48 protein-coding genes (1 of these 48 cut by a window edge) are annotated in these 51,560 nt (G+C 70.7%); 22 read left to right on the top strand and 26 right to left on the bottom strand.

The window, feature by feature from the left end:
* Together AB0B76_RS25315 and AB0B76_RS25310 are read right to left on the bottom strand one after the other, a co-directional pair.
* The coding region (locus AB0B76_RS25315) for a DUF1906 domain-containing protein (RefSeq protein WP_360379652.1) at positions 1–1,355 on the bottom strand (1,355 nt) is incomplete at its 3' end.
* A 9-nt stretch (positions 1,356–1,364) separates the two neighbouring features.
* Entirely contained in the window at positions 1,365–3,479 is a 2,115-nt protein-coding gene (locus AB0B76_RS25310) for a BTAD domain-containing putative transcriptional regulator (protein WP_360379649.1), read from the bottom strand.
* A 144-nt stretch (positions 3,480–3,623) separates the two neighbouring features.
* On the opposite strand from AB0B76_RS25310, the gene AB0B76_RS25305 reads away from it, so the two are divergent.
* Positions 3,624–6,494, top strand: coding sequence for a BTAD domain-containing putative transcriptional regulator (locus AB0B76_RS25305; RefSeq protein ID WP_360379646.1), 2,871 nt, complete (start codon positions 3,624–3,626; stop codon positions 6,492–6,494).
* A gap of 22 nt (positions 6,495–6,516) precedes the next feature.
* Here the strand turns inward: AB0B76_RS25305 and AB0B76_RS25300 are convergent, their stop codons facing one another.
* A complete protein-coding gene (locus AB0B76_RS25300) occupies positions 6,517–7,764 on the bottom strand; it encodes a vanadium-dependent haloperoxidase (protein WP_360379644.1) in 1,248 nt (415 codons plus the stop codon).
* 95 nt (positions 7,765–7,859) lie between these two features.
* Here AB0B76_RS25300 and AB0B76_RS25295 point away from each other — a divergent pair, with 95 nt between their 5' ends.
* The 7 genes from AB0B76_RS25295 (at position 7,860) to AB0B76_RS25265 (ending at position 13,666) form a co-directional block, all read left to right on the top strand.
* Entirely contained in the window at positions 7,860–8,291 is a 432-nt protein-coding gene (locus AB0B76_RS25295) for an SRPBCC family protein (protein ID WP_360379642.1), read from the top strand.
* 11 nt (positions 8,292–8,302) lie between these two features.
* The gene (locus AB0B76_RS25290) at positions 8,303–8,731 is read left to right on the top strand and encodes a MarR family transcriptional regulator (RefSeq protein ID WP_360379639.1); all 429 of its coding nucleotides are present in this window, start codon (positions 8,303–8,305) and stop codon (positions 8,729–8,731) included.
* A 356-nt stretch (positions 8,732–9,087) separates the two neighbouring features.
* Positions 9,088–9,390 (top strand): MerR family transcriptional regulator, encoded by a 303-nt coding sequence (locus AB0B76_RS25285; protein WP_360379637.1) that lies wholly within the window; start codon positions 9,088–9,090, stop codon positions 9,388–9,390.
* Positions 9,391–9,481: 91 nt separating this feature from the next.
* Positions 9,482–9,838 (top strand): VOC family protein, encoded by a 357-nt coding sequence (locus AB0B76_RS25280; protein ID WP_360379635.1) that lies wholly within the window; start codon positions 9,482–9,484, stop codon positions 9,836–9,838.
* Positions 9,835–10,284, top strand: coding sequence for a pyridoxamine 5'-phosphate oxidase family protein (locus AB0B76_RS25275; protein ID WP_360379632.1), 450 nt, complete (start codon positions 9,835–9,837; stop codon positions 10,282–10,284). The genes AB0B76_RS25280 and AB0B76_RS25275 overlap by 4 nt, the downstream gene beginning before the upstream one ends.
* A 13-nt stretch (positions 10,285–10,297) precedes the next feature.
* Positions 10,298–12,652 carry an excinuclease ABC subunit UvrA gene (locus AB0B76_RS25270; protein ID WP_360379629.1) on the top strand — a complete coding sequence of 785 codons (2,355 nt, stop codon included), beginning with the start codon at positions 10,298–10,300 and terminating at the stop codon, positions 12,650–12,652.
* A 36-nt stretch (positions 12,653–12,688) separates the two neighbouring features.
* Positions 12,689–13,666: a DUF1963 domain-containing protein gene (locus AB0B76_RS25265; RefSeq protein WP_360379626.1), complete on the top strand. Its 978-nt coding sequence runs from the start codon at positions 12,689–12,691 to the stop codon at positions 13,664–13,666.
* 142 nt (positions 13,667–13,808) lie between these two features.
* On the opposite strand, the gene AB0B76_RS25260 is transcribed toward AB0B76_RS25265, so the two are convergent.
* Both AB0B76_RS25260 and AB0B76_RS25255 read right to left on the bottom strand, forming a co-directional pair.
* The gene (locus tag AB0B76_RS25260; protein ID WP_360379623.1) at positions 13,809–16,031 is read right to left on the bottom strand and encodes a glycoside hydrolase family 97 catalytic domain-containing protein; all 2,223 of its coding nucleotides are present in this window, start codon (positions 16,029–16,031) and stop codon (positions 13,809–13,811) included.
* A complete protein-coding gene (locus AB0B76_RS25255; protein WP_360379620.1) occupies positions 16,028–18,406 on the bottom strand; it encodes a ricin-type beta-trefoil lectin domain protein in 2,379 nt (792 codons plus the stop codon). The genes AB0B76_RS25260 and AB0B76_RS25255 overlap by 4 nt, the downstream gene beginning before the upstream one ends.
* Positions 18,407–18,759: 353 nt before the next feature.
* On the opposite strand from AB0B76_RS25255, the gene AB0B76_RS25250 reads away from it, so the two are divergent.
* Positions 18,760–19,107: an ABC transporter permease subunit gene (locus AB0B76_RS25250; RefSeq protein WP_360379617.1), complete on the top strand. Its 348-nt coding sequence runs from the start codon at positions 18,760–18,762 to the stop codon at positions 19,105–19,107.
* Here AB0B76_RS25250 and AB0B76_RS25245 read toward each other — a convergent pair.
* The 3 genes from AB0B76_RS25245 to AB0B76_RS25235 all read right to left on the bottom strand — a co-directional run bounded on the left by AB0B76_RS25245 (position 19,102) and on the right by AB0B76_RS25235 (position 21,951).
* Positions 19,102–20,352, bottom strand: a complete 1,251-nt coding sequence (locus AB0B76_RS25245) for a GAF domain-containing sensor histidine kinase (protein ID WP_360379615.1) — start codon at positions 20,350–20,352, stop codon at positions 19,102–19,104. The two genes, AB0B76_RS25250 and AB0B76_RS25245, sit on opposite strands and share 6 nt — an antisense overlap.
* A gap of 139 nt (positions 20,353–20,491) precedes the next feature.
* Positions 20,492–20,998, bottom strand: coding sequence for an NAD(P)-binding domain-containing protein (locus AB0B76_RS25240; protein ID WP_360379612.1), 507 nt, complete (start codon positions 20,996–20,998; stop codon positions 20,492–20,494).
* 227 nt (positions 20,999–21,225) lie between these two features.
* Positions 21,226–21,951, bottom strand: coding sequence for a GntR family transcriptional regulator (locus AB0B76_RS25235; RefSeq protein ID WP_360379610.1), 726 nt, complete (start codon positions 21,949–21,951; stop codon positions 21,226–21,228).
* Positions 21,952–22,362: 411 nt separating this feature from the next.
* Here AB0B76_RS25235 and AB0B76_RS25230 point away from each other — a divergent pair, with 411 nt between their 5' ends.
* Together AB0B76_RS25230 and AB0B76_RS25225 are read left to right on the top strand one after the other, a co-directional pair.
* The gene (locus AB0B76_RS25230) at positions 22,363–23,817 is read left to right on the top strand and encodes an AMP-binding protein (RefSeq protein WP_360379607.1); all 1,455 of its coding nucleotides are present in this window, start codon (positions 22,363–22,365) and stop codon (positions 23,815–23,817) included.
* Between the two features lie 10 nt (positions 23,818–23,827).
* Positions 23,828–24,694, top strand: coding sequence for a TIGR03619 family F420-dependent LLM class oxidoreductase (locus AB0B76_RS25225; RefSeq protein WP_360379605.1), 867 nt, complete (start codon positions 23,828–23,830; stop codon positions 24,692–24,694).
* A gap of 462 nt (positions 24,695–25,156) precedes the next feature.
* On the opposite strand, the gene AB0B76_RS25220 is transcribed toward AB0B76_RS25225, so the two are convergent.
* From AB0B76_RS25220 to AB0B76_RS25195, 6 genes are all read right to left on the bottom strand, one after another.
* The gene (locus AB0B76_RS25220) at positions 25,157–26,362 is read right to left on the bottom strand and encodes an ABC transporter permease (protein ID WP_360379602.1); all 1,206 of its coding nucleotides are present in this window, start codon (positions 26,360–26,362) and stop codon (positions 25,157–25,159) included.
* Positions 26,359–27,057, bottom strand: coding sequence for an ABC transporter ATP-binding protein (locus AB0B76_RS25215; RefSeq protein WP_360379599.1), 699 nt, complete (start codon positions 27,055–27,057; stop codon positions 26,359–26,361). The genes AB0B76_RS25220 and AB0B76_RS25215 overlap by 4 nt, the downstream gene beginning before the upstream one ends.
* Positions 27,054–28,058, bottom strand: a complete 1,005-nt coding sequence (locus AB0B76_RS25210) for a peptidoglycan-binding domain-containing protein (RefSeq protein WP_360379597.1) — start codon at positions 28,056–28,058, stop codon at positions 27,054–27,056. Before AB0B76_RS25210 ends, AB0B76_RS25215 begins: the two co-directional genes overlap by 4 nt.
* 67 nt (positions 28,059–28,125) lie before the next feature.
* The gene (locus AB0B76_RS25205) at positions 28,126–28,683 is read right to left on the bottom strand and encodes a hypothetical protein (protein WP_360379595.1); all 558 of its coding nucleotides are present in this window, start codon (positions 28,681–28,683) and stop codon (positions 28,126–28,128) included.
* A gap of 92 nt (positions 28,684–28,775) precedes the next feature.
* Positions 28,776–30,578, bottom strand: coding sequence for an ATP-binding protein (locus AB0B76_RS25200; RefSeq protein WP_360379593.1), 1,803 nt, complete (start codon positions 30,576–30,578; stop codon positions 28,776–28,778).
* The gene (locus tag AB0B76_RS25195; protein ID WP_360379590.1) at positions 30,571–31,260 is read right to left on the bottom strand and encodes a response regulator transcription factor; all 690 of its coding nucleotides are present in this window, start codon (positions 31,258–31,260) and stop codon (positions 30,571–30,573) included. Before AB0B76_RS25195 ends, AB0B76_RS25200 begins: the two co-directional genes overlap by 8 nt.
* Before the next feature lie 660 nt (positions 31,261–31,920).
* Here AB0B76_RS25195 and AB0B76_RS25190 point away from each other — a divergent pair.
* The 3 genes from AB0B76_RS25190 to AB0B76_RS25180 all read left to right on the top strand — a co-directional run bounded on the left by AB0B76_RS25190 (position 31,921) and on the right by AB0B76_RS25180 (position 33,177).
* Complete coding sequence (locus tag AB0B76_RS25190) at positions 31,921–32,151, top strand: GTPase (RefSeq protein ID WP_360379588.1); 231 nt, start codon at positions 31,921–31,923, stop codon at positions 32,149–32,151.
* 208 nt (positions 32,152–32,359) lie between these two features.
* Entirely contained in the window at positions 32,360–32,665 is a 306-nt protein-coding gene (locus tag AB0B76_RS25185) for a hypothetical protein (RefSeq protein ID WP_360379585.1), read from the top strand.
* A 311-nt stretch (positions 32,666–32,976) separates the two neighbouring features.
* Positions 32,977–33,177 (top strand): hypothetical protein, encoded by a 201-nt coding sequence (locus AB0B76_RS25180; RefSeq protein ID WP_360379582.1) that lies wholly within the window; start codon positions 32,977–32,979, stop codon positions 33,175–33,177.
* 10 nt (positions 33,178–33,187) lie between these two features.
* Here the strand turns inward: AB0B76_RS25180 and AB0B76_RS25175 are convergent, their stop codons facing one another.
* Positions 33,188–34,483, bottom strand: a complete 1,296-nt coding sequence (locus AB0B76_RS25175) for a PQQ-binding-like beta-propeller repeat protein (RefSeq protein ID WP_360379579.1) — start codon at positions 34,481–34,483, stop codon at positions 33,188–33,190.
* Positions 34,484–34,648: 165 nt separating this feature from the next.
* On the opposite strand from AB0B76_RS25175, the gene AB0B76_RS25170 reads away from it, so the two are divergent.
* Positions 34,649–36,556, top strand: coding sequence for a hypothetical protein (locus AB0B76_RS25170; protein ID WP_360379576.1), 1,908 nt, complete (start codon positions 34,649–34,651; stop codon positions 36,554–36,556).
* Between the two features lie 210 nt (positions 36,557–36,766).
* Complete coding sequence (gene hmpA / locus AB0B76_RS25165) at positions 36,767–38,017, top strand: NO-inducible flavohemoprotein (RefSeq protein WP_360379574.1); 1,251 nt, start codon at positions 36,767–36,769, stop codon at positions 38,015–38,017.
* 69 nt (positions 38,018–38,086) lie between these two features.
* Here hmpA and AB0B76_RS25160 read toward each other — a convergent pair whose 3' ends face one another.
* The 4 genes from AB0B76_RS25160 to AB0B76_RS25145 all read right to left on the bottom strand — a co-directional run bounded on the left by AB0B76_RS25160 (position 38,087) and on the right by AB0B76_RS25145 (position 42,672).
* The gene (locus AB0B76_RS25160; protein ID WP_360379572.1) at positions 38,087–40,009 is read right to left on the bottom strand and encodes a DUF4118 domain-containing protein; all 1,923 of its coding nucleotides are present in this window, start codon (positions 40,007–40,009) and stop codon (positions 38,087–38,089) included.
* A 545-nt stretch (positions 40,010–40,554) separates the two neighbouring features.
* On the bottom strand, positions 40,555–41,313 hold the full coding sequence (locus AB0B76_RS25155; RefSeq protein ID WP_360379569.1) for an SDR family oxidoreductase: 759 nt from the start codon (positions 41,311–41,313) through the stop codon (positions 40,555–40,557).
* Positions 41,314–41,348: 35 nt separating this feature from the next.
* Positions 41,349–42,317 carry an alpha/beta hydrolase gene (locus AB0B76_RS25150; protein WP_360379567.1) on the bottom strand — a complete coding sequence of 323 codons (969 nt, stop codon included), beginning with the start codon at positions 42,315–42,317 and terminating at the stop codon, positions 41,349–41,351.
* Positions 42,318–42,366: 49 nt separating this feature from the next.
* Positions 42,367–42,672: an antibiotic biosynthesis monooxygenase gene (locus tag AB0B76_RS25145; protein ID WP_360379564.1), complete on the bottom strand. Its 306-nt coding sequence runs from the start codon at positions 42,670–42,672 to the stop codon at positions 42,367–42,369.
* 156 nt (positions 42,673–42,828) lie between these two features.
* On the opposite strand from AB0B76_RS25145, the gene AB0B76_RS25140 reads away from it, so the two are divergent.
* A complete protein-coding gene (locus AB0B76_RS25140) occupies positions 42,829–43,722 on the top strand; it encodes an AraC family transcriptional regulator (protein WP_360379561.1) in 894 nt (297 codons plus the stop codon).
* Positions 43,723–43,796: 74 nt separating this feature from the next.
* On the opposite strand, the gene AB0B76_RS25135 is transcribed toward AB0B76_RS25140, so the two are convergent.
* The 4 genes from AB0B76_RS25135 to AB0B76_RS25120 all read right to left on the bottom strand — a co-directional run bounded on the left by AB0B76_RS25135 (position 43,797) and on the right by AB0B76_RS25120 (position 46,511).
* Complete coding sequence (locus tag AB0B76_RS25135) at positions 43,797–44,504, bottom strand: polysaccharide deacetylase family protein (protein WP_360379665.1); 708 nt, start codon at positions 44,502–44,504, stop codon at positions 43,797–43,799.
* Between the two features lie 198 nt (positions 44,505–44,702).
* A complete protein-coding gene (locus AB0B76_RS25130) occupies positions 44,703–45,251 on the bottom strand; it encodes a tetratricopeptide repeat protein (protein ID WP_360379559.1) in 549 nt (182 codons plus the stop codon).
* Positions 45,248–45,952, bottom strand: coding sequence for a hypothetical protein (locus AB0B76_RS25125; protein ID WP_360379556.1), 705 nt, complete (start codon positions 45,950–45,952; stop codon positions 45,248–45,250). Before AB0B76_RS25125 ends, AB0B76_RS25130 begins: the two co-directional genes overlap by 4 nt.
* Positions 45,953–46,031: 79 nt before the next feature.
* Entirely contained in the window at positions 46,032–46,511 is a 480-nt protein-coding gene (locus AB0B76_RS25120; RefSeq protein ID WP_360379554.1) for a DUF1772 domain-containing protein, read from the bottom strand.
* A 54-nt stretch (positions 46,512–46,565) separates the two neighbouring features.
* Between AB0B76_RS25120 and AB0B76_RS25115 the strand changes: the two genes are divergently transcribed.
* Positions 46,566–47,108: a TetR/AcrR family transcriptional regulator gene (locus AB0B76_RS25115; RefSeq protein WP_360379552.1), complete on the top strand. Its 543-nt coding sequence runs from the start codon at positions 46,566–46,568 to the stop codon at positions 47,106–47,108.
* Between the two features lie 25 nt (positions 47,109–47,133).
* On the top strand, positions 47,134–47,688 hold the full coding sequence (locus tag AB0B76_RS25110) for a gamma carbonic anhydrase family protein (RefSeq protein ID WP_360379549.1): 555 nt from the start codon (positions 47,134–47,136) through the stop codon (positions 47,686–47,688).
* A gap of 55 nt (positions 47,689–47,743) precedes the next feature.
* On the opposite strand, the gene AB0B76_RS25105 is transcribed toward AB0B76_RS25110, so the two are convergent.
* Positions 47,744–48,301, bottom strand: coding sequence for a DinB family protein (locus tag AB0B76_RS25105; protein ID WP_360379546.1), 558 nt, complete (start codon positions 48,299–48,301; stop codon positions 47,744–47,746).
* A 169-nt stretch (positions 48,302–48,470) separates the two neighbouring features.
* Here AB0B76_RS25105 and AB0B76_RS25100 point away from each other — a divergent pair, with 169 nt between their 5' ends.
* Both AB0B76_RS25100 and AB0B76_RS25095 read left to right on the top strand, forming a co-directional pair.
* Positions 48,471–48,971, top strand: coding sequence for a sigma-70 family RNA polymerase sigma factor (locus AB0B76_RS25100; protein WP_360379543.1), 501 nt, complete (start codon positions 48,471–48,473; stop codon positions 48,969–48,971).
* Positions 48,959–49,438, top strand: a complete 480-nt coding sequence (locus AB0B76_RS25095; protein ID WP_360379540.1) for a hypothetical protein — start codon at positions 48,959–48,961, stop codon at positions 49,436–49,438. The genes AB0B76_RS25100 and AB0B76_RS25095 overlap by 13 nt, the downstream gene beginning before the upstream one ends.
* Here AB0B76_RS25095 and AB0B76_RS25090 read toward each other — a convergent pair.
* Entirely contained in the window at positions 49,416–50,279 is an 864-nt protein-coding gene (locus AB0B76_RS25090) for an alpha/beta hydrolase (RefSeq protein WP_360379538.1), read from the bottom strand. The genes AB0B76_RS25095 and AB0B76_RS25090 overlap by 23 nt on opposite strands.
* A gap of 181 nt (positions 50,280–50,460) precedes the next feature.
* Positions 50,461–50,619, bottom strand: a complete 159-nt coding sequence (locus AB0B76_RS25085) for a hypothetical protein (protein WP_360379536.1) — start codon at positions 50,617–50,619, stop codon at positions 50,461–50,463.
* Positions 50,620–50,992: 373 nt separating this feature from the next.
* Between AB0B76_RS25085 and AB0B76_RS25080 the strand changes: the two genes are divergently transcribed.
* Positions 50,993–51,560, top strand: partial view of an MFS transporter gene (locus AB0B76_RS25080; protein WP_360379533.1) — the 5' portion only. The gene runs 140 nt beyond the window's last position; 568 of the gene's 708 nt are visible here — the first part of the coding sequence; the start codon lies at positions 50,993–50,995; its stop codon lies off the right edge, out of view.

The raw sequence follows: 51,560 nt of genomic DNA, 5'->3' as shown, positions 1-51,560 counted from the left end.
TCCCACGCCGTCCCCACCACCGACGCCACACCCACCTTGTGCGGATACGCGTACAAACCCCCATCAGCCTTCCGACCGATCAGCTCCGGCAGACCGTCACCGTTGAGATCCGCCAACTGCCGGCCCGGCTGCACCTGGACCGGCTCGGTCGGCGCGGCCAGGTTGACGTCCAGGTAGTCACTGTCGATGTTGATGGTCACGCCGCCGTAGGTTTCGTCGTGGCCGCCCGTGTACTGGTGGATGCGCTGGTGGTCGGACCACATGGTGCTCGGGATGGCCGGGTCGGACGTGTTGGCCGCGGTGCCCCAGTGCGCGAAGTCGATGATGTCGGGCATCTCGTAGTCGTTGTAGTGGTCGACGAGGTCCGAGATGCCGGACGAGACGCTGCTGTACATGCCCGAGCTGTAGCCCTTGGCGTGCAGCTCCTTGGTCCAGGCGTCCATGAAGACCATGACGGTCGTCGTGGAGCTCGAGCCGTACTGCTCCATGTCGAAGATGATCGGGCTGTTCTTCGCGAAGCCGAGCGCCGCCGCCTTGGCCGCGGCGTCGTCGGCCTCGGCTTTGCCGTCGGCGGCGGGTGAGGTGATGTGACTGCAGCCGCCGCACGTTGTGGCGGGGGCCTGCTTCCCGACGTACAACAGGAAGAAATGCCAGCCGGCCGCGACCTGGGCCGTCACGTAGGAGGCGGTCAGGTTCGGCTGCGAGCAGCTGCGGTTCTCGCCGCCGATGTAGACGCCCAGCGCCCGGTACGGCGAGGCCTTCCACGCGTTCATCGTCGACGAGCTCGGCGCCGTGCACGGGTCGAAGCCCTTGCCGGAGTAGTTCGTCGCGCTGATCGGCACCGCGGCCAGGGACGGCGCCGACGTGCGCGGGTCGAGGGCCTTGGCGGCGCCGCTGGTCGAGACGCTCGCCATGATGCCGGCGGCCGCGGCGCGGTCGGGGCCGAAGGTGGCCTGGACGTGGACCGAGCCGGCGACCCGGTCGAACTGGCCCGGGGTCTCCCCGTCGGCCGGCGTGGCCGCCACGACCGGCTCGAGCAGGACCGCCTCGGTGCGGCCGAAGACGTGCGACGGGCAGCTCTGGTCGGTCGGCGGCGTGCCGAGGTACACGGCGTGCACGTCGAACCGGACGCACGTGCCCGGTTTCGCGGCGAGGTCGACGACGGACCAGGTCGCCGGCACGGTGACCGACGTCCCGTTGAAGGTGATCCGGCGGTCGGCGGCCGGGGCCGCCTGCGCGGGATGGGCGACCGCGAGGATCGCCAGGGCGGACGCGGCGGCGGCGAGCGCCCGCAGCGTGGTGCGGCGGAGAGCCAAGGTCTGCTCCTTGTCGATGGAAAGATACTGCTTCGACATTGGCAAGCGTCACTGCATTCGGGCTGTAGCCCGGCTGTAGCGCGCGACGGGCCGGCTCTGGGCGGTCTCGGCCCGGTACCGTTCGGCCGCGAACAGCCGCGTCAGCTCGTGCATGCCGAAGCGTGGCCGCCCGGCCGGGTCGTGGCCGGCGAGGTCGAGCAGGTGGGCGTCGACGAGCCGGGCCACGATCTCCTCGGCGGCCCGCGCCGGCACGCCGAGCAGCGGCGCGAGCGCCCATGACGGCACGTCCGGCCGGCCCAGGGTGGCCAGGCGGCCCAGGGCGCGGCGGGCGTCGCGGTCCAGGGTCCGATAGGCCCGCTGCAAGGCCGCCCGGACGTCCGGGCCGCCACCGGCCGGCTCGTCCAGGCGCTGGTCTTCGTCGGCCGGCTCGCCCAGGCGTCGGTCACCGTCGGGCGGCTCGCGTCGGCCGTCGTCGGTCGGCTCGTCCAAGCGCCGGTTGCCGTCGGCCGGTCGCCCGGCCAGCTCGTCCAAGCGCCGGTTGCCGTCGGCCGGTCGCCCGGCCAGCTCGTGCAGGCGCCGGTTTGAGTCGGCCAGCCGCCCGGCCAGTGCGGCCAGGGGCCAGCCCGGGTGGGCGGCGAGGCGCTCGCCGGCCGGTCGCAGGGCCAGCGGCAGCCCGCCGCACGCCGCGACGATGGCGGCCGCCGCCTCCGGCTCGGCGCTCAGCCGCTCGGCGCCCACGATGCGCTCCAGGAACAGCCGGGACGTGTCGGGGTCGAACGCGCCGATCTCGGTGCGGCCGGCGCCGGGCGGGCCGACCCGGCGGTACCGCGAGGTGATGAGCACCGCGCACGTCGGCGCGCCGGGCAGCAGGGGCGCGAGCTGGTCGTTGTCGCGGGCGTCGTCGAGGACCAGCAGCAGGCGCCGGCCGGCGAGCCGCTCCCGCAGCCGCACGGCCGGGTCCGAGCCGGCGTCGGACGGGTCGTCGCCGAGCGCGCGCAGCAGGCGCGAGAGCACGTCGGCCGGGTCGGCGGGCGCGTCGGTGCCGCCGCGCAGTTCGACGTGCAGCTGGCCGTCGGGGTAGTGCGCGGCCACCGCGTGCGCGGCCCGGTTGGCCAGGGTCGTCTTGCCGCTGCCGACCGCGCCCGTGACGACGTGGATCGGCACCGCCGGGACCGGACGTGCCGCGGTCAGCCCGGCGACGATCGCCTCGAGCTCGCGGTCCCGGCCGGTGAAGTCGGCGGGAACCGCGGGCAGCTGGACGGGGCGGGCCCGGGCCGGCGCATCAGGGCGGCGACCGGACCCGGCCGGAACCGCGGGCAGTTGGGCCGGGCGGGACCGGCCGCGACCGGACCCGGCCGGAACCGCGGGCGGCTGGGCCGGGAGGGACCGGCCGCGAACAGGCCGGAGCGATCCGAGTACGCCGGCGTCGTCGCGCAGGATCGCCAGGTGCGTCGCGGCCAGCATGGCGCCGGGCTCGATGCCCAGCTCGTCGAGCAGGACCGCGCGCCCGGCCAGGAACGCGGCGAGCGCGTCGGCGCGCCGCCCCAGCCGGTACAGCACCGTCATGAGCTGGGCCAGGAACCGCTCCCGGGCCGGATAGCGGGCGACGAGCGGCACCAACTCGCCGGCCAGGTCGTCGAGCCGCCCGGTCGCCAGCGCCGCGCTGCCGCGCTCCTCCAGCACGTCCAGGCGCAGTTCGTCGAGGTAGGCGACGGTGCCGTGGAAGTACCGGTTGTCGGTACCGCCGAACGCCGCCCCCCGCCACAGCCCCAGCGCGCGGTCGAACGCGTCGACCGCCTCGGCCGGGCGCTCCTCGGCCATCGCCTGCCGGCCGGCCCGCGCGAGCCGGGTGAACGCCTCGTGGTCCAGGGCGCCGTCCGGCGGCTGGACCCGGTACCCGGCGGCGGTGGTCACGATCGCCGGCTCGGCGCCGTGCGGGCGCAGCGCCCGGCGCAGCTGGGAGACGTAGGTCTGGACGAGGGCCCGCGCGGTCGGCGGCGGCGCCTCGCTCCACACGGCGTCGACGAGCCGGTCCGGCGGTACCGTCCGGCCGCGCTCGGCCAGCAGCGCGCCCAGCAGCAGGCGCGGTTTCGAGCCGCCGAGTGGGATCGGGCCCGCGTCCGTGACGACTTCGACCGGGCCGAGAATGCGGTACTCCAGCATGCTGCCCCCGTGGCAGTTGTGACCGTATCCGAACGACGACGAACGTCGACGTCAACCTGTCGGCGGGAGCCTGGCACCGTCCCGCACGGGCTGGGTATAGGTTCGTCACAGGTCGATGTATCGGCGGGGGGCGCGAGGTCGGCGATGGCGGTTGCACCGGCAATCGGGCTGCTCGGACCGCTGGCGGTGACGGCCGGCGACGAGCCCGTCACGGTGGCCGGGCGGCATACGCGGGTACTGCTGGCGGCTCTGCTGTTGCAGCGCGACCGGGTGCTGCCGGTCGATCTGCTGATCGACACCGTGTGGGGCGACACGCCCCCGCGGACCGCCCGGGTCCAGATCCGCAACCGGATGGTCGGGCTGCGCAAGACCTTCGCCGGCCACGGCTTCGCCGACGTCATCAGCACCCGCGGCAGCGGCTACCTGCTGCCGGCCGCCCGGGTCGAGCTGGATCTGGACCGGTTCGACCGGCTGCTGGCCGAGGCCGAGCGGTACGCCGGTGCCGGGGCCGACGCGCCGGCCGTGCGGGCCCTCGATGAGGCCCTGGCGCTGTGGCGGGGACCGGCGCTGGACGGGCTGACCGACTCGGGACTGTTCAGCGCGGCCCAGCGGCTGGAGAAGCGGCGCACCGACACCCGGGTCCGCCGGGCCGAGCTGCAGCTGCGGCTGGGCCGGGCGGCGGCGGCGATCGCCGAGTTCGCCGAGCTGGCCGAGCGCCACCCGTGGGACGAGCGGGTCGCGGCCCGGCTCATGACCGCGCTGCGCCTGGCCGGCCGCCCCGGCGAGGCGCTGCTCGCCTTCGACCGGTTGCGCCGCGCGCTCGCCGACGAGCTCGGCGTCGACCCCGGCGCGGAGGTCACCACCGTGCGCGACGGCATTCTGCAGGGCGCCCCGGAGCGCGGCATTCTGCAGGGCCGCCCGGAGCCCGCGCGGACCGGCCGCCTGGTGCCCGGCGTCCCACAGAGCGCCCCGGAGCCGCGGACCGGCCGTCTCGTGCCGCGGGAGCTGCCACGGGACATCGCCGCGTTCGTCGGGCGCGCCGAGGCCCTGCGCCGGCTCGACGCGGCGCTGGCGGCCGGCGGCGCGACCCCGCGGATCGCGGTCCTGGAGGGCACGGCCGGGGTCGGCAAGACCACCCTCGCCGTGCACTGGGCCCACCGGGTCGCCGAGCGCTTCGACGACGGCCAGCTCTACCTCGACCTGGGCGGCTTCGCCCCGGCCGCGGCCGCCGTCGGGGCGGACAAGGCGGTGCGCCGCCTGCTCGAGGCGCTGCGGGTCCCGGCGGCCCGGCTGCCCTCGGCGCTGGAGGGCCAGATCGGGCTGTACCGCAGCATCATGGCCGAGCGCCGGATGCTCCTCGTGCTCGACAACGCCCGCGACGCCGAACAGGTCCGGCCGCTGCTGCCCGGCTCACCCCGCAGCATGGTCGTGGTGACCAGCCGCAACCAGTTGCTGAGCCTGGCCGTGAAGGACGGCGCCCAGCGGCTCCGCCTCGACGTCATGCCCAGCGGCGAGGCGGGCGTGCTCTTCACCGGCCGGGTCGGGGCGTCCCGCGTCGCCGCCGAGCCGCGCGCGGCCGACGTCATCGTGGCCCGCTGCGCCGGGCTGCCGCTCGCCCTCGCGGTGGTCGCGGCCCGCGTCGGCACCCGCCCCGGCCGCGCGCTGGGCAGCCTCGCCGACGAGCTGTGCGACGCCCAGGCGGGCCTCGACCCGTTCGACATCGGCGCCGCGGACACCGACGTCCGCGCGGTCTTCTCCTGGTCGTACCGCACGCTCGGCGAGCCGGCCGCACGGCTGTTCCGGCTCCTGGGCCTGCACCCCGGCCCCGACGTGTCGCTCGACGCCGCCGTCAGCCTGGCCGCCCGCCCGCCGCGCGAGGTCCGCCGGACGCTGGCCGACCTGGCCCGCGCGCACCTCGTCACCCCCGGCGGGCCGGGTCGCTGGGCAATGCACGACCTGCTGCGGGTGTACTCCACCGAGCTGGCCCGGGCCCACGAGCCGGACGAGGAGCGGCGCGCCGCCGTCGTCCGCCTCCTCGACCACTACCTGGCCACCGCCCACGCCGCGGCCGTGGGCTTCCGCCCGCACCGCCGCCCGATCGACCCGCCCCGGCCCGCCGCCGGCGTCGTCGCCCGGACGTTCGCCGACCGCGAAGCGGCCGCGGCCTGGTTCGCCGCCGAGCGCCAGATGCTGCTCGCCGCGGTACGCCTGGCCGTGGACGCCGGGTGCTGGGGTCACGCCTGGCGCCTGGCCTGGTGCCTGGCCGACTTCCTCGACCACCACGGCCACTGGCACGACCTGCTCGCCGTGCAGCGCGACGGCTGGCGTGCGGCCCGCCGCACCGGCGACGTGCTCGCCGAGGCGCACAGCCACGCCGGCCTGGGCCGCGCCCACGGCCGCCGGGGCCGCCACGAGCGCGCCCTGCCGCACCTGGACCGCGCCCGGGAGCTGTTCGCCGAGCTCGGCGACGGGGCCGGCCAGGCCTACCTGCACCGCGGCATGGCCTTCAGCCTGGAGATGCTGGGCCGCCAGCCGGAGGCGATGGACCACGACCTGAGGGCCCTGGACTTGTACCGCCGCGCCGGCGACGAGGCCGGCCAGGCCAGCGCCCTCAACGGCATCGGCTGGTCCCACGCCCAGCTCGGCCGCCTCGAGGCCGCCCTGACCGCCTGCGGCGAGGCGCTCGAGCTGCACCGCCGTACCGGCAACCGCCACGGCCAGGCCTCGGCCATGGACAGCATCGGCTACGTCCTGCACCGCCTGGGCCGCCCGGACGAGGCCGGCCACCACTACGGCCGCGCGCTGGCCCTGTTCCGCGAGATCGGCGACCGCTTCTCCGAGGCCGACACCCTCACCCACATCGGCGACCTGCACCACGCGGCGGGCGACCCGGCCCGGTCCGTGGACGCCTGGCGCGGGGCCCTGACCATCCTCGAGGCCTCGGGCCACCCCGGCGCCGACGACATCCGGGAGCGCCTGGCGCGGCCCGCCCTGAACGCCGTCGCCAACGGGTGATGCCGCCGCGCAACCGGTGGTGCTACAGCGGACGGCCGTGCCAGCGGGCGAGTGCGGCCAGGGCCGCCCGGCGACCCACGGCCGCGCCCGTCTCGTCGGTGTTGCGGAAGTGCACGCCCTCCCAGACGCGCGCGTCGATGTTGTCCTGCGTCAGCTCCGACCAGCGCCGGTACGTCAGCGTCACATCCGTCGCCACCGCGCTCGTCAGCGTGAACGGGGCCCGCGGCGGCCCGGCGAGCGACTCCAGTACCGCCTGGGCCGCGCCCGCGTAGGTGGTGTGCCCCGACGGGTACTCCGGATGTGCGGGCGTGGCGAGGAACGGCGTCCACGCCGGGTCGGGCGCGACGGAACCGGTCCGGATCGCGGTGACCGGGCGCCAGAACAGGTGGCGGTACTTCGCCTTGTACGTCGTGATCTGCGCGTCGATCGTCGCCGCGTGGAACAGGGCGACGAGCGCGACCCGCTGGGCGAGCGGGCGGCGGTCCGCGGCGTGCGAGCCGTGCGGCGCGACGGTCGTGCGCAGCGCGCCGGTGAAGCCGTTGAGCGAGGTCTGCGACCAGAACCGGGCCACCGCGGTCTGCTGCGGGGTGCGTACGGTGCTGTCCACCGCCCCGACCGCCCGCGACTCGGCGAGGTCGCGCAGGTAGACGGCGCTGCCGAGGGCCGGCGGGGGCCCGGGCTGCAGCGGGTCGACGCTGCGCACCAGGAACGGCCGCCCGTCGCCCTGCCCGGACTGTACGGCCCCGGCGAAGGCGGGCGGCGTCGGCTGCCACACGCCGGGCGCGGCCGCCGGCGGCGTGAACGGCCGGTTGACCGAGGCGAGGTCGAGCCCGTCGCCGGCCCGTTCGGCGAGCACCGCGCGGGCGGCGTCGACGCCGGCGGCGACGGCCCGGTCCGGGTGGCGCACGCCGAGCCGGGCCAGGGTGGCGGCGAGGGCCTCGTCGAGCGCCGGCGCGGCGGCCGGGTTGGTGGTGATGAGCGTTTCGTGTACCGCGGCCGCCAGCGCCAGTTCCGCGTCGGCGCCCGGGCGCACGGCGGCCACCGCGCGCCCGGCGGCGATCCAGGCGACGGCCCACGTGCGGCTGTTCGTCACCTGCTGGGGCCCGGTGATGACCCCGACGGTGGTGGCGGTGCGGTCGTACCACTCCAGCAGGGTGTCGATCCGCGGCACGGATGCGCGGGCCGCGGACGGGATCAGCACGGTGGCCGCGCCCGCGCCGGCGGCGGTCGCGAGCACGGCCCGGCGAGTCAGAGGCTTCGATGAGAACACGTGGTGACCGTAGTAGGTATTTCCGATCGGTTCAATAGGTTGCAACTTAGTCTGCGCACAGATAGTCTCTGCACAGACAAACGAGGGAGATTGCCATGTGGGAGTACGAGTACGCCGCCGACAGCACCGCCAAACCCGCCGCCGTCTGGGCCGTCTGGGCCGACGTGCCGTCCTGGCCGGCCTGGAACGCCGGGGTCGCCGAGATCGCCGTCGACGGGCGGTTCGCGCCCGGGACCCGCTTCACGATGACCCCGCCGGGCGAGGAGCCCATTTCGATGCAACTGACGGAGGTTGTACCGGGGGAGCGCTTCACCGACGTCATGGACGCCGGCGACTTCCAGGTCACGACCGTCCACCGCCTCGAGGCGCTCCCGACCGGCGGCACCCGCGTGGTGTACCGCACCGAGATCACCGGCCCCGCCGCCGGCCACGTCGGCCCCGAGCTCGGCCCGGCCATCACCGCCGACTTCCCCGACGTCGTCGCGGCGCTGTGCCGCCAGGCGGAGGCCGTCCCGGCCGCCGGGTAGAGGATCCGAGCATGCCGAAACAGCCCGACGAGAGCCCCGGCTTCCTGCTGTGGCACGTCACCCTGCGCTGGCAGCGCGCCATCGCGGCCGCGCTGCACCCGCTGGATCTCACCCACGTGCAGTTCGTGCTGCTGGCCAGCGCCTGGTGGCTCAACCGGGCCGGCGAGGCGCCCCGCCAGCACGCCCTGGCCGCCCACGCCGGCACGGACGTGAAGATGACCTCGCAGGTACTGCAGAAGCTCGAGGACAAGGGGCTCGTCGAGCGGGCCGTCGACCCCTCCGACACCCGGGCCAAGCTGCTGCGGGTCACACTGCGCGGCGCCGAAGTGGCCCAGCGGGCGATCGAGGTCGTCGAGGCCGCCGACGCCCGGTTCTTCGCCGCCACCCCGGACGCGCGCGGCCTCGTCGACCTGCTCCGTCCCCTGGCCGCCCGCGACTGAGCCGGGGCTCGGGCGGATCACCCAGAAAATCTGTGCCGGCGACCCTAGACATTCTCGGTGCGCCGGGTTAGCGTTCAACGCAGAGTGGTAAGAAGCAAGTCAACGAAAATCAGAGGAAAGGGAGGGGCGCGCACCGTTGGATCGCCCGCACCGGCGGGAGTTCAGCCGGTCGGACACCGTAGTTTCCATCGAACGAAAGGTGGTCTTCGGTCACTCTGATGCGATCCCCGCATCCGGCGCTGTCTGTGGCGCGCGGAGCGGAAACGACAGACCGACGGACGTGTCGGTAAATGGTGTTCAACCCATAACCTGGGGCCCCGGCGCTACTGCGCCGGGGCCCTCAACTCGGAGGCAATATGGCCCCACCGGATGACATGTTCGGCGACGAGGACTACCCCGCCTACACGATGGGCCGGGCCGCGGAAATCGTCGGCACCTCGCAAGACTTCCTGCGCCGCCTCGACGAGCTGAAACTGATTACCCCCCACCGCTCCGCCGGTGGACACCGGCGCTACTCCCGCTACCAGCTCCGCCTCGCCGCCCGCGCCCGGGAAATGGTCGACCAGGGCACCGCCGTCGAGGCCGCCTGCCGGATCATCATCCTCGAAGACCAGCTCGAAGAGGCGCTGCGCATCAACGAGGCCCGCAACCCGAACTGACCCACCCGCCCGGCGCCCCGAAGCGGCACGATCGTGACTTCGATCAGGAATCGAGAAGCACGGGGTTCCGGGCACCCATAGGCTCAACCGCATGACGAACACCGAGAATATGGGCATCCAGACAGTGCTCCACCCCGTCGCCGACCTCGAGAAGGCCAAGCCCGTCTACACGGCGCTGCTCGGCATCGAGCCCCAGGCCGACTCCCCGTACTACGTCGGCTACACGCACGCCGGGCAGCAGATCGGCCTCGTGCCGGACCGCGGCGGCCACACCGACTCGACCCCGGTCGCCTACTGGCACGTGGCGGACATCGCGGCGAAGATCGCCGAGGTCACCGCGGCCGGGGCCACCGTCAAGGACGCGGCGCACGACGTGGGCGGCGGGCGGCTCGTGGCCACCGTCGTCGATGTCGACGGCAACGTGCTCGGTCTGCTGCAGGACCAGTGACCGCAGCCCGGTCCCGCGCGGAGCGCCTCGCCGGCACGCAGGAGCGGCTCGCCCAGGACGTCGATGTGTGGGTTGCCAGCGCGTCGCCGGAGGGGGAGCCGTACCTGGTGCCGCTGTCCTTCGACTGGGACGGCGAGGCGCTGCTCGTGGCCACCCCGGCCGCGAGCCCGACCGGGCGGAACCTGATCGCGACGCGGAAAGCGCGGGTGGGGCTCGGCCTCACCCGCGACGTGTCGATGATCGACGGCGACGTCGAGGTGCTCGCCATCGACGCGTTGCCGCAGGAGACCGGCGACCGGTTCGCCGCGCGGAGCGGGTTCGACCCGCGCGAGTACGGCGCCTCGTACCGCTGGTTCCGCATCACGCCCCGCCGCGTGCAGGCCTGGCGCGAGGAGAATGAGCTGCGCGGCCGCGAGATCATGCGCGACGGCCGCTGGCTTTCCTAACGAGGAGACGTACATGAGCAAGCACGCTGCTGACAGCCATGACCTGATCCGCGTGCACGGTGCACGCGAGAACAACCTCAAGGACGTCAGCATCGAGCTGCCGAAGCGCCGGCTGACCGTGTTCACGGGCGTCTCCGGCTCGGGCAAGAGCTCGCTGGTGTTCGGCACGATCGCGGCGGAGTCGCAGCGGCTCATCAACGAGACGTACAGCGCGTTCGTGCAGGGCTTCATGCCGTCGCTCGCGCGGCCCGAGGTGGACCGGCTCGAGGGGCTGACCACCGCGCTCGTCGTCGACCAGCAGCGCCTGGGCACCGATCCGCGGTCCACCGTCGGTACCGCGACCGACGCCAACGCGATGCTGCGGATCCTCTTCAGCCGGCTCGGCACGCCGCACATCGGCGGGCCGAACGCGTTCTCCTTCAACGTGCCGTCGGTGCGGGCCACCGGCGCCATCACCGTCGAGCGCGGCAACCGCAAGACGGAGCGTGCCACGTTCGAGCGCCTCGGCGGGATGTGCCCGCGGTGCGAGGGCCGCGGGTCCGTCACCGACCTCGACCTGACCCAGCTGTTCGACGAGAGCCGGTCGCTCAGCGAGGGCGCGATCACGGTGCCCGGGTACAGCATGGACGGCTGGTACGGCCGGATCTTCCTCGGCTGCGGGTACTTCGACGTCGACAAGCCGATCAAGAAGTACAACAAACGGGAGCTGCACGACTTCCTGCACAAGGAGCCGACGAAGATCAAGGTCGACGGGATCAACCTGACCTACGAGGGCCTGATCCCGAAGATCCAGAAGTCGATGCTGGCCAAGGACGTCGAGGCGATGCAGCCGCACATCCGCGCCTTCGTCGAGCGGGCGGTCACGTTCCAGACCTGCCCCGACTGCGAGGGCACCCGGCTGACCGCGGCGGCCCGCTCCTCGAAGGTCGCGGGCATCAACATCGCCGAGGCGTGCGCGATGCAGATCAGCGACCTCGCCGAGTGGGTCCGCAAGCTCGACGAGCCGTCGGTGGCGCCGCTGCTGGAAGGGCTGCGGCACGCGTTGGACGGCTTTGTGGAGATCGGCCTGGGGTACCTGTCCCTGGACCGCCCCGCCGGCACGCTGTCGGGCGGCGAGGCCCAGCGGGTCAAGCTGGTGCGCCACCTCGGCTCGGCGCTCACCGACGTGACGTACGTCTTCGACGAGCCCACCGTCGGCCTGCACCCGCACGACATCGCGCGCATGAACGACCTGCTGCGGCAGCTGCGCGACAAGGGCAACACGGTGCTCGTCATCGAGCACAAGCCGGAGACGATCGCGATCGCCGACCACGTCGTGGACCTCGGCCCGGGCGCCGGCACCGCGGGCGGCCAGGTCTGCTTCGAGGGCACCCTGGCCCAGCTGAAGAGGAGCGACACGGCCACCGGGCGGCACCTCGCCGACCGGGTCGCGCTCAAGGACACGGTCCGCAAGCCGACCGGGAGGCTGGAGATCCGCGGCGCGAACGCGCACAACCTGCGCGACGTCGACGTCGACATCCCGCTCGGCGTGCTGACCGTCATCACCGGCGTCGCCGGCTCCGGCAAGAGCTCCCTCGTGCACGGCTCGATCCCGCCCGGCGCCGGGGTGGTGTCGGTGGACCAGGGCGCCATCAAGGGCTCCCGGCGCAGCAACCCGGCGACGTACACCGGGCTGCTCGAACCGATCCGCAAGGCGTTCGCGAAGGCCAACGGCGTCAAGCCGGCCCTGTTCAGCGCGAACTCCGAGGGCGCCTGCCCGACCTGCAACGGCGCCGGGGTCGTGTACACCGACCTGGGCATGATGGCCGGCGTGTCCTCGGTGTGCGAGGAGTGCGAGGGCAGGCGCTTCGAGGCCTCGGTGCTGCAGTACAAGCTCGGCGGGTACGACATCAGCGAGGTGCTCGCGATGCCCGTCACCGAGGCCGAGGCGTTCTTCGGTGCCGGCGAGGCCCGTCTGCCCGCCGCGCACGCCATCCTCGAGCGGCTCGCCGATGTGGGCCTGGGCTACCTCGGCATCGGCCAGCCGCTCACCACGCTCTCCGGCGGGGAGCGGCAGCGGCTGAAGCTGGCCACGCACATGGCCGACAAGGGCGGCGTGTACGTCCTCGACGAGCCGACCAGCGGCCTGCACCTCGCCGACGTGGCGCAGCTGCTGGGGCTGCTGGACCGGCTGGTCGACGCGGGCAAGTCGGTGATCGTGATCGAGCACCACCAGGCCGTCATGGCCCACGCGGACTGGATCATCGACCTCGGCCCGGGCGCGGGCCACGACGGCGGCCGCATCGTGTTCGAGGGCACCCCGGCCGACCTGGTCGCGGCGCGCTCGACGGTGACCGGCGAGCACCTCGCGGAGTACACCCGCCGCTGAACCGGGACATCGATGGATATGGCATCGTGACCGGGCATGGACCATCACGACCGGTTCCGTCGCGCAGCGAGCGAGGCGGGCATCCCGCAGGACGAGGTCAGCACGTTCGCCAGGTTCCTGCGATTCGCGATCTGGGCGGTCGAGCGCCGCGACAACGGCGTGCTCGTCGGGCATCCCAAGGGCATTCCGCCCGGGCAGACCGCCGACGTCCCCGTCGGCCGGGCCGGCGGGCGACCCCGGCTGCCGGTCGGCGTGGAGTGGCCGACCGGCCCGGGCGGCCCGCTGCCGTTCGTCGTGTCCTTCGACTGCGCGGCGCTGCCGAAGGCCGACGGGCTCGCCCTGCCGCCGGACGGCTCGTTGCTGGTCTTCCTGCACCACGAGTGGGCCTACGAGACCTTCGACCGCGTCGACGAGCAGGAGTACGCGCGGATCGTCTACGTGCCGGCCGGCACCGACACCGCGACTGCGGACGAGCCGGACCACGAGGAGCACATGTTCAGCACGATGCGCGGGTTCGTCGGCCCGGAGCGCGTCCTGTTCGCCGTCGTCCATGCGGAGCGGCCCGACTGGCTGGACAACGACGAGGACGGGGAGGGTGAGGACGGCCTGTCCGACTTCCAGCGGCACCTGGCGCGTGACCTGCCACACCGCCGGGAGCTCTGTGCCCTGACCGAGCGCCTCTGGCCGGACGGGACCTACGCCGAGTTCAAGTTCGGCGGCTACACCCGGGTCATCGGCGAGATGCAGACCGAGCACCTGTACACCGGTCCGGAGCTGACTCTGGCCGAGGAGAACCTCGAGGCCCGGCAGGAGGCCGGCGACCTGGTCATCGCGCCGGGGCAGGAGGACTTCCGGCTGGAGGAGGAGCTGCACCGGGTCATGGCCGAGTGGGTGCCGCTCGTGCAGTTCGATCCCGGTGACGACGTCTACATCGGCCGGTTCCTGATCCGCGTCGACGACCTGGCCGCCCGCCGATTCGAACGGGCCATGTCCTGCACCGCCTTCACCGAATAGGCCGCCCGGCTCGCCTGCGGTCTCGCCGACCGCACGGTGATCGCCGGCGGCGGGGCGGCGCGAGCGGCGGCGATGTCTACTCCGGCGGGCTCGACCCCGGCCCTGCGTACGGGGCCGGGGTCGAGGTGGTGTCAGCCGTGCCTTACGACCGCGCCCATTTCTGGTTGTCGCCGCCGTTGCAGCTCCAGATCTCCAGCAGGGTGTTGTTCGCCGTGGCGTTGCCGGTCGCGTCGAGGCACTTGCCGGATCCGGCGCCGACCACGGTGCCGTCGGCGTTCAGGGTCCACTGCTGGTTCGTCCCGCCGTTGCAGTCCCAGATCTGCACCTTCGCCCCGTCGGCGGTGCCGGCGCCGGCGACGTCGAGGCACTTCGTCCCGCCGTACAGCAGCAGCTGCCTCGACGAGCTGAGGGTGAGGACCTGGTTGGCGCCGCCGTTGCAGTCCCACAGCGCGAGCTGGGTGCCGTTGGCCTGCGACAGTCCGGGCACGTCGGCGCAGCGCCCGGACTGCCGGCCCTTGAGCGCGAACGGGATGTCGCGCGTACTGCAGGTCGTCATGCCCGCGGTGTACGGGCACACGACTGTCGCGAAGCCGCCGCGGGTGGCGACGGGGACGCTGAGCGTGTCGGCGCTGGTGACGGTCCGGGTCTCCCGCAGCAGCCCGCCGGAGCCGTCGCGGACGGTCTCGGCCAGCCACTGCCCGCCGCCCAGGAACGACAGCGAGGAGCTGAACGTCTTGGCGGACAGAGCCGAGATGCCGCCGATGTACCAGCGCCCGCCGGCCCGCCGCGCGAAGTACGCCTCCTGGCCGGGGCGGCCGCCGAGCAGCCGGGTCTCGTCCCACGCGGTCGGCAGCTGGTCGAGGATGCGCAGTGCCTCGGGGTGGGCGCCGTAGCTCTCCGGGTTGTCGGCCAGGTGCTGCCAGCCGGACTCGAAGACGATCGCGGTGCCGAGCTCGTGCCCGTCGGTGGTGTCCCGGTTGGCCAGGCTGAACACGACAGGGGTGAAGTCCATGCTCGCGATGGCGTTGCGGGTGAACGGCAGGATCGTGTTGAAGTCGGCCCGCAGGTACTGTTCGGCGCCGAACACCGCCTCGGCGGTCATCACGTGCGGCCAGGTGCGCTGCAGGCCGCGCGGGGTGGCCGCGCCGTGGAAGTTCACCATCAGCTGCAGCTGCGCGGTGCGGGCGAGGAGGGCGTCGTACCACTGCAGCGTCGGCTGGGTGTCCTCGTAGATGAAGTCGACCTTGACGCCGGCCACGCCCCAGCCCTTGATGAGCGGCAGCCAGTTCTCGCGCTGCTGGGAGGTCTTGAGGTCGCCGGAGTTGAACCACAGGATGACCTGGACGCCCTTGGACCGGGCGTAGGTGACAACGTCCGGCACCCAGCTCGAGGACCAGCCCTCGTCGATGAGCACCGCGCTCCATCCGTTGCGGGCGGCGAAGTCGATGTACTGCCGCTGCCGGTTCTGGTCCGACGGGCTGGCGTGCTCGGTCAGCCACGACCAGCTGACGGTGCCGGGGTGCACCCACGAGGTGTCGGCCACCTTGGACGGCGCGGCGAGGTCGTCGACGATCGTCGAGGTGGTGACGGTGCCGAGGTCGCCGACGGCGGCGGTGCGCCACGGGGTGCTCAGCGGCAGCGTCGTGCTGATGCCGCCGGCGAGGGCGGTGGTGTACGTCCCCGAGCCCGCCGCGTGCGTCAGGTAGGACGCCGCGTAGCGGCCGTCGAGGTCGGTCTCGGCGAGCAGCGCCCACCGCCCGCCGACCTCGAACAGCGCCGGCACCCGGTAGTCGTTGCCGGTCGGGGCGCCGCCGGCGGTGGTCTGGAACCAGCGGCCCTGGTCCTCGGCCTGGGGCGGGACCAGCCAGGCGTTCGACGCCGCCGGGACGCTCCACGACGACGCCTCGCGGCTCACCGTCACCGAGCCGGATCCCGGCAGCACGTACCGGTAGGCGGCGCCGGTGTTCGACGCCCGGACGACCACGTCGAGGCGGGCGCCGCCGCTGCCGGTGAACGACAGCGTCGTCTCGTTGTAGGTCGTGCTGCGGCCGCGCTGCTTGCCGGTCGTCATCGTGTAGGACTCGGTGACGGTCCGGTCGGCGCGCTGGGTGAAGGTCAGGTTCCGGGTCAGGTCGGCCGCGGTGGTGACGATGCCGATCGGCGCGGGCGACAGCACCGTCTGCCCCTGGTTGGACACCGCGAACGTCAGGCCGCCGCTGTCGAGGCTGACCTGCGCGGCGGTGGTGCCCGCCGACGGCCCGGCGACCGTCCAGGTGGTGGCGGCGGACGCCGGGGCCGGCGTGACGAGGACGGCGGCGCCCGGGAGCACGACGGCGGCCGCGAATATCGACAGGACTCTTCTCATGACCTCGCCCACTTCTGGTTGTCGCCGCCGTTGCAGGTCCAGATCTCCAGCAGGGTGCCGTTCGCGGTGCCGTTGGCGGTCGCGTCGAGGCACTTGCCGGAGCCGACGCCGGTCACGGTGCCGTCGGCGTTGACGTTCCACTGCTGGTTGGTGCCGCCGTTGCAGTCCCAGATCTGTACCTTGGCCCCGTCGGCGGTGCCCGCGCCGTCGACGTCGAGGCACTTGGTGCCGTACACCTGCAGCTGTTTCGAGGCGGTCGGCGTGAAGGTCTGGTTGGCGCCGCCGTTGCAGTCCCACAGCGCCAGCTGCGTGCCGTTGGTCTGCGACAGTGCGGGCACGTCGGCGCAGCGGCCGGAGCCGACGCCGCGCAGGACGCTGAGCACAGGGCCGGAGTTGGCCGTGACGCTGAGGTTGTCGAACTGGTCGGTCTGGTAGCCCACGACGCCGACGCCGGCCTGGCCGCTGCCGTAGGAGAAGTCGTTCGCGGTACCGGCGGTCACGCCGTCGACGGTGGCGGTGATCTGCCCGCCGGAGAAGCCGAGCTTCAGGGTGTGCCAGGAGTTGAGCCCGAGCGCGGCGCGGCTGCCCGACGCCAGGGTCGTGTCGGTGTTGGTGTTGCTGTGCTTGACGATCGACCAGGCGCCGGTGTTGGCGATGCGCAGCTGGTAGGCCGCCTGCCGGTTCTGCGGCCGGTTCTGGATGTTGGCCCGGCCCAGCAGCGTGACCGTGCCGGCCTGTTGCATGTTCACGTCCAGGCTGACCGTGTAGTTGGTCCAGCCGGAGTCGCCGAAGAGGGTGTAGGCGTCGCTGTCGTCCTGCCAGTTGATCGGCCGTTGCGGCGCGACCTGCTGCAGGCAGGTGCCGGACCGGCCGGCGGCGCAGGCGCGGGTCTCGAAGGAGCCCTGCATGTCCTCGGTGTAGCGCGGCTGCTTGCGCACCGCGTAGCCGTCGAAGGTGTCGGAGTACGGCAGCGCGAGGCCGTGCGTGGCGGGGCTCACGGCGCCGCCCTTGGCCTGTCCGGTGGTGGTGGTCAGGGTGTAGATGCGGTTGGGCTGCATGGTCAGGCTGTAGGCGCCGCCGGACGGGTTGACGTCGGGCTGCTTCACGAACCAGTCGGCGGGGTTGTCCGAGCCCATGTCGGTCGCCCAGACGTGCACGGTACCGGTGCTCAGGCCGCCGGAGACGGTGACGTTGACGGTCTGCGTCGACGTGGTGCCGCTGGTCTCGTAGACCGTGGTGTAGTCGGTGTTGTTCGGCGACTTCAGCGACACGTAGCTGCCGTTGGCCCGGTTGCCGCCGAGGTAGCCGCTGGCGGAGCTGTTGAGGTACTTCCAGCCCGGCTGGGTGAACTGCGCGTAGTGGGCGTTGGCCCACAGGTTCTTGCCGACCCGGTAGGCGCCGGACCACGGCGAGCCCGCGTCCATCAGCCCGACGGTGGCGTAGGGCAGGTTCGGGGTGATCGCGGCGATCAGCGGCCAGTTCATGTAGCCGGAGATCTCCGCGTCGAGGTAGCCGCGGTTGACCGTGCGGATGTAGGGCACGACGCCGCTCATGTCGTCCTGGGAGCCGAACTCGGAGGCCCAGAGCGGTTTGCCGCTGGATCGGGCGTTGGCGGTGGTACTGCAGGAGTCGGCCTGCGACAGGTACCCGCACACGTAGTGGTTGCCGAGCACGCCGACGGCGGTCTTCAGGGCCGGGTCGGCGGCGAACTCGTCGGCCATGCCCCAGCCGCTGTCGTCGCCGACGATCTGCACCGAGCCGAAGCCGGCGTTGTTCAGCCCGGTCCGCAGGTTCTTGTACCAGCCGCTGTCGTGGCCGCGCTCGTTCCAGCCGCCGAGGTAGCCGACGTTGATGCCGTGGCCCTTGGCGCAGTTCAGCCACGCGATGTCGTAGTCGATCATGTCCTGCGACCAGAAGTTGCCGCCGCCGATCCAGCCCGGCGCGGTCCACGGCAGGGCGACGATGCGGATGCCGGGGTTGCGCGCCACGGCCTGCTCGCCGAGCCAGAACTCGTAGCCGGCGTTGCAGTTGACGTCCCCGCGCACGTGTTCGTGGCTGGGCTCGGAGCCGTCGGTGGAGTTGGCGTCGCCGCCGATCTCGAGCTTCAGCAGCTGCACGGCGGCGCCGTAGTCGGGCTTGAACAGGTAGTCGAGGATCTGGCTGCGCTCGGGCTCGGGGTAGTCGACGAGCAGGCGGGAGTTGCCGCCGCCGCCGCTGATGGCGCCGACGCCGTCGAACGTGCGCCCGACGATGCCGCCGTTGACGTTGACCGTGGTGGTGGCGGCGCTCGCCGGGGCGGCGGCCGCCGTGACCGCGACCGCGGCCAGCAGGCTCGTCGCCGCGAGGGCGACGAGGCCGCGACGTGCATGGTGCATGGGACTCTCCTTCACTGTTTGGCGGAACAGGGTGAGAGAGGGGGAGCGGCATCACATCGATGGGAAGCCATGATCGAACATGTGCGATAACACCGTCGATGTCTCGGGAGACTGGTCGGCGGGCGCGGTTCTGTCAAGACCTGACATCAGGGGGCGGCGCCTAGCGGTCGACCTCGTGGGATGAGCGGTCGGGCGCGTGGGCTTGCGTCGGAAGCCCGCAATCTGGCGTTTGGTTTCGTCAATATGTGTCCGAACCAGGGCGGCAAAGGGATTGGCAACCGTCAGGATTCACGCCTTTGTTGCGTCGGTTTTCGTTGGGAGGTGTTGGATTTTCGTGCCTTTTCCGCTGCAATGTGCCGCTGCTGATCCTGCTCACCGCCGGTAACCTGCTGCCGCAGCAGGTCGTCATCACCCCGTTGTACCGCATCTACCTCGCGATCCGTCTGCCGACCGGGATCAGCGGCAGCGGGCTGCTGTACAACTCCTATGCCGGGCTCATCGTCATAGACGTCTCGTTCCAGCTGGGCTTCTGCGTCTTCGTGCTGGGCAACTACATGAAGACGCTGCCGACCGGCATCGACGAGGCCGCCCTCATCGACGGCGCCGCACTGTGGACCCGGTACTGGCGGCTCACCGTGCCGCTGTGCCGGCCGAACCGTCGGATACGCGCCACGGCCAGCGGCTCCGAGCCGCGCTCATGACCCCGGCCCAGCCTGGTGGACGGTGACGCCGTTCGGCTCGGCGAGCGGGAGTTCCGCTCGTAGGGTGGTCGTCCCCGCGCCGGGCGGGCTGTCGAGGAAGATTCGGCCGCTGAGCGCCTCGACGCGATCTCTGAGGCCGACCAGACCGGTACCGCGGGTGTAGTCGGCGCCGCCGACGCCGTCGTCGCGGACCGAGACGCACAGGATGTCGTCTGCGGTCTCGACGGTGACGGTGACCGTTGAGGCGCGCGCATGCTTGGCCGCGTTCGTCAACGCCTCGGAGACGAGGTAGTACGCGGTGACCTCCACCTGCTCCGGCAGCCGCCCGCTGGTGCGCACCTGAAGATCGACAGGAGTCGACGAGCGGCGGGCAAGCGTCCGCAACGCGGGGGCGAGACCGGCCTGGGCCAGGATCGCGGGATGGATGCCGCGGGCAAGCTCGCGCAGCTCATCCAGCGCCCTGGTCAGCCCGACGGCGACGCGGTCGAGTTCGGCTGCGAGCTCGCCGAGTTCTGGCGGCATCGCGGCCTGCGCCCGTCGCAGCCGCAGCGCCAGCGAGACCAGTCGTTGCTGGGCGCCGTCGTGCAGATCACGCTCGATCCGCCGGCGCGTATCGTCCGCGGCGGAGACGATTCGCGCGCGCGCCTCGGTCAGCTCGGTATGCGCCTGGGCGTTCGCGATCACGATCGCGACCAGCTCCGCAAGGTCTGTCATCCGCTGCTCGGCGCCTGGAGGAAGCGGTTCACGTCGAGACGCGACGCCGATCGCGCCCCAGTGACGGCCCTCGACGACGATTGGCGCACTGACCGCGGAGCGGACTCCCTCCGCCCGGAGGTCCTCGGGCAGGCTCGGCGACGCCGGATCGTCCGCATCGAGCCGGAAGGCGCAGCCCGTTTCCCGAACCAAGGCGAGGGCCAAGCTCGGGCCCAGCTTGACGGCTGGTCCCGATTCGTTGCGAGTCGACCATTCGTGGCCGGCCAGGAATGTCACCTCTCCACCCGGCTCGAACCGCACGATCCCCGAGTAGTCGGCGTTGAACAGCGCGCGGATCTCCTCGGCCACCGCGGCGAACACGAGCGACGGCTTCACCCCGCGGATGACCAGCATCGCCAACTGCCGCAATGCGGCATGCTCGTTGCCGATCCGACGCAACTTCTCGTGCGCCTTCGCATTCGCGATGATCGCCCGTCGACCTGCGGCTCGGTCGCCTCGTCGTGAGGCGCCGATTCCCCTCAGCGTGCCCACTCGTACGACGCTATCTCGACGATCCGCCGACCAGGAGAAGCTTCAGCGCTCGCTACTTGCCCACAACACGTCGATCGCGCCCTTTTCCCGTTGGACCGTGTCGAACCAACGGTCCAGATCGTCGAGGTCTGCCGCGAGCTCAGCCGACGTTGACGCCGAGGGAGAAGTTGAAGTTCCCCACGCCGTAGCGGCCCAGGCCGACCGACAGCAGGCCCACGCCCTCCAGCCAGTGCGCCATGCTCAGGTCACCGGTGTCCCGCGGGCGCAGTCCAAGGCTCTTGATGAACGCTGACACGCTCGCCTTGGCCTGCGCGTCATCGCCGGCCATGAACACATCCAGCGGGCCGCCCGCCGCCAGGACGTCGCGGAAGAGGGTGTTGAACGCCTTGACGACATGAGTGCTTCTGGGGGCGGCCGCGGCGACCATTTGCGCGATTGAAGTGTCCTCCGGGACGGCCAGCCCGGTGACGCTGGAGTTGAAGGGGTTGGTGATGTCGACGATGATCTTGCCGGCCAGTGCGTCCCCGTACTGGCGGACGACCGGCACGGCGCTGTCGAACGGCACGGCGAGGATCACGATGTCGCCGGCCGGGGTGGCGCCCCGCGTTCCGGCCGTGGCGCCGTCGCCGAGTGCATCGGCCACCACGGCCTTGGTTGACCATAACGTCGGCCGGGTCGGGTGAGCGGCAGCCGACCCGGCCGACGTTCGTGGTCAGGGCCCTGGCGGGCCTTGTTCGGGTTTGCGCTGTGCGCGCCGCCCGTATATGTGATAACAGCAAGACTTCCGTGCGGTGCCACGCGTGACTTCGGGGCGACGACCTCGGCCATCGGACAGCGGCGCTGCGGGGCCTGGGCGTGCGGTGGCGCGGGTGGTCACGGCCCCGGCGGGGTTGCCGGTGCGGCGGGAGCGGTGGAGTCAGCCGGTGCGGCGTGAACGACGACGGCCGGGTTGGTGTTGTCGGCGGGGGGTGCGGCGCCGGCCGGGTCGCGCAGGGCCAGCAGTGCCATCTGCTCGTTGCGCGCGAGGTGCTGATGCACGGCGGCCGAGACCACCTCCGGGTCGCGCTGCCGGAACGCGTCGAGCAGCTCCTCGTGGGCCCGCTCGCGCCGCCAGTGCTCGTCCGGGTCGGGGTCGAGGCGGCCGGAGCCGATGCGGATGTACCGCTCCGCGGCCCGCCACAGCGTCATCAGGATCCGGACGTCCCAGCTGGTCGCGGCCGGGGCGAGCAGCGCCAGGTGGAACTCGTGGTGCGCCTCGTGGATCTCGTGGATCGTGCGCTGCTCGTCGCCGAACTCCACGAAGTCGTGGCGCAGGCGGTCGAGATCGGCGTCGGACAGCAGGCGGCAGGAGCGCTGGGCGATCTCCGGCTCGAGGCGGCGCCGCAGGCGGTAGATGCTCTGCAGCTCCTCCAGGTCGAGCGGGGCCACCACGGCGCTGCGACCGGGCCGCATGTGTACCAGGCCCTGGCTCTCCAGGCTGCGCAACGCCTCGCGGACCGGGATGATGCTGACCTGCAGCTGCTCGGCGATCTCGCGCAGCGAGAACTCGCGGCCGGGCGCCAGGTCACCGGCGAGGATCGAGCGCCGCAGCTCGGCCATCACCTGCTCGGCGACGGATCGGGACTCAATAGGGCGGACCGCCGCGGCAGAGCGCTCCACATCGCCTCCATCACGCCTCGTGCGGCATCAACTATAACGGCGCCCGGCTCTGGACCAGGACCATCGCAGTGCTCGTTCGGCGGCCTGCAGAGCTACCCGAGCCGCACGAAGGACCCGGACCCGGTCGGCTGCTCGACCGGCTCCGTGGGCATCGGGGCGACCGCGCCGATCTGGGGCGCGCTGGTCCGCCGCTACGTCGCCGGCGTCGACGGGGAGTCGGCACCTACTTCGGGCTGTACAACGGCCGGACCGTCACCGGGTCCATCCTGGGCGGCAAGGGCTTCAAGTAGCGAAGTGCTCTGCCTTGACATCGACGAACTATCGGCATAGGCAGTGTACGAAGGAGGTCCGATGACCAATCTCGCCCGCCTGGCCGACGCCGCGCTCGAGCGGTTCGGCGACCACCCGTCGCTGTGGTTCGAGGGTTCCTGGTACACCTCCGGCGCTTTGCACGACACCGCCGCCCGCATCGCCGGCGGGCTGTGGGAGCTCGGTGTCCGGCCCGGTGAACGAGTCGTGGTCGTGATGGCCAACGGCCCCGAGGTTTCGATGGTGTACCAGGCCGTCTGGCGGGCCGGCGCGGTCGTCACCCCGGTCGTGTTCCTGGTGACCGCCCAGGAGCTGCAGCACATCCTGGCCGACTCGGGCGCGGTCGCCGTCGTGACCAGCCCGGAGCTGGTGCCGAAGTTCGGCGCCCTCGGCGTGCGGACACTCGTCGTGGGTACCGCCGGGTTCGACGAACTGCGCGCCGCCGAACCGCTGCCGATCGTGGACGTCGGGGCGGACGCGCTGGCGGCGCTGCTGTACACCGGCGGCACCACCGGGCGCAGCAAGGGCGTGCCGCTGACGCACGCCAACCTCTCGGCCGCCGGCGCGTCGTCCCGGGCGGTCAGCTACACGCCGGGGCTCAACCTGGGGCTGACCGCGCTGCCGATGTCGCACTCCTACGGCATGCTGCTCACCGTCGGCGCGCTGCACGCCAAGGAGGCGCCCGTCACGGTCCTGCAGCGGTGGTTCGACCCGGCGGCCTGGCTGGCGCTGGCCGCGCAGCACCGGGTACAGGTCGCCGCCGTGGTCCCCTCGATGCTTGTCATGCTGCTCGCCCACGATCCGGCGAAGCACGATCTGAGCACACTGCAGCGGGTGTACTCCGGGGCGGCCCCACTGCCGCGCGCGGTCGCCGAGGCCTTCGAGCGGGCGGTGCCCTCGGCCCGCGTCCTGGAGGGCTACGGCTGTACCGAGACGGGCGGCATCCTCACCGCGACCCCGCCCGACGTGCCGCGCCCCGGCACCGTCGGCCGGGCCGTGCCGGGAGTGGAGCTGCGGCTGGCCGAGGACGGCGAGATCGTCGTGCGCGGCGCCAACGTGATGAGCGGCTACTGGCGGGGCGAGCCGGTCGCCGGCGGCTGGTTCGCCACGGGCGACATCGGGCGGCTGGACGAGGACGGGTACCTCACCATCGTCGACCGCAAGAAGGACATCATCATCCGCGGAGGCTTCAACGTGTACCCCCGGGATGTCGAGGATGTGCTCGCGCAGCACCCGGCCGTGGCGATGGCCGCCGTCGTCGGCCGCCCCGACGAGCGCCTCGGCGAGGAAGTCGTGGCGTTCGTGGTACTGCGGGAGCCGTGCGAGCCGGCCGACCTGGAGGCGTTCGCCGGCGAGCGGCTGGCCCCGACGAAGCGCCCGCGGGACATCCGCATCGTCGAGGAGATCCCGCTGACGTCGGTCGGCAAGCTCAACCGCAAGGCACTACGGGCGTCCCTGCGACCGCGACCTTGCCCTGACGCCGGTGTCAACGCCTAGCGTCGCGGCAATGAGGTTCGCCGTCAGCTACAGCACCCCGTACCACGGTGTCGATCCCGACCGGATCATCGCCTTCGCCCGGCACGCCGAAGAGTGCGGTTTCGAGGGGCTGTACCTGCCCGAACACATCGTGCTGTACCCGGGCGCGACCATCGGCGGGATGGAGCTGCCGGCGACGCTGCCGTACGCCGATCCGCTGGACTGCCTGGCCTTCATCGCCGCCGCCACGAACCGGATCCTCCTCGGAACAGCCGTGCTGCTGCTGCCGTACCGGCACCCAGTCATCCTCGCCAAACAACTGGCCACGATCGACGTGCTGTCCAAAGGCCGGATGCGGCTGCTGACCGTCGGCCTCGGCGGCCTGCCGGGCGAGGCCGCGGCGGTCGGCGTGGACTACGCCGGCCGGGGCCGTCGGGCCGACGAAGCGATCGAAGTCATGCGACTGCTCTGGTCCGGCGGCGCCGGCGGCGTCAGCTTCCACGGGGAGTTCTTCGACTTCGACAGGCTCGTCAGCTTCCCGAAGCCGCACGGTGGCGCCGAACTCCCCATCCATGTCGGCGGGTCGAGCCGGGCGGCGGCCCGCCGCGCCGGGCAACGTGGCGACGGATACTTCCCCGGTGGCATGCTCACCCCGGATGAGCGCCGCGCACAGTTGAACCTCGCCCGGGCGACGGCGGTCGAGGCCGGCCGCGACCCGCAGGCGCTGGCGTACACCAGATGGGCGTCGACCGGACTCACGCCCGATCGGGTCGAGGACTTCGCCGCGGAGGGCGTGACCCGCCTCGTCGTCAATGTGGCCGCCACCGATCCGGCCGAGCAGCGCGACGAGATGTCGGCCTTCGCCGACCGGTTTCGCCTCGCCGACGTCGCCGGGTAGGCCATGCGTCGTCAGACGGTGAGCGTCCAGCCGTCCACGGTGCCGTAGGCGTAGTTGCCGTTCCAGTTCGTCGTCGTCCATCGCCATCACGGGCGAGCGGGAGCGGGCGCCGCTGGGCGCACCCGAACCAAGATCCGCGAGAAAGTCGGCCTGGCCGGCCGGAAACAAGCGGTCCTGTCTCGGTGCGGATGGTGTGATGGCGACCGGACCGGTGCCGAGCGATGATCAGTGCGCGGGCTGTTTGAGACGCACAAGGTGGCGACTGCGTGGACGGCGATGTTCAGGATCACGTCGGCGGTGGCTGGGTTTCACAGTCGCACCGTCTGGTCGTAGCCGGCGGAGGCGAGTAGGGCCGGCCGTTGATGGTGACCGCGCACCCCGGCGATCGCGTGCATCCCGGTTACCACGCCGGTACAGCGGTGTCGCCACCACCGGCATCGGCATACAGTGCAGATTTGACCGTCAGGCTGCCGCGAGCGCCTCGATTGGCGAGAGCCGCGAGGCACGCACGGCGGGATGTACACCGGCGAGGACGCCGATCACGAGCGCGGCGCTGATACCGCCGGCCACCGACGCTGCGGGGATCACCGCGGGCCAGTTCCGGGACATCGCGTACCCCGCCGTGCCGACCACGCCCGCCACCGCCCCGACTAGCCCGCCCATCAGGCACAGCATGACCGACTCCGCGAGGAACTGCCCACGGATCTGTCGCCGGGTGGCGCCCAGCGCCCGGCGCAGCCCGATGTCCCGCTTGCGTTCCAGCACGGAGACGATCATCGTGTTGGCCACGCCGACGGCACCGACCAGCAGCGCGACCCCGGCCAGGCCGAGGAACAGCCCCGAAAACGCGGTCTCGGTGAGACGCTTTGCCGCCAGCGCCTCCGAGGGACGGCTGATCACGATCCGGCCAGGGTTCTGCGGGAACATGGTGTTCGCGAGCACCGAGCGCACCGGGTCGATCTGGGACTCCTGGACCCGGACGTACAGCACGCTCGGGTGGTCGTCGAATCCCAGCCAGTGCCGGGCGGCGTCCCAGCCGACAAGGACGGAGCGTTCCACCTCTGGAGCCAGCGGGCTCGGGGCCAGCACACCGACCACGGTGAACGTCCGGGAGCCGATCCAGACCTCCAGCGACGGCTGCCCTGGTGCGATCGCGGTGATGCCCAGCCGGGTCGCGGCCACCGCGCCGAGCACGACGGTGGGAAACGCCGCATTGGCCGCGTTCAGGTAGGTCCCCGACGCGACGTGTGCGCCGATCACCGGCAACAGGTCGTTCTTCGCGGCCAGCACGGTCAGTCCGGAACTCTGCGCTGCGGGGATCGCATGTGACCGGCGCACCTGCGCGTGGGTGTTGGCGACCTCGCTGACCTGCTGGACCGGTGGGATCCTTGCGACCATCGCCGAGGCAGACTCCGGCACCGGCGGCATTTTCTGGCTCTGCTGATCGATCGCGGCTTCGGCGCGCAGCAGGTTCGTGCCCAGCGCGGAGAGCTGGTCTGCCAGCCCCTGTTGGCCGGAGGCAGGGATGCCGACGACCACGATCATGGTCGCTATTCCGATGGAGATGCCCAGCGCGGACAGCGCGGCGCGCAGCGGTCGGGTGCGGGGGCCGAGCAGTCCCAGCCTGATGATGTCGGCAGGCCCGAGGCGGACCGTCGGTCGGGTCACGTGAGGACTCCGGATGTCATCGTGGTGGAGCAGTCCGACGTGATCCGCCCGTCGAGGATCTCCACCCGCCGTGGCAGGGTCTCCGCGATCTCCCGGTCGTGCGTGATCAGGGCGATGGTCACGCCAACGTCGTTGAGGGTGCGCAACAGCTCCAACACGGCGCGGCTGTTGGCGGTGTCCAGTGCGCCGGTCGGTTCGTCGGCCAGGACCAGCGCGGGATCGTTGACCAGCGCGCGAGCGATCGCTACGCGCTGTTTCTCCCCGCCGGAGAGCTGGTGGGGCTTGTGCTCGCGGCGATGTGCCAGGCCAACCCGGTCCAGGGCTGCTTCGGCGAGCGGACCGCGCTGCCGTCGCGGCACACCGGCGTAGAGCAGGCCGGTGGCAACGTTCTCTGCGGCCGACAGGCCTTCGGTGAGCTGAAACTGCTGGAACACGAATCCGATCTCCCGTGCACGTAGCGCTGACAGGTGACGGTCGTCCAGTGTGGTGATGTCCTGCCCGGAGATGGTCACCGTGCCCGTGGTCGGCCGGTCCAGGGTGCCCATCAGGTTGAGCAGCGTTGACTTGCCCGAGCCGGACGGTCCGACGATGGCCAGCAGTTCGCCACGGTCGATGACCAGACACACGTCGTCGAGGGCGCGAACCCCACCGGGATACTCCCTGGTGGCGTGTTGAATCTCCAGCACTGGGTTCATGAGACGGTCACAACCTTCTGACCAGCGACGATCCCCTGCCCGGACACCTCGACCAGGCCGTCGGCGAACATTCCGGTCCGCACCTCGACCAGGGTCGTCGTGCTCCCGGCAACCACCTGCACGGCGTAGCCGCCGCCCTGCACCGCGACCAGCGCGCCCACCGGCACGGCGAGCACGCCCCTGTGGGACTCCGCGGTCACAATGACCTCGGCTGCTCCTGAGTCCACACCGGAGGTCGCGGATTGGTCGTCGAAGGTGATCGTCACCGCAGTTTGGCTGGTTTGACTCTGGCCAGCCCCGCCTGCCGTGCCCGACGTTCCCGCGCTGCCCGCAGCGGGGCCGAGCGAGGCAATCGTGCCGGTGGTCTGTTTGCCGTTGGGCAGTGTCAGCGCGACCGTGCCGCCGGGTTTGAGCAGGCTGCTGTCGATCTGGGACGGGTCCGCGGTCGCCGTAACCATCTTCGTGGTCGCGGTCAGGCCGGCGAGGTCCGCCGCCGCCGGTGCGCCCGTCTGCGCTTTGAGCGAGTCGACCCGGACCGCGGCGGGCAGCACGACGACGTCGCCGATGCCCAGCGTGCCGGTCCCGTCAAGCCCGACGTGTTTCTGCCACTGTTTGAGGGCGTTCATCGTGCCGGTGGTGTACATGCTTCCGTTCGGCGCGCCGTGGTAGCCCAGCGCACGTAGGTTCGCGTTGACCTCGCTGATGTCCGGACCCGGTGTGGCGGTGGCGTCCAGTTGCCGGTAGAGGGGTGTGTCGCCGAGAAACAGCATCACCGGTTTCGCGTCGACCGCGTAGAGGCGCTGGCCCCGGCCCACGACCGTGCCGACCGCCGGTAGCCAGGTCAGCGTGCCGGTCTTGCGTCCGATGAGTGTGGTCACTGCGCCGTAGTCCAGGGCACCGCCGATACTGACCGTGTTGGACAGGTCGGTCGTGACGATGGTGGCGGTCTGCGGAGGGTGGGGTTGCTGCGCCGCCGGGAGCGGGGCCGCCCTGAACAGCAACGCGTAGATGGCCGTGCCGGCGAGAGCGACCGCGACGCCGACACCGGCCAGGAGCCATCTCCTCACGTCAGCGCCCGATGCCCTTGGCAGCGACTTCCTTCTCACATTCGGGGGTGAACTGCAGGCCCTTATTGATCGAGTCTCTGTCGTTGTTGGGGCCGCCGAAGGACAGCACGTACCGGCCGCCTTGCGGAGGCTCTTCGTCGACATACTTGACACCCTTGCCGCGCAGGCACTGGACGACCGCGTGCAAGAAGTCACTGGCATGCGGGTTGCTGGCGTCGAGTTCCCACGGCGGCAGCGGGTTCTTCGAAACGCACGCCGCCTCCGCTTTGGCGGTGACTGCCGAGTCCGCGTCGCTCTTCGCCTTGGACCATCCGTTCGCGGTCATACATTGCGTGTACGCGGTACTCAGGGCATTCAGTTCGTCGTTCGTCATGTCGAGACGTTCGCGCGGCCGTCCCGCATCAGGATCGGACCCGCCGGCACCGGACGGGGCGGCACCGGCGCCCGAAGCACCCGAGGTGGCGAGCGTAGGAACCTTGGCCTGCGGGGTCGACGGATGCGATGAGCACGCCGTGAGAACGAGCACGGACGCGGCAGCAACACACAGAAACGGCTTCACGGCAGCAAGCCTTTCGCAACACTGTGAAGAACTTGTGCGACCACCATGAAAGGTCATTCGCAGGCGTGACGGGCCGCCGGGCGGTGCCCGGGTCAGCCGCTTTCGGCGCCATGGCCGCCGGCGGCCATGACCTGCGGCTGTCCTACCGGCGGGAAGCGCATGGTGAAGGTGGTGCCCGCGCCAGGCGTGCTAGCGGCGGAGATCCCGCCACCGTGGGCCTCGACAAGCTGCCGGACGATGGCCAGGCCCAGTCCGCTGCCTCCGGTCCTGCGGCTACGGGACTTGTCCGCACGCCAGAAGCGGTCGAAGACGTGGGGCAGGTCCTCCGGTGGGATCCCGGTGCCGCTGTCGGTCACCTCGATGAGCACGTCCTGGCCGTCGGGGCGGGCAGACAGCGTGATCTGTCCATCGGGTGGGGTGTGCCGCACCGCGTTGGCCACCAGGTTGCCGACGGCCTGCCGCAGCCGGATCGGATCGACCACGAGCAGCAGGTCCCGGTCCGCGACCACCGTCGCGCGCCCGCCACCGGCCGCCGCGATGTGCCGCAACAGGGCACCCAGGTTCACCTCCACCGGCTCCAGCCGCAACTGGCCGGCGTCGGCCAGCGCGAGGTCCCCCAGGTCGTCCACGAGATGCTGGAGCAGCAGGGTTTCCTCGAGCAACGACGACACCAGCTCCGGGTCGACAGCCGCAACACCGTCCTGCGCCGCGACCAGCCAGCCCCGCAAGGTGCCAAGCGGGGTCCGCAGCTCGTGCGACACATCGCTGACCAGATCCTTGCGCTGTTGCTCGGTACGCGCGGCATGCTCAGCCATCTCGTTGAACGCCGCGCCCAACTCGGAGATCTCCCAGCGGGCACCAACCTGGGCGCGCACCGTGGCGTCGCCCGCCCGCATGCGCCGGGTGGCCTCGGTCAGAACCCGGACCGGGCGGATGATCCTGCCGGCCAGCAGCATGGCGATCCCGACCGTCAGCGCCAGCACGATCGCCGCGACTCCCGCGATCCGCAGCGCACCTACCGACGACAGGCCGACGTCCGCCTCCGTGGCATGTCCGTCCGCGGTGACCTGCATGAATGCCGCCGGCGCCACGTATGGGCGCAGCAGCTGACGCCGCGCGTCCGCCAGGCATTTCGCCCCCCGCGGATCGCCATCCGCCGCCCGCAACGTCACCTGTCCCCTCCCGTCGAGCCCGAGATCGACCGTGCGCTGAGCGTCGGCGCATGTCTTCATCAAGGCCGACAGCTGCTGAAGCGCGGCCTTCTCCGTGGAGGTCGGCACGATCTTCTCCGAGTCCTGGAAGCCGACCAGGCCGTTCATCCGCGCCTGGCAGAGCTGCGGGACGCTGGCCTGCATGGCACGCAGATACGGCCGTCCGGTCTCCACCTCGGCGATGGTGGCGTTGACCCCGTGCTGCCGCAGGCAGACCGCGCCGTCCTCGACGAGCGCTTCGAGGTCCGCGTGCTCCTGTGTGGACAGCAGGAACGGACCGACCACGTGCGGGTCGATGCCGTCTGGGAAATGCGTCATGGCCAGTGCGTTGTCGATCGTCAACGGGTCGATGGCCACCGACGGCTGGGTGACCTGGTGGGATCCGGACGGCGTCGCCGAGCTCTGGATCGGCTGCCCGCCGACCGGCGTCACCACGATCCGTACTCCCGCCGAGTGTGCCAGGCTGGCGAGCACCGGGCCCACCGACTGCCAATCGGTGTGCGTCGCCGCGTAGTCGACGAGACCGAGGTACGCCCCGGGATAGGCGCTCTGCAGCGATTCCTGCTGATCCGCGATGGAGCGGGCGGTCCCCTGCACCGACAACCACGCCGTCGCCGCGACCGCGCTGGCCGCTACGAGGATGGTGCCGACCAGGAGCCGCGTGCGCAGCCCGAATCTAGCCATGGCCGGCCATCTTGTAGCCGATGCCGTAGACCGTCTGCAGGTACACCGGGGTGCGCGGATCCGTTTCGATCTTGCGCCGGAGGTTCTTGACATGGGCGTCGACGGTCCGTTCGGTGACGAAGCTGTCACGCCCGTGCGCCTGCTCCAGCAGCTGGCTCCGGCTGAACACGCGGCCCGGGCTGGACATCAACGCCTCCAGGATCCGGAACTCGGCCGGCGTGCACTCGATCCTGCGCTCCAGCAGGCGGACCTCGTGACGGATCTGGTCGAGTGCCAGCGGACCGACCCGCAGCGGCAGGACAACCGGCCCGTCCGACGACCGCGCGCGCCGCAGCAGCGAACGCACCCGGGCCATCAGCTCGCGCGGGTCGTATGGCTTGGTGAGGTAGTCGTCGACGCCGAGGTCGAAGCCGGCAAGCTTGTCCTCTGCCGTGGAGCGTGCCGTCACCATCAGTACCGGCAGGTCGTAGTCGCGGCGCAACGTGCGGATCACGTCCAGCCCATCCATCCGCGGCATCATCACGTCGAGGATCAGCAGGTCGGGGCGTCTGCTGCGAACCTCGTCGACCGCTGCGCGCCCGTCGCAGACAACCAGGACCGAGTGGTCCTCCCGTCGGAGATACCGCCGGACCAGCTCTGCCTGTTTTGTGTCGTCCTCAGCGACCATGACGAACGCGCACATCTACCTGCCTCCCTGGGGATGATCGGGTAGGCACCTCAGCCACGGACACCGGCCACGGCGCGTCGAGGCAACGCGCGACACGGTGCTGGTCAGCCCCAGCTCCCTTAACAGGATGGTGGCCCCACGCCGACGCCGCCACGGTACACGACCCGCGACGGCGAGATCCGTCCTCAGACGCGCCACGTCCGTCGAAACTCCGCAGATGACGCCATTGGCCGGATTGACATCGACAGCGATCCAATCGAGCGATCTACATCATCCGCATATACCCCAGCCCAATCACGTTGCGTAGCCGAGTATTTACCTGTTGACCGGTCTTCGTGACGGCCCGTAGGCGACGCTCCGCGGGTCGACCAGCAACGTGATCAGCGCGCCAATGTCGCACGCGACTATGCCTAAGAACCGACCGTCAGCGAGCGCTTCGACGTTGCCCAGTCTTCTCGCGCTGTCGACCTGACCAGCGGATTACACAACCTGCGGAGGTCTGTCGGAGGTCGGCTTGTCATTGCCGCACTAGATCGGCACAACCCGACAGCCTTGGGTTCACGAGCGCCCCGTACAAGGAGGCGACGGCAATGAGCGATGACGCAATGGCACGACATCGCCCACAGCGCCATGGACTGAGACTCGCGCGATCGAGCTAGACGTGAAGGAGATGACATGGATACGACCCGCGACGCCGCTCCTCACCTCACCGACGATGAGCTGGCGACTCTGCGATCTACCGCGGTCGACGAGGTGCGGCGCAACCCGCCTACAATCGGCGTGATCGGTGTTTCCGGTGTGGGAAAGAGCTCGACAGTCAACACCCTCCTCGGAGCGGCCCTACCGACGAGTGACACCGTGGCGTGTACCAAGGAGTTCTGGTCCGGGGACTCGGCACGCACCTGAAGATCATCGACGCGACGCACCGGGGCTCGGTGAGGACGTCCGGCATGACGCGGAGCACCTCGCGGCGTACCGCGAACACCTTCCACGCTGCGACGTAATCGTCTGGATCCTGGCGGCCCGCAACCGCGCCATCGCCCTGGACCAGCGCTACCTGGACGAACTGTCGGACCTCCATCCGAGGATGGTATTCGCGCTCAACCAGGTGGACTTGGTCGAGCCGCTGGACTGGCACCCGGTCCTCAACGGACCGTCGGAACGGCAACGCGGGACCATCGAGCAGATCGTGCAGGACCGCCGGCAGCGGCTTGCTGACGTGCTGCCGTACTCGGCGAAGGTTCGGTACAGCCTGCAGGCGCTGTTCACCGCGCTGATCGAGGCATGTCCGGAGGACCGGGCGTGGCTGTTGTCCGGCCTGAAGCACTTCGGCTACGACGGCTTCCTGACCCCACAGGCGAGGCAGGCACTCAACCGTCAAGCCGAGCCAGTTGGCGGGGTCCTCTCGCGCGTCACCTGACGGCTCGGGCTGTAGACCCGGCGCGGTCGTACCGCCTGGCTGGACCCGTCGAGCTGGCGGACGTAGCGGGTGGTCGCGTGTGCCCAGGGTCGAAGCCGGCCGCCGCAGCGTGGGCAGGCCAGCCGCCCGCTGGCCAGGTCGGCGCCAGTCTGGTTGGGTTCGGCCATGATGATCATGTTGGTATGCTCCCGCCAAAAGGGTGCAGCCTTGCCTACCACAGCAGCGGCGGCCAAGGGGTCAACTCGTGTCGGCACCACGTCCCGGCGACCCTCCACAAGGGACGGTTTGGGTGCCGGTCAGGTGGCGTCACCGTGAGCCGGGATGAAGCAGAGCGCGGCACGGAAAGCAGCGCGGAACCAAGCCAGCCCGTGATCATGGCGGTCCAGAACCGACTGACGCGCCTGGCGAAGGCGAAAGCCAGCAACGTTTCCGGGACTGGCCCGGGAGTTCGCGGGTCTGAGCAGTTTGAGGAAAGATCCGTTGCGGCGGCAATGCTGTTCAGCGGCGTGTGAGGCCGTGTGGTCAGCAGGCGGCGAGTACGACCGGCCGTGATCCGTAGTAGTAACGGTTGTCGCCGTCGCGGTCGCGTGCATCCGGATTGACCCGCTCGATCATCACGAACCCATCGACGGCGTACATGTCGGAGGCGGTCCACGCGGTGGCGCTGGGCAGCTGGACCGTGGCTCGGACCTCACCTGTACTCGCATCGATACAGGTGAGGTCATTCTTGGCCGACAGCAGGTAGACCACGCCCGCGTCGGCGGCGATGCCGCTGCGCGCGTCGAATGCGCCTTGCCACAACTGGGCGTCGGTTTCCTGGCGTATTCCGATGACGAGGCCGGAATCTCGGCGAATGATGACATCACCGGCAATGCGGTCGACGACGCCCGGCGACGTCACCGGCTCCTGGGTCACCGAGCCATCGGCGTGGATACGCCATGGTCCCGCACCCGGTACCTGGAAGCCCTGGCATTCGGAGGATGCTGTGCGGCACCGCGTGAGCCAGCGGATCCAGGATCGATCCGCTGGGGCTGATGAACTAGACACGCCCGGTGGCACCCAGGTGCCGACGGGTCGACCCGTGCCGACGTCGTACAGATGGATCGTGTGCATGCCCTCGGAGCACAAAATCGTGGCGAAGACCTGCTCACCAGTCCAGTCCACCCCATGGCAGGCAGGCAGATCGACAGTCCACAGCGGACGGCCGCTGACCGGATCGAACGCCACGACTTCAGTGTTACCTGAGCTGATCACCACCGGGGACGAGCCGGATCGGGCGCTGTAGAGACTGAACAGCGTCTCGTCGCCGTAGACCGTGCGAGTCCCGGTGCGTCGCCCCCAGTACTTGTCACTGTCCTTGGTCTGGACCTGGGTCTTCCACGCGATAGTTCCCCGTTCGGCATCTACCGACGAGAGCATGCCGTCGGACCACTTCACAACGACCACTGGCGGGGCAGCATCGACCGCGCCGAACGCGACGATTCCGAGCACCTCGGCCGGCCACCGGTGATAGGACCAGTAGGAATCGTTACCGTCCGGCGCGGTCAGCGGCTCAGCCCACACGTCGTTCCGCGTTGCGAACACGCGCAGACGACCGTCCAGAATCACGGGAGCCGCGCGGAGTTGAGCGACTACGCCGACCTTGGCTACTGCCGGCGCCGGATATGCTCCCTTCGCCGGCGAAACCCGAGACCCGGGACGCAGCGCGAGCAGCGGTACCGATACGCACAACACGACGGCCAGGCCCGCGGCGATTGCAGCTGCCCAGACCCATCGCGGCATGCGCCCGTCGGGACGCGCAAGAATCGTCAGGCGCATAGTCGGTGACAGTAGGCCACCAGCGTGATCGACGCGTGTGGGAAGTGCGTAGGGGCTGCGTCAGAGACACCGGCTGCGAACGGAATCATCATCAACTCGCGACAACCGTCTTCTTCTGCCGTTGTCCTCACGCTTGGCCGACCACGACCGTAACGGCAGTGCCGGTTGCTGCTCGTGCCGGGAGGTCGATGGCCGATTTCGTTGCGTGCTGGGACGTTCGTGCGTCAGGATCAGGCGCATGACGTACAGGAAGGGCGCCTTGCGCCGCTCAGCGTGAACCGCCTGGTGCCGGCGGCGTCGCTGGACAGTTGGGGGTGGCTGGAAGCGGGTGTCGTCTCGGGCGATCTGCTGGTCCCGGGCGATCATGCACGGTCGTGGGTCTTCGACACGATCAAGGCCGAGCGGGACGGGCTGGCCACGCATCGGCTGGTGACCTTGGCGACCGATGGTCGTGTCCCGGTGCGCCGGGCAGTGTTCACGTTGCTCGCCGAGTTGTGTTCCTTGTGTCCGGGCGGCTGGCCTGTGGTGGCAGCCGCCGCCGAGTCGGCGTTGCGCGACGGTGACGTGCCGGTCCGGCGTGCCGCGGCGGCGTTACTGGTCCGCACCGGCGAACCTGACCGGGTCGTGGCGGTGCTGGCCGCCTCGTCCGATCCGGTCGTCCGGCTCCCGCTCATGCATGCCATGTCCCGGCGCAAGGTCGCGGGGTATCACGCGGTCGCGGGCTATCGGGCGACGCTCGATCGCCTGCGGTCGGACTCCGAGCCGGCCGTGCGGCTGCTCGCCGGTGTCGCGGCGTACCGCAGCGACGACCCGGCGTCGTGGCCGGCGCTGGACGCTGCGATCCGGGCCGATGCGGAAGCCTCCGCAGATGCGTTGGCAGAGCCCGGGTCCTCATGTCCGGAGAGGCCGGGTGAGGTCTGGGCCCGGGCGCTGACCGGCTTGGACCGGGAGCGGGACTGCTGTGCCTGGGCGCACCGGTTGACGGAACCGGGCGAACGTCCGCAGCTCAGGCTCGACGGCATACGGATCGCGGTTGCGGCGATGCGGACGTGGCGCGCCGCGCCGGGCCGGTTGACGCCGATGCTGACCGGTATCGTCGGGGAACACCCGTCCGAGGTACGGTCGGCGGCCCTGCGCGCGTTGGCGGCGTCGCTGACCGCGTCCCGGCTCGGCGCCGACAGCCTCGCGGCGGTGGTGGACGACCCCGAGGTCGGCGCGGCGGCCGCCACCGGACTGGGCTGCGTCGGCGACCACCGTGCGGTGCCGTACCTGGTACGGCTGATGCTCGCCGGCAGTCCCGAGCCTCGGCTGGCGGAGGCGTTCCGAGCGGTTGCCCGGGCCGGCGCCGACCCGCAGGCACCGGTGGCCGCCGCCCGCCGGATGCTGGCCGCGGTTCCGGACTCGTGCGCGCCCGAGCTGCCGATGCGGGTACTGGCCGCGTTCGGGCCGGGCGCGGCCGCGGCCGTGCCGGAACTCATAGCCAGGCTGGAAGGGGCCGAAAACGACACGCCGGACTGGGCGTTCCACGTCCTGGGCACGATCGGCCCCGCCGCCGCGGCCGCCGTGCCGCATCTGCAGCAGTACCCGACGCAGGGCGCCACGTCCGCCCTGTTCAAGATCATATCGGACTGTGCCGTGGCCGAACGGTACCTCGCCGGACGCCCGGAAGAACTCCGCCGTGACCGCCTCGCTGCGCAGCTGCTGACCTGGCTCGCCGAGCACGGCGGGCTCACCGCCCGCCAGCACCGGCAACTGCGAAGCCTGTTCAAGGTCCCCGGATTCGCGCAGGTGGAATCGGCCGGTGCGCTGTGGCTGCAGGAAGGTCCCGCGGTCGCTCATGAACTGCTGGCGGTCCTGCCGCAGTATCTGTCCGACGATCTCCACGGGCCCAAGGCACTCCTGGCGCTCACCGCGATGGGGTCACACGCGCGGCCGGTCCTGGACCAGTTGGATCGCATCATCACCTCGCCGCGCCGAGCGGAATTCAATATCGGCGACGAGGACAGCGAGATGCGCGCGGACGAGATGCTGCTCGCCGCGACCATCACCGCCCGCGAACGCATCGCCGGATGAATCCCCGCGCGCCGAGGTTCCACTCACCGCTTGGGCATACTCATCTGCCACCAAGCGCCTCGATCACGTTTCCGCTATGCCGTTCGTATTGGCGGAGACGGGGGCAGGAAAGACGGAAGCGTCGGCGATTTGCAGCCCGGCGACCCCCGCGACGCGTGATTCAAGCAGGAACCCGGCATATGGCGGACTGGACCGGGTATCCCGCGCGCCGTGACGCGTCCAGTGCTCAGCCCGCGCACGGTGCGAACCGTCAAGTCCACCGCTCCCATCCTGCGGGAGTGCGGCCTGGAGATCACCCGGCGGATGTACGAGATCCTGTTCCAGGACGAGGACATCAAGCGCCTGTTCAACCAGGCCCACCACGGGATGTCGGGCAGCCAGCCGCGGTCGCTGGCCGGGGCGGTGCATGCGTTCGCGGACAATATCGACCGGTTCGACGAGTGCGCGCCGATGATCGAGCGGATCTCGCAGAAGCATGTCGGGCTCAATATCCGACCGGAGCATTACCCGTACGTCCGTCGGGCCCTGATCGGTGCGCTGACCGACGTGCTCGGTCAGGCGGCCTCGGAGGAGGTGATCGCGGCATGGGAGGAGGCCTACGACTTCCTTGCGTACACCCTGATGAGCCGGGAACGCGAGATCTACGACGCGCACGCCCGCGCACCGGGCGGCTGGGAGGGCTGGCGGGAGTTCACCGTCGACCGGATCGTCGCGGAGAGTGAGGTCATCAAGTCGTTCTACCTGCGCCCGAGCGACGCCGGCCCGGTGATGGCATTCCGGCCGGGGCAGTACCTGACGGTCCGGCTCGAAATCCCCGGCCAGGACCACGTCGTGCGCAACTACAGCGTCTCGTGTGCCCCGGGCCGCGACTACTACCGCATCTCGGTGAAGCGGGAGGACCCACCGGAGCAGCTACCGTATGCGCCGTCCGGCGTGGCCTCCAGCTTCCTGCACGAGGAGGTGAGCCCGGGCCACGTGCTCGAACTCAGCCCGCCCGCCGGTGACTTCTACCTGGACGGACATCCGGAGGAGGGGTCGCGCCGGCCGCTGGTCCTGCTCAGCGGCGGTGTCGGGCTCACCCCGACAGTCTCCATGCTGGAGTACCTTGTCGACCGCGGCCGGCTCCCCGAGACCTGGTACGTGCACGCCGCGCTCAGCGGCCGACAGCACGCGATGAAACAGCATATCTGCGATCTCGCCGCGATGAACCCGGCGATCCGCCCGGTGGTGTTCTACGAGAAACCCGCGCCGGAGGACGTGCCCGGCCGCGACTACGACCAGCCGGGCCGGGTCACGATCGAGTGGCTCAAGGCCGCCGTCCCGGTCGCCGACGCCGACTTCTACTTCTGCGGCCCGCGCGGCTTCATGCGAATGCTCGCCATCGGCCTGCGCGCCCTGGACGTGCCGGACGAGCGGATCCACTTCGAGTTCTTCGGCCCGGCCGAAGCGCTGTACGCCTAGACCTAGGGCATCTGCCACCCGCGAAGCCGTCGTCCGCTGCTCGAACGCATCGCACTCCGCGCTGCGCGCTCACTCACCCTTCATCTGCGACGAAGCGCGAAGCTGCGCGCAGTCGATGTCGGTCGGTAGCGTGACGGACAGTGACGTCCCGGCACCTGCCGGACTTGCCACCTGCAGATGTCCGCCGAGCGCCGCGACCCGATCGGTGAGGCCCACGAGCCCGGTGCCGCGGGCCGGGTCGGCTCCACCGACACCGTCGTCGCGGACCGAGACCTCGAGGACTTCGCGCCCGCTCTTGCGCTCGGCGGTGATGTCCACGTCGACGTCGACCGCGGAGGCGTGCGCGTGCTTGGCCGCGTTCGTGAGCGCCTCGGACACGACGTAGTATGCGGCGACTTCAACGCAGTCGGGCAGCCGGCGCTTGGGACCCTGGCTGACCGTGACGGGGACCGGGGACCGGCGAGCCAGCGTCTTGAGCGCGGGCATCAGCCCGCCCTGGGACAGGATGGCCGGGTGGAGGCCGCGCGAGATCTCCTGCAGGTCCTTGAAGACGGTTGCCAGGTCTTCGGTCGTCTGGGACAGCTCGGCCTTGAGCTCGTCGAGGCCGGGGGGAACCAACGCCTCCGCGTTGCGAAGTCGCAGGCCGAGCGCCACCAGGCGCTGCTGGACGCCGTCGTGCAGGTCGCGTTCGATGCCGCGGCGGGCCTCGTCGGCGGCGAGGACGATCCGGGCCCGCGACGCGGCGAGTTCCATGCGGCTCTCGACGTTGGACACGGCGGTGGCCACGAGTTCGGTGAACTGCGCCAGCCGCGCCTCGGCGTCGGGTGGCGGCGGCGCGGGCCGCGACCACAGGGCAATGAGCGTGCCCCACATGCTGCCGTCCGCCGTGATCGGCGCGGCGACCGACGAGCGGAACCCCAGTTTGCGGGCCAGGTCGGCGAGCGTGCCGCGGCGCTCGTCGTAGCTGTCCACCCGGGCCGGGCGGGAGGCCCGTAGCACCAGCTCGGTGACGCCGCCGGCGATGGCGAGGCGCCGGCCCGCGAGGGGCTCGAGGCCGGGCCTGCTGTTCTCGGCGATGACGGTGACGGTGTCGGAAGGCTCGTACCGCATCAGCATCGTGGCGTCCGCGTCCAGCAGCGACGCCGTCTCGGTGGCGACCGCAGTGACTACGTCGGCCGGGGGCAGACCGCGCGCGACGAGGACGGCCACCTGGCGTAGGCTCGCCTGCTCCTTCGCGAGTTCGCGCAGCTCGTCGCGGCTCGCCCGCAGCTCGTCCCGGCTCGCCCGCAAGGAGTCGCTCATGGCCTCGCGCTCGATCGCGGCCTGCAGCAGTCTCTCCAGGTGGGGCACCACTCGCTCACGCAGCCGTTGCAGGATCGGCTGCGGCAGGTCGGCGGGGACGACAAGGGCGCCGGTGCGCGAGCCGCACCGCAGCGGCAGCGCCAGTCGGACCTCGTCGCCTGGGACGCTGTCGAGCTCGAGCTCGATCGCGGCGTCCGGCAGCTGCAGCGCCTGCGCCAGGTGGCGCGAGGCCTGCGGCAGGACCGAGCGCAGATCTTGCGCGCCCAGCATCAGCCCGGCCCCGTCAGCGAGGAGCTCGGCCTCCTGGCGGCGTTCGGCCACCTCGACCGTTCGGGTGCGGGCCAGCCGGGCCATCGCGCCTGCCAGCAGCGACACGGCGAGAAACACCACGAGTTCCACCCACTCCCGCGTGTCCTTCATGTTGAGGCCGCGAACGGGCGGGACGAACAAGACGTTGTAGGCGGCGGCACTGGCCACGGTCACCGCCACGGCAAGCCACAGACCCCAAATCCAGGAGACCACCAGCACGCCGAGGACGAAGATCAGCAGCAGGACGTCCCGCGACGCGATGAATCCGAGCACGTAGACCAGCAGCGTCTCGACCACGACGAACAGCGCCCCGGCGACGAACCCCAGCGCAAGCGGCGGCGCCTTCGCCCGCACCAGCCAAGCCGGCGGATATGCCTGCATCACCGGCCTCCTTCTCCCACTGGACGTACCAACTCCTGCTCGAGGTACCGTTCCGATCATCGGTCACGACCGGGTGAGGCGACCAATCGACCAGTCGACCAGTCGACGGGCCGACCCTCACACCCGTCGCTTCGGCGAACGCTCGTGGTGACGCAAAAACGATCGACCGCCTTGAGCTGTGACTTCCTCCATGTCGACCGCGCGGTCACGCTGCGCCGGTGGTACGTGTCCTTCACGATGGAGGTCCGCAACCGCTAGGTGCACGTCCTCGGTGTCACCGCCAGTGCGGCCGGGACGTGGATCGTTCAGCAGACCCGGAACCCGCTCACGGATCTGGGCGAACGCGCCGAACAGTTCAAGGTCCTCATCCAATCAGGTCGCCGAATTGCTGCGGGCGTCCTCCCTTGTGGAGGCCGGCCGTCGTGTCTGTTGGCTGTCCGATCGGGGAGCGCTGCCCCTCGACGACCGGTCCGTGAGCGCGGCCGTTGGGCGGCGTGCCGCTCTGCCGAGGTTGGCACGCCGCCCGGTCGTGTGGCGTTGGTGGGTCAGAGGTTGTAGCCGCCGGACACTTCGATGTCTTGCGCGGTGATCCAGCGGCCGTCTTCGGCGAGCAGTGCAGCGATCGCCAGGCCGACGTCGTCGGGTTCGCCGAGCCGTCCGAGGGCGGTCTTGGCCACGAGCGCGGGGATCACTTCGGGGTGGCGCTCGAACGCGTTGTCGGCGATGCGTGTGCGGGTCGAACCGGGCGAGACCGAGTTGACGCGGATGCTGCGGGGGCTGAACTCCTTGGCCATGTAGCGCGTCAGCACGACCAGGCCGCCCTTCATGGTGCCGTAGGCGGAGTAGCCGGGCTCCAGGCCGGAGCAGCGGGCTGCGTTGCTGGTGGTGTTGACGATCGCGCCGCCGTCAGCCAGCAACGGCAGCAGCGTCTGGGTCAGGAAGTACGGGCCTTTGAGCAGTACCCGCATGAGCGTGTCGAACATCTCCTCGGTCGTGTCCTCGAACGCCGCCATCTGACCGAACCCGGCGTTGTTGACCAGGAAGTCGAACGTGTCCCGCTGCCAGGTGTCGCGCAGCGCAGCGACGACGGACTCGCGGAAGGCCGCGAACGTCTCCGAGCGGCCGACGTCGAGCTGCAGCGCGACGGCCGTGCCGCCGTCCTTCTCGATCGTCGCCACGGTGTCAAGCGCTCCGGACTCGTTCCCGTGGTACGTCATGATCACGCCTGTCCCGCGCTTGGCGATCTGGATGGCGGTGCTCTGCCCGATGCCGGAGCTGGCCCCGGTGACGATGGCGACCTGCATGACTGACTCTCCGTTCGTTGTGAGTTTATGTGCGCCTATGCTTCGCAGGCCGGGCTCAGCACCCGAGTGAGCCAGTCGTTGCGCGTCCGGCGCGCGGCGGCGGAGACCCGCGCGTGCGGGTACAGCGCGTCGAACCCGTGGAAGCCACCCGCCCAGATGTGCAGCTCGGCCTGGCCGCCGGCAGCCCAGATCCGGGTGGCGTAGTCGACGTCCTCGTCGCGGAAGACCTCGGCCGTGCCGGCGTCGATGTACGTGGTCGGCAGGCCCGAGAGGTCGTCGGCCACGGCTGGTGAGACGTACCCGGGCACGTTCCCGTCGGTGCGGTCGCCGAGCACGGATCGCCATCCGAACTCGTTCATCTCGTGGGTCCAGACGCCGGGCTCGCCGGAGTACTGCCGGCTCGAGGTGGTGTTGTTGCGGTGGTCGAGCATCGGGTAGATCAGCACCTGAGCGGCGATCGCCGGGGTGCCGCGGTCGCGTGCCATCAGGGTGACCCCGGCGGTGAGGCCACCACCGGCACTGGCACCCGCGACGACGATGCGGGACGGGTCGATACCGAGCTCGTCGGCGTGCGCGGCGGTCCACAGCAGACCCTGGTAGCAGTCGTCGACCAGGGTCGTGCCGGTGGCCTCCGGCGCGAGTCGATAGTCCACGGAGATCACCACGGCCCCGAACAGGTCGAGCCATTCGAGGGGGATGTCGATCTGTGAGAAGCGATCTCCCATGACCATCCCGCCGCCGTGCATCCAGTAGACGCACGGTGCCGCAGTGGACGAGTCGCCCCCGGTAGGGGCGAAGACCGACAATGGGATCTGCGCGCCGTCCGGGCTCGGGATGATGACCTCGCGCCGGTTGACGGCGCGACCGTCGAGGAGGGGCTCGACCGGCGCTGACGCGAATTGGCGTACCTGCGCGAGCGCCTCGGCGGTGAGCTCGGACGCGAGCGGAACGCCGGCGAGGAGGGCGCGCAGCTCGGGGTCGATGTCGGGGCGGGCCGGTGTCACGGTGGGCTCCTTTACGTGTGGGTGGGGTTGCCGTCAGGTCCGATCGATCTCAGAAAGCGGCCTTGCCACCGACCGGAACCTCGTCGATGTACTGCGACTCGCCGGCGAGCAACGGCTGGAGCTGCGCGACCAGCGCCTGCGCCTCCGCAGTCGCAAAGAACCGGCTGTGGGCCTCCTGGCTGGTCCATCCTTCTGTGACGAAGACGGTGTCCGGGTCGCCGGCCGAGCGGCCGACCAGGAAGACGACGCAGTCCTCGTTCGGCAGGGACGGCGCGTTGAGCAGGAACTCGACCAGCTCGTCACCCTTTCCGGGCTGCGCGGTCATGGTGGCGTGGAAACCGTGGGTGACGCTCATGGGGGACTCTCCTCATTCGCGGAGCTGTTGTGCACTCCTGGGATATCGACCAACCCATGTAAGCATCTCTACCAGCGGAAACGTTAGAACGATGCTCTTGAACTCTTGCCCGATTCTATCGTTGTGGCGAGTATCGGTTGGTGCTTCAATCGGGTTATGGCCCTCGACGAGTTGCGTACCCTGCTCGCCCGTCACGTGCGACCCGACCAGACCACGGCCATCGACGATGTCCTGATCTCGGAGGTCGAGCAGCCGGAGCCGCCGTCGTCGTCGACGTCCGGCACGGTGCTGGCCCTCATCGCCCGGGGAGCGAAACGGCTCGCGCTCGGCGACCGTGTGCACGAGTACCGTGCCGGGCAGTACCTCGTCGCCTCGGTTGACCTGCCGGTCACCGGCCACTTCACCGAGGTGCCCGCCATCGGGTTCGGCCTGATCCTGCACCCGCGCATGATCGCCGAGCTGCTGCTGCAAGCGGCCCCCGGTGACCTCCCACCCGCCGGTGGCGGCACACCACCCGCCCTGGCCGTCAGCACCGCGTCCGGCGAGCTGCTCGACGCGGTGATCCGGCTCCTGCGCCTGCTCGAACAGCCACGCGACCGTGCCGTGCTCGCACCGATGATCAAACGGGAGATCCTCTGGCGGCTCATCACCGGCGAGCAGGGTACTGTCGTGCGCCAGCTCGGCCTCGCCGACAGCAGCCTCACCCACATCGCCCGCGCGGTCGGCTGGATCCGCGACCACTACACGCAAGCCTTCCGCGTCGAGGACGTGGCGCAGCTGTCCGGCATGAGCGTGTCCGCGTTCTACCGCAACTTCCAGGCCGTCACCGCGATGAGCCCGATCCAGTTCCAGAAACAGATCCGGCTCCAACAGGCCCGGCTGCTGCTCGCCACACACCCCAACGACGTCGCCGGCGTCAGCCACCGAGTCGGCTACGACAGCCCCTCACAGTTCAGCCGCGAGTACCGCCGCCAATTCGGCGCATCGCCGAGCCAGGACGCCGCCCATCTGCGCGGCCTGCCGCCCGGCACCGCAGCAGCCCTGGTGTAAGAGCCTGGCCAGGCGATCAGGCCACCCGAATCCGTGGTTCCACAGCTTCGCGCTGCCCGCCGAACGGCGCGCCGTCAGGCGTTGCCATGGGAACCGGCGTTCGGGAGGGCGTTCAGTGTGTACCGACTCGCCAGGTCGGGCAGGATCGTTCGCAGCGCGGTGACAGTCTGTGGCCCGGCGCCGTCATGCAGGAGCACGATCGAGCCCGGGCGGGTGTTTGTCAGGACGTTGGTGATGATCGACTGGACCCCCGGGCCGCGCCAGTCCTGCGGATCGACGCTCCAGTAGATCGAGGTCATCCCCATGTCGGCCGCGATGCTCACGATCTGCGGTGAGAAGTTTCCCCCGGGGGCACGGAAATAGGGGATCGCCGCGCCGGGTGCGACCGCGCGGATCGCGTCGTTGGTGCGTTGCAGATCAGCCCTGATCCGATCGGCGGGGCGGGTACGCAGCATCTCGTCGTGGCTCCACGTGTGATTGCACAGCGTGTGTCCCTCGGCCACCATCCGCTGTACCAGCGCGGCGTGCGCCGCGACCTGCTTGCCGATCATGCAGAACGTCGCCTTGATGTGGTACTGGGCCAGCAGGTCCAGCACCGCGGGGGTGTCATCCCACGGGCCGTCGTCGAACGTCAACGCGACCGTGGCTGACCCAGTGGTACGGAGCGATCCGGCCGGGCCGGTACCGGCAGTGACGGCAGGTGCAGGGACGGAAGCCGAGAGTACGGGGCTCGGCGCCGTCGAAGGTGTTGCCGGCGCCTGAGGCGATGCCGCCAGCGGCACCGAACTGACCGGCGCGGCCGAATGCGAGGGCGGGCTGTTACTGCCACCAAGCGTCAGTACCAGGACGATCAACCCGAGTACGGCTGTGCGGCGCCAGGGCACGGATGAACTCCAGTTAGGGGTGTTGCCGCGGCTGAGGGACCACCTGACTACGCGGTGAGCATGGCCGGGAGCGTGTGGTGGTGTCAACCTGTCGAGCTAGCGGTGCCGGGCGAGCAGTTCTGCGAGCTGCCCGAGGTCGGCTCGCAGGAACTCGGGTCCGCCGTCCTGGAATGTGCCCATCAGCTCGACGGCGCGGTCGAATGCCCGCCGCGCCCCGGCCACGTCACCCGTCGACAGCAGAAGTTTCGACAGATCCCGGAGCGAATAGACCTGCATCGGTCCGTGCGCCAACACGCCGCCCAGCCGGAGCGCTGCGGTGTACTCCTCGATCGCCTCGTCGACTCGGCCCATGCCCGCGAGGCTCTGCGCGAGCAGGTGCCGGCTCACCGCTTCCTCGGTCCACTGGTCGATGTCGCGGCCGACGTCGATCGCCTCCCGCAACGCATGTACCGCCTCCTCGAACCGCTCAAGCTCGGCGAGCGACTGACCTATGCCCAACAGGCCGTTGAGTTCGATGAGACGCTCTCCGCTGAGCCGGCCCAGCGTCACCGCCTGCCGGGCGTGTTCCAGCGCCACCTCGTGGTCGCCGAGCGAGGTATACACCGCCTGGAGGTTGTTCCGCACCGCGCTCTGCTCCCTGGTCATGCCGTGCTCGGTGTAGTGCCGCAACGCGGTCCGCAGCAGGTCGAGGGCGTCGTCGTTCGCGCCGGAGTACCAGCGGGCACCGGCGAGGCTGCGGCACAGGTGCGCCTCGCCGATCCCGTCACCTTGCTCGCGGGCGGCCCGCAGCGCCAAGCGGAGGACGTCCTCCCAGTCGCGGAAGGGGCCCGCCTTCTCCAGGTACTGCGGCATGGCCAGGGCCAGCCGCCAAGGGCGACACCGTGGTCACCCTCGGCCGCGACGTGGACAGCCTCGAACAGCACGTCGCGGTGACGATCGAACCAGCCGTAGGCGTTGTCCAGTGAGCCCTGCCGCTCGGCGACCACGCCGTCCGGCGGAGGCGGCGGCGGTGAGATCCGGAAGTAGCCCTTCAGCTCGGACTGGGCATTCAGCGCGCTGTGCAGGTAATGCTGCAGGAGCCGGCTCACCGCCGCCGCCCGCTCGACGGGCGGTTCGGTTTCCCGGAACAGCTCCTCCGCGTACGCCTTGACCAGGACGTGTGAGGTGAACCGGCCGTGGTCGTCCTCCGCCACCAGCGCGGCCTCGGCCAGCTCCATGAGGGCCTCGCGGGTGCGTCGCGGCTCCCACGCCGACAGGCTCGTGGCCGCCTCGGCCGTGATGCCCGGGGTCAGCGCGACCGACAGCAGCCGGAACAGCCGGGCCGCGCGCGATCGGTGCTGCGCCACGTCGCTACGGTAACGGTGCCCAAGATCGAACGACAATGCATTTGACCATCGGACTGTGCGCTGCCGCCGTCTCGGTGTGTCAGGCTGCCGCGAGAGCGAGGGTGAGGCAGAAACCGAGCAGCGCGGTTCCTTGCAGGGCCGCGCGCAGGTTGATGATCGAGTCCCACCGTTCCTGGAGCCGGCGTGCGCCGGGCGGTACCTGGCCGGCCTCGGCTGCCTCGATGAAGGTCTTGTTGATCGGTAGCGAGATCCGGTTGAACAGGACCAGCCAGACCAGCAGCAGGAGCAGGGCGATCCCCGCGGCAACGCCGGCGGCTGGGCGGCCGGTGAGGAACGCGGTGAGCGCGGCTGCGGCGCCGGCGACCACGCTGAGGATCCCGGGCAGGGGCATGCGGGCGTTGCCGTACCGGTGGGACAGCCCGACGACGCGGGTCATGGCGGCCTCGTCGAGCGCGGCGTATGTCGGGCGCATGACCAGCGCGGCCAGCGTGTCGGTGCCGAAGATGACGGCTGTGGCCAGCGCAGCGGCGGTGGCGAGAACGTCGAGGAGTACAGTCATGATCCCTCCGGATTTCTAGCGGTGCTAGAAATCTAGCACTGCTACGATGAAGATGTGAAGACCCCAACGAGAGCACAGCTGGCCCGTGCCGGCCGGCGGGATCGGATCGTCGACGTGGCGCGGGAGATCGCCGAGGCGCACGGGTGGCCGGCGGTGACCGTGCGACGGCTCGCCGACACGATCGGCTTCAGCCAGCCGGTTCTCTACGGGCACTTCCCCGACGGCCGGGACGGCATCATCCGGGCGGTGGCACTGGCCGGCTTCGCCCGGCTCGCCGAGCGCCTGATCGCGGCGGGCGACCTGGGCGGGATCTGCGCGGCGTACCTCGACTTCGCCCGCTCGCAGCCGGCGACGTACGAGGCGATGTTCTCGATGCCGACCGACCTTGAGTTCGCCCGGCCCGTCACGCCCGAGCCGCTGCGCGCCGGATTCCGCCCCCTGCTGTCCACCATGGGCGACGAAACCCGGGCGGAGATCTTGTGGAGCGCGCTGCACGGCCTGGCTGACCTGTCCCGGCACGGCCGGCTGCGGCCCGACCGCGAGACGGCTCGTGTCGAAACGCTGATCAGCCTGTTACGGCGCGGACAGCTGCAATAGGGGATGCCGGCGCAGACTGATAGGCATGGTCAACGTACATCCAGACGCCTGGGTCTCACCCCATGCGATTTTGACCGGAGAGGTCACCGTCGGCGCGGGGTCGAGGGTTCTCGACCTTGCGGTGATCCACGCGGTCCACGGTCCGGTGGTTATCGGGCGCGATGTCGTGGTGATGGAACACGCCGTCCTGCGGGGCAGGGTTCAGCACCCGCTCGTGATCGGTGACTCGGTGATGGTCGGTCCGCAGACCCATCTCAACGGCACCCATGTCGAGGATGAGGTGTTCATCGCCACGGGTGCATCGATGTTTCCCGGCTCGCATGCCGGCGCCGGTTCCGAACTGCGGATCAACAGCGTCCTGCACGTGAACTCCCGCCTGGCGCCGGGAACTGTTGTCCCCATCGGCTGGATCGCGGCCGGCGACCCAGCCGAGTTGTTCTCGCCGGACCGGCACGACGACCTGTGGGCGGTACAGAAGCGCCTCGACTTCCCCGGCACTGCCTACGGCGTGGACCGCGACACGCCGATGCGGGAGATCATGCGACGCCAATCGCAGCTGTACGCCCCGAAGGGCAGATAGCCGTCAACCGGCGCCTGCCTACCCGCCACTGCCGCCGCCAGGATGACCGGCAACATCAACCCGTGTACCCACGGTCACCTGGCATGGGTTGCACTCTGATGCCCGCGGCGGTGAGGAACTGACGGATCTGGGAGGCGTGCTCAACGACGTGCAGCGGCATGCTGCCGACACTCACCGCGAACAGCATTCCGTGGTACCGATGGGCGCTTGGAAGTGGCCGAGCGGCCGTCTCCCCGGTGAGGCCGTCAAGGGTCTGGCGGACGCGGCGGCGGCACCAGTCGATGTACCCGAGAAGCTCGGGCTTGGTGAACCTGCGGTTCGGGAAGCCGTAGGTGTTGTCGTCGAACGGTTGCGGCGGTGCCCACGGCTCGAACTCGCCGGCCAGGTCATAGTCGAGCGTGCTCAGCGCGTGGTAGCCGAGGAACCAGGGAGCCGAGCCGTGCAATCCGCCGTGCGGCGTCACAGCCGTAGGCGCCTCGTCCGGCCACAGGTCCGTGTGCCACAGCTCGTCGGGGCAGTCGGTCAGCGCCGTCTCCATCAGCCGCAGCGCCTGCTCGAAGTTATGGGCCATGCTCTGCACATACGCGTTCGACACACTGCCGGTATAGCGCACATCGGCGGACCTGGCAGCGCCCTTTCCGTTCCCAGGGCCGGTTCTTGGGGTGCTGGGGGCTGGCTTGGTCGGCCGCTTACCGTTCGGTTGGGCGCTCGCCCGTGGTGATGAGAGGACCTTGGACCGGGTGCGGCCGGCCCGGGACGGCCGCTATGGCAGGCTTCAGGCTATGGATCGGGACCGTGGGGTGGCGCTGGCGCGCGCTGCGCTGGGCGGTGACGTGCTGGCGATGAGTGATCTGCTCGACTTTCTCGCGCCGTACGTCGGCCGCATCTGTGGCCCGATCGCGTTGGACAGCGGGGCTGACGCGGCCCAGGAGGCGCTGATCGCGGTGTTCCGTGGCCTGCGTACGCTGCGTGAGCCGGAGGCCCTCTACGGCTGGGTGCGGGCGATCGCGGTACGCGAAGCAGTGCGGGTGGCGCGGCGGCAGGCCCGTAGCGTCCCCACCGAGCTGGACGAGCTGCCCGCGCCGGGCGATCCGCAGCTGGCGGCCGACATCCGCGACGTACTCGACCGGCTGTCGCCCGAGCATCGCGCCGCGCTGGTCCTGCGCGACCTGGAAGGCCTTGACGAGAGTGAGGTGGCGCGGCTTCTGGACGTGCCTGCGGGCACCGTGAAGTCCCGCCTGCACCGCGCCCGGGCCAGCTTTCGAAGGGCGTGGACATCATGACCGATGCATGGCCGATGGCCGAACTCGACCCGGTACGCCGGTTGACCGTGCTGGCGGCGGCGATCCCCGGAGCGCGGGTCGCCAGCCGGATCGTGGCCGCACCGTTCGACGAGGTGTGGGCAGTGATGAGCGACTTGGAAGGCGAACTCGGCCGGTTCCAGCCCGACCTGCACCGCATGCGGGTCACTCGCAACGACGGCGAGCGGCTGGAAGCGGTGGCCCGCAGCCGGTGGGGGATGCGGGCCCGCTTCGACGTGCTACTGCGGCCGGGCTGGTGCTGGATGCAGAGCAGATTCCTGTTGATCGGTATGGCGGCACGCCCGGACCCAGCCGGCACGCTCGTCGCTCTCACCGGAGGCATACGAGTGCCGGGCCGCGCCGCGTTGGTACCCGTGCTGGTCGGGCTGGCCAACCGGCGCGCCGCCGACCGCCTCGCTGCCCGGGTCAGCGCCCGTCGCGCACAGTGAGACTGTCGATCATCTGCCGTACCGCCTGGGCGACCAGGTCGGGACGCTCGTCGGGCAGGTGATGCCCACAGCCGGCGACCACCTGTACGCGCAGGCCATCGGCGCCGGCCAGCTGCGCCGGCGACAGCGTGACGTCGACGGCGCCGAACAGCAACGTCGTCGGTACCGTCAGCGGCCGCTCGGGCATGCTGCGACGTAGCAGCCGCGGAATCTCCCGCAGGACGTACTGCCAATGCAGCGCCTGCCCGGCGCGTGCCCGTTCCGGTTGGATGAACACATCGGCGAAGGCGGCCAGTTCGTCGTCGCGCCACAGCCGGGGGTCGGCCACGGCCCGGCGCAGAAGGAACCGGACGAGCCCGGGTCGGCGCAGCATCCAGGCGCCGACACCGGGATATTCGATCAACGCCGTGTACCACTGCCGCCACGCGTGCCGAATCAGCGGTCCACGCGCCGGCAACGGATGCAACGTATTGAGCGCAACGAACCCGGCGAAGCGGTCCGGCTGGCTCATGCACAGCCGGAAACCGACCTTCGCGCCCCAGTCGTGCCCGACCAGGTACACACGCTCCAGCGCCAGGGCATCCATCAGCGCGAGGATGTCGGCGGTGAGCGTGTCCACGTCGTAGCCCCGTCGCGGCGCATCCGACCAGCCGAAACCGCGCAGGTCGGGGCAGATGAGCCGGCATCCGGGCAGCATGGGAATCACCTTCCGCCAGGCGTACCAGTGTTGCGGGAATCCGTGCAGCATCAGCACGGGGGTTCCGGCACCGGCCTCGGCGACGTGGAAGTTCAGGCCGCCCGCCGCGACGGTGTGGTGCGTGACGCCCTCGACGACCGGCATCGGTAGTGTCGTGATCATTTACGGCTCCTCCTTCACAACTTGTCTGTGGAGAGGAGGACGGCTACGGCCGAAAGGTTCCACCGGTTTCCGCCCACTCGGACACGCCCGTGTCCTGGACGAGAACGCCAAGGCGGCGGTCCTACAGGCCGACGCCCGGCCGGCCGGTCCCGGCCTACCGTGGTCAGTCCTGCCCGCGGACCCCGCCCACCTGCTGATCGCCCTGCAGGCCGCCGGCGACGACGTCGGCGCCGTGGAAGCCTCGGAACGGGTCGGCGAAGCCGTCCGCCTCATCGGCGCCATCAACCAGATCACGGAACTCGGGGACGACCTGCTTGAGCATCGGTACTGGATTCGGCACTGACAGCTTGACGGCGCAGCCCGAGCAGCCGCGCACATTTGCCGCCGTCAACGCCCGCAGATCCTCGACACAGCATCCAATGCTGCGCGACCGGCCGCCGCCTACCGAGTCAACGCGCGCCAAGACCTGCAGGGGCGCCGTCCATCGACCGTTGCCGGTGCGCCAGCGATCAACGAGTGGGCTCTCGCCGGTTCAGCGATACCGGCCAGGTCGGTCAGGGCCCGTGCCCCGCCAGCCCGGCTCCGTGATGGATCGGGCGATCTGCTCCGCGCGGTCGTGATCGTCCGCGACCGCCACCGCCTGGCCTGCTCAGCCGTCACCCTGAACCGCACAGCCGAGGGGTTGATCCACACCGATGCGCATCGTCGTGTCTGAATTCGGCCGGGTGTACGCTTTCCCGGTGAATTCTCCCGGGTACATCGGACCGGCCGCGGCCCGACCGCCGGTGGTTCGGCCGCTCTGGTCGCTTCCCGGTCCTGCGATCGGCGCACTGCTCGCCGCCGCAATGATCACCGCCCCCATCGGACCGTGGGGAAGCGCGATCGGGCGTGATCTCGGACATTCCACCGCGACCACGGCACTGGCCGTCATCACGCCCTACGTGCTGGCAATGGCGGCCATGGCCGCACCCGGCTACCTGCTCGGACGGCGGTGGCCCACCGCGGCGGGGGTGCCGGCGCTCGTCCTCGTCGTGGTCGCGAGCCTGGTGTGCTTCGCCGCGCCGGGCACGGCGGTGATGGCAGTAGGGCAGACGATCCTCGGCCTGGGCGCCGGCACCGTGGTCGGCGTTCTCTTCGCCCTGTCCGGTCAGCTCGACCGCGGGCGTTCGCAGGCCCGGCTGGTGCTCGGCCTCGCCCTGGGTGCCGCTTTCCTTCTCGGCCCCGTCGTGTGCGGCGTGCTGGCGCGGTCGCTGAGTTGGCGGT

It is taken from the genome of Dactylosporangium sp. NPDC049140 (genome assembly GCF_040648435.1).
This window is presented reverse-complemented; position numbering and strand designations above follow the sequence as displayed.

What these genes read in the sequence shown, in the direction of transcription:
- AB0B76_RS25260 (WP_360379623.1), bottom strand. Translation starts at nt 16,031, where the DNA reads ATGAGAAGAGTCCTGTCGATATTCGCGGCCGCCGTCGTGCTCCCGGGC.
- AB0B76_RS25310 (WP_360379649.1), bottom strand. Translation starts at nt 3,479, where the DNA reads ATGCTGGAGTACCGCATTCTCGGCCCGGTCGAAGTCGTCACGGACGCG.
- AB0B76_RS25175 (WP_360379579.1), bottom strand. Translation starts at nt 34,483, where the DNA reads ATGCGCCTGACGATTCTTGCGCGTCCCGACGGGCGCATGCCGCGATGG.
- AB0B76_RS25085 (WP_360379536.1), bottom strand. Translation starts at nt 50,619, where the DNA reads ATGCTCAAGCAGGTCGTCCCCGAGTTCCGTGATCTGGTTGATGGCGCC.
- AB0B76_RS25110 (WP_360379549.1), top strand. Translation starts at nt 47,134, where the DNA reads ATGGTCAACGTACATCCAGACGCCTGGGTCTCACCCCATGCGATTTTG.
- AB0B76_RS25155 (WP_360379569.1), bottom strand. Translation starts at nt 41,313, where the DNA reads ATGCAGGTCGCCATCGTCACCGGGGCCAGCTCCGGCATCGGGCAGAGC.
- AB0B76_RS25190 (WP_360379588.1), top strand. Translation starts at nt 31,921, where the DNA reads ATGGATACGACCCGCGACGCCGCTCCTCACCTCACCGACGATGAGCTG.
- AB0B76_RS25230 (WP_360379607.1), top strand. Translation starts at nt 22,363, where the DNA reads ATGACCAATCTCGCCCGCCTGGCCGACGCCGCGCTCGAGCGGTTCGGC.
- AB0B76_RS25280 (WP_360379635.1), top strand. Translation starts at nt 9,482, where the DNA reads ATGACGAACACCGAGAATATGGGCATCCAGACAGTGCTCCACCCCGTC.
- AB0B76_RS25090 (WP_360379538.1), bottom strand. Translation starts at nt 50,279, where the DNA reads ATGCCGGTCGTCGAGGGCGTCACGCACCACACCGTCGCGGCGGGCGGC.
- AB0B76_RS25295 (WP_360379642.1), top strand. Translation starts at nt 7,860, where the DNA reads ATGTGGGAGTACGAGTACGCCGCCGACAGCACCGCCAAACCCGCCGCC.
- AB0B76_RS25200 (WP_360379593.1), bottom strand. Translation starts at nt 30,578, where the DNA reads ATGGCTAGATTCGGGCTGCGCACGCGGCTCCTGGTCGGCACCATCCTC.
- AB0B76_RS25285 (WP_360379637.1), top strand. Translation starts at nt 9,088, where the DNA reads ATGGCCCCACCGGATGACATGTTCGGCGACGAGGACTACCCCGCCTAC.
- AB0B76_RS25195 (WP_360379590.1), bottom strand. Translation starts at nt 31,260, where the DNA reads ATGTGCGCGTTCGTCATGGTCGCTGAGGACGACACAAAACAGGCAGAG.
- AB0B76_RS25130 (WP_360379559.1), bottom strand. Translation starts at nt 45,251, where the DNA reads ATGACCAGGGAGCAGAGCGCGGTGCGGAACAACCTCCAGGCGGTGTAT.
- AB0B76_RS25235 (WP_360379610.1), bottom strand. Translation starts at nt 21,951, where the DNA reads ATGGCCGAGCTGCGGCGCTCGATCCTCGCCGGTGACCTGGCGCCCGGC.
- AB0B76_RS25145 (WP_360379564.1), bottom strand. Translation starts at nt 42,672, where the DNA reads ATGAGCGTCACCCACGGTTTCCACGCCACCATGACCGCGCAGCCCGGA.
- AB0B76_RS25215 (WP_360379599.1), bottom strand. Translation starts at nt 27,057, where the DNA reads ATGAACCCAGTGCTGGAGATTCAACACGCCACCAGGGAGTATCCCGGT.
- AB0B76_RS25290 (WP_360379639.1), top strand. Translation starts at nt 8,303, where the DNA reads ATGCCGAAACAGCCCGACGAGAGCCCCGGCTTCCTGCTGTGGCACGTC.
- AB0B76_RS25270 (WP_360379629.1), top strand. Translation starts at nt 10,298, where the DNA reads ATGAGCAAGCACGCTGCTGACAGCCATGACCTGATCCGCGTGCACGGT.
- AB0B76_RS25100 (WP_360379543.1), top strand. Translation starts at nt 48,471, where the DNA reads ATGGATCGGGACCGTGGGGTGGCGCTGGCGCGCGCTGCGCTGGGCGGT.
- AB0B76_RS25265 (WP_360379626.1), top strand. Translation starts at nt 12,689, where the DNA reads ATGGACCATCACGACCGGTTCCGTCGCGCAGCGAGCGAGGCGGGCATC.
- AB0B76_RS25160 (WP_360379572.1), bottom strand. Translation starts at nt 40,009, where the DNA reads ATGCAGGCATATCCGCCGGCTTGGCTGGTGCGGGCGAAGGCGCCGCCG.
- AB0B76_RS25255 (WP_360379620.1), bottom strand. Translation starts at nt 18,406, where the DNA reads ATGCACCATGCACGTCGCGGCCTCGTCGCCCTCGCGGCGACGAGCCTG.
- AB0B76_RS25305 (WP_360379646.1), top strand. Translation starts at nt 3,624, where the DNA reads ATGGCGGTTGCACCGGCAATCGGGCTGCTCGGACCGCTGGCGGTGACG.
- AB0B76_RS25120 (WP_360379554.1), bottom strand. Translation starts at nt 46,511, where the DNA reads ATGACTGTACTCCTCGACGTTCTCGCCACCGCCGCTGCGCTGGCCACA.
- AB0B76_RS25140 (WP_360379561.1), top strand. Translation starts at nt 42,829, where the DNA reads ATGGCCCTCGACGAGTTGCGTACCCTGCTCGCCCGTCACGTGCGACCC.
- AB0B76_RS25225 (WP_360379605.1), top strand. Translation starts at nt 23,828, where the DNA reads ATGAGGTTCGCCGTCAGCTACAGCACCCCGTACCACGGTGTCGATCCC.